Source organism: Dyadobacter sp. UC 10 (assembly GCF_008369915.1).
Taxonomy (GTDB): domain Bacteria; phylum Bacteroidota; class Bacteroidia; order Cytophagales; family Spirosomataceae; genus Dyadobacter.
In genome coordinates this window covers 2,405,294-2,462,964 of record NZ_VSRN01000001.1, presented here as the reverse complement: position 1 = coordinate 2,462,964, position 57,671 = coordinate 2,405,294, and the positions used below count along the sequence as shown (strand labels likewise).

Annotated in this window: 51 protein-coding genes, 1 tRNA gene and 1 pseudogene (2 of these 53 running past the window's edge); 26 read left to right on the top strand and 27 right to left on the bottom strand. The window is 44.7% G+C overall.

The window, feature by feature from the left end; translation table 11 throughout:
- Together FXO21_RS10125 and FXO21_RS10120 are read right to left on the bottom strand one after the other, a co-directional pair.
- Positions 1-427, bottom strand: the 5' portion of a protein-coding gene (locus tag FXO21_RS10125; protein ID WP_149639972.1) for an ROK family protein. 482 nt of this gene lie to the left of the window's left edge; 427 of the gene's 909 nt are visible here — the first part of the coding sequence; the start codon lies at positions 425-427; the stop codon falls past the left edge of the window.
- Positions 428-500: 73 nt separating this feature from the next.
- Entirely contained in the window at positions 501-1,211 is a 711-nt protein-coding gene (locus tag FXO21_RS10120; protein ID WP_149639971.1) for an SDR family oxidoreductase, read from the bottom strand.
- A 60-nt stretch (positions 1,212-1,271) separates the two neighbouring features.
- Between FXO21_RS10120 and FXO21_RS10115 the strand changes: the two genes are divergently transcribed.
- Together FXO21_RS10115 and FXO21_RS10110 are read left to right on the top strand one after the other, a co-directional pair.
- The gene (locus FXO21_RS10115; RefSeq protein ID WP_149643443.1) at positions 1,272-2,000 is read left to right on the top strand and encodes an MlaE family ABC transporter permease; all 729 of its coding nucleotides are present in this window, start codon (positions 1,272-1,274) and stop codon (positions 1,998-2,000) included.
- A gap of 38 nt (positions 2,001-2,038) precedes the next feature.
- Positions 2,039-2,785 carry an ABC transporter ATP-binding protein gene (locus tag FXO21_RS10110; RefSeq protein WP_149639970.1) on the top strand — a complete coding sequence of 249 codons (747 nt, stop codon included), beginning with the start codon at positions 2,039-2,041 and terminating at the stop codon, positions 2,783-2,785.
- Here FXO21_RS10110 and FXO21_RS10105 read toward each other — a convergent pair whose 3' ends face one another.
- A complete protein-coding gene (locus FXO21_RS10105; protein WP_149639969.1) occupies positions 2,786-4,285 on the bottom strand; it encodes a lipopolysaccharide biosynthesis protein in 1,500 nt (499 codons plus the stop codon). It abuts the gene before it with no gap.
- 119 nt (positions 4,286-4,404) lie between these two features.
- Entirely contained in the window at positions 4,405-5,010 is a 606-nt protein-coding gene (locus FXO21_RS10100) for a TetR/AcrR family transcriptional regulator (RefSeq protein ID WP_149639968.1), read from the bottom strand.
- A gap of 415 nt (positions 5,011-5,425) precedes the next feature.
- Here FXO21_RS10100 and FXO21_RS10095 point away from each other — a divergent pair, with 415 nt between their 5' ends.
- The 4 genes from FXO21_RS10095 to FXO21_RS10080 all read left to right on the top strand — a co-directional run bounded on the left by FXO21_RS10095 (position 5,426) and on the right by FXO21_RS10080 (position 8,870).
- On the top strand, positions 5,426-6,727 hold the full coding sequence (locus FXO21_RS10095; protein ID WP_149639967.1) for a site-specific integrase: 1,302 nt from the start codon (positions 5,426-5,428) through the stop codon (positions 6,725-6,727).
- An 11-nt stretch (positions 6,728-6,738) separates the two neighbouring features.
- Positions 6,739-7,575, top strand: a complete 837-nt coding sequence (locus tag FXO21_RS10090) for a hypothetical protein (RefSeq protein WP_149639966.1) — start codon at positions 6,739-6,741, stop codon at positions 7,573-7,575.
- An 88-nt stretch (positions 7,576-7,663) separates the two neighbouring features.
- Positions 7,664-7,963, top strand: a complete 300-nt coding sequence (locus FXO21_RS29190) for a helix-turn-helix domain-containing protein (protein ID WP_149639965.1) — start codon at positions 7,664-7,666, stop codon at positions 7,961-7,963.
- 94 nt (positions 7,964-8,057) lie between these two features.
- Positions 8,058-8,870 (top strand): hypothetical protein, encoded by an 813-nt coding sequence (locus FXO21_RS10080; RefSeq protein WP_192579200.1) that lies wholly within the window; start codon positions 8,058-8,060, stop codon positions 8,868-8,870.
- Positions 8,871-10,410: 1,540 nt separating this feature from the next.
- Here FXO21_RS10080 and FXO21_RS10075 read toward each other — a convergent pair.
- Entirely contained in the window at positions 10,411-10,842 is a 432-nt protein-coding gene (locus tag FXO21_RS10075) for a hypothetical protein (protein ID WP_149639963.1), read from the bottom strand.
- Between the two features lie 348 nt (positions 10,843-11,190).
- A complete protein-coding gene (locus FXO21_RS10070) occupies positions 11,191-11,379 on the bottom strand; it encodes a hypothetical protein (RefSeq protein ID WP_149639962.1) in 189 nt (62 codons plus the stop codon).
- A gap of 277 nt (positions 11,380-11,656) precedes the next feature.
- Between FXO21_RS10070 and FXO21_RS10065 the strand changes: the two genes are divergently transcribed.
- From FXO21_RS10065 to FXO21_RS10035, 7 genes are all read left to right on the top strand, one after another.
- Positions 11,657-12,241, top strand: a complete 585-nt coding sequence (locus FXO21_RS10065) for a Crp/Fnr family transcriptional regulator (RefSeq protein ID WP_149639961.1) — start codon at positions 11,657-11,659, stop codon at positions 12,239-12,241.
- Positions 12,242-12,377: 136 nt separating this feature from the next.
- Positions 12,378-12,965 carry a T9SS type A sorting domain-containing protein gene (locus FXO21_RS10060; RefSeq protein WP_149639960.1) on the top strand — a complete coding sequence of 196 codons (588 nt, stop codon included), beginning with the start codon at positions 12,378-12,380 and terminating at the stop codon, positions 12,963-12,965.
- A 136-nt stretch (positions 12,966-13,101) separates the two neighbouring features.
- Complete coding sequence (locus FXO21_RS10055) at positions 13,102-14,253, top strand: hypothetical protein (protein WP_149639959.1); 1,152 nt, start codon at positions 13,102-13,104, stop codon at positions 14,251-14,253.
- 118 nt (positions 14,254-14,371) lie between these two features.
- Positions 14,372-15,460 carry a hypothetical protein gene (locus FXO21_RS10050; protein ID WP_149639958.1) on the top strand — a complete coding sequence of 363 codons (1,089 nt, stop codon included), beginning with the start codon at positions 14,372-14,374 and terminating at the stop codon, positions 15,458-15,460.
- Between the two features lie 28 nt (positions 15,461-15,488).
- Positions 15,489-15,920: a hypothetical protein gene (locus FXO21_RS10045; protein WP_149639957.1), complete on the top strand. Its 432-nt coding sequence runs from the start codon at positions 15,489-15,491 to the stop codon at positions 15,918-15,920.
- Positions 15,921-16,119: 199 nt separating this feature from the next.
- A complete protein-coding gene (locus FXO21_RS10040; RefSeq protein ID WP_149639956.1) occupies positions 16,120-22,293 on the top strand; it encodes an FG-GAP-like repeat-containing protein in 6,174 nt (2,057 codons plus the stop codon).
- A gap of 9 nt (positions 22,294-22,302) precedes the next feature.
- Positions 22,303-23,142, top strand: coding sequence for a hypothetical protein (locus FXO21_RS10035; RefSeq protein WP_149639955.1), 840 nt, complete (start codon positions 22,303-22,305; stop codon positions 23,140-23,142).
- 110 nt (positions 23,143-23,252) lie between these two features.
- Here FXO21_RS10035 and FXO21_RS10030 read toward each other — a convergent pair whose 3' ends face one another.
- Both FXO21_RS10030 and FXO21_RS10025 read right to left on the bottom strand, forming a co-directional pair.
- Entirely contained in the window at positions 23,253-24,230 is a 978-nt protein-coding gene (locus FXO21_RS10030; protein WP_149639954.1) for an IS481 family transposase, read from the bottom strand.
- Positions 24,231-24,454: 224 nt separating this feature from the next.
- A pseudogene (locus FXO21_RS10025) lies at positions 24,455-25,171 on the bottom strand (Tn3 family transposase); the annotation flags it as partial.
- Between the two features lie 66 nt (positions 25,172-25,237).
- Here FXO21_RS10025 and FXO21_RS10020 point away from each other — a divergent pair.
- A complete protein-coding gene (locus tag FXO21_RS10020; RefSeq protein WP_192579199.1) occupies positions 25,238-25,441 on the top strand; it encodes a hypothetical protein in 204 nt (67 codons plus the stop codon).
- 430 nt (positions 25,442-25,871) lie between these two features.
- Here the strand turns inward: FXO21_RS10020 and FXO21_RS10015 are convergent, their stop codons facing one another.
- Positions 25,872-26,378: a hypothetical protein gene (locus FXO21_RS10015; protein WP_149639951.1), complete on the bottom strand. Its 507-nt coding sequence runs from the start codon at positions 26,376-26,378 to the stop codon at positions 25,872-25,874.
- A gap of 328 nt (positions 26,379-26,706) precedes the next feature.
- Positions 26,707-27,642, bottom strand: coding sequence for an ISAon1 family transposase (locus tag FXO21_RS10010; protein WP_225865639.1), 936 nt, complete (start codon positions 27,640-27,642; stop codon positions 26,707-26,709).
- Between the two features lie 222 nt (positions 27,643-27,864).
- Between FXO21_RS10010 and FXO21_RS29080 the strand changes: the two genes are divergently transcribed.
- On the top strand, positions 27,865-27,990 hold the full coding sequence (locus tag FXO21_RS29080; protein ID WP_255486167.1) for a hypothetical protein: 126 nt from the start codon (positions 27,865-27,867) through the stop codon (positions 27,988-27,990).
- Positions 27,991-28,215: 225 nt separating this feature from the next.
- Here FXO21_RS29080 and FXO21_RS10000 read toward each other — a convergent pair.
- The 4 genes from FXO21_RS10000 to FXO21_RS09985 form a co-directional block, all read right to left on the bottom strand.
- Positions 28,216-28,286: transfer RNA gene (locus FXO21_RS10000), tRNA-Gln, on the bottom strand.
- A gap of 66 nt (positions 28,287-28,352) precedes the next feature.
- Positions 28,353-29,231, bottom strand: coding sequence for an ACP S-malonyltransferase (fabD, locus tag FXO21_RS09995; RefSeq protein ID WP_149639949.1), 879 nt, complete (start codon positions 29,229-29,231; stop codon positions 28,353-28,355).
- Positions 29,232-29,330: 99 nt separating this feature from the next.
- Positions 29,331-32,234 carry a T9SS type B sorting domain-containing protein gene (locus FXO21_RS09990; protein ID WP_149639948.1) on the bottom strand — a complete coding sequence of 968 codons (2,904 nt, stop codon included), beginning with the start codon at positions 32,232-32,234 and terminating at the stop codon, positions 29,331-29,333.
- A 188-nt stretch (positions 32,235-32,422) separates the two neighbouring features.
- Positions 32,423-35,320: a T9SS type B sorting domain-containing protein gene (locus tag FXO21_RS09985; protein WP_149639947.1), complete on the bottom strand. Its 2,898-nt coding sequence runs from the start codon at positions 35,318-35,320 to the stop codon at positions 32,423-32,425.
- A 285-nt stretch (positions 35,321-35,605) separates the two neighbouring features.
- Between FXO21_RS09985 and FXO21_RS09980 the strand changes: the two genes are divergently transcribed.
- The 3 genes from FXO21_RS09980 (at position 35,606) to FXO21_RS09970 (ending at position 39,166) form a co-directional block, all read left to right on the top strand.
- Positions 35,606-36,277 carry a succinate dehydrogenase cytochrome b subunit gene (locus FXO21_RS09980; protein WP_149639946.1) on the top strand — a complete coding sequence of 224 codons (672 nt, stop codon included), beginning with the start codon at positions 35,606-35,608 and terminating at the stop codon, positions 36,275-36,277.
- A 65-nt stretch (positions 36,278-36,342) separates the two neighbouring features.
- The gene (locus FXO21_RS09975; protein ID WP_149639945.1) at positions 36,343-38,331 is read left to right on the top strand and encodes a fumarate reductase/succinate dehydrogenase flavoprotein subunit; all 1,989 of its coding nucleotides are present in this window, start codon (positions 36,343-36,345) and stop codon (positions 38,329-38,331) included.
- 82 nt (positions 38,332-38,413) lie between these two features.
- Positions 38,414-39,166, top strand: coding sequence for a succinate dehydrogenase/fumarate reductase iron-sulfur subunit (locus FXO21_RS09970; protein ID WP_225865908.1), 753 nt, complete (start codon positions 38,414-38,416; stop codon positions 39,164-39,166).
- A gap of 77 nt (positions 39,167-39,243) precedes the next feature.
- On the opposite strand, the gene FXO21_RS09965 is transcribed toward FXO21_RS09970, so the two are convergent.
- The 4 genes from FXO21_RS09965 to FXO21_RS09950 form a co-directional block, all read right to left on the bottom strand.
- A complete protein-coding gene (locus tag FXO21_RS09965) occupies positions 39,244-39,867 on the bottom strand; it encodes an OmpH family outer membrane protein (protein ID WP_149639943.1) in 624 nt (207 codons plus the stop codon).
- A gap of 100 nt (positions 39,868-39,967) precedes the next feature.
- Positions 39,968-40,315, bottom strand: coding sequence for a hypothetical protein (locus FXO21_RS09960; protein WP_149639942.1), 348 nt, complete (start codon positions 40,313-40,315; stop codon positions 39,968-39,970).
- An 8-nt stretch (positions 40,316-40,323) separates the two neighbouring features.
- Positions 40,324-42,765 (bottom strand): penicillin acylase family protein, encoded by a 2,442-nt coding sequence (locus FXO21_RS09955; RefSeq protein ID WP_149639941.1) that lies wholly within the window; start codon positions 42,763-42,765, stop codon positions 40,324-40,326.
- Between the two features lie 34 nt (positions 42,766-42,799).
- Positions 42,800-43,528 carry a copper homeostasis protein CutC gene (locus tag FXO21_RS09950; RefSeq protein ID WP_149639940.1) on the bottom strand — a complete coding sequence of 243 codons (729 nt, stop codon included), beginning with the start codon at positions 43,526-43,528 and terminating at the stop codon, positions 42,800-42,802.
- A 610-nt stretch (positions 43,529-44,138) separates the two neighbouring features.
- Here FXO21_RS09950 and FXO21_RS09935 point away from each other — a divergent pair.
- Both FXO21_RS09935 and FXO21_RS09930 read left to right on the top strand, forming a co-directional pair.
- The gene (locus FXO21_RS09935; RefSeq protein WP_013927448.1) at positions 44,139-44,360 is read left to right on the top strand and encodes a DUF2795 domain-containing protein; all 222 of its coding nucleotides are present in this window, start codon (positions 44,139-44,141) and stop codon (positions 44,358-44,360) included.
- Between the two features lie 179 nt (positions 44,361-44,539).
- Positions 44,540-45,193 carry an AlbA family DNA-binding domain-containing protein gene (locus tag FXO21_RS09930; RefSeq protein WP_149639939.1) on the top strand — a complete coding sequence of 218 codons (654 nt, stop codon included), beginning with the start codon at positions 44,540-44,542 and terminating at the stop codon, positions 45,191-45,193.
- Between the two features lie 55 nt (positions 45,194-45,248).
- Here the strand turns inward: FXO21_RS09930 and FXO21_RS09925 are convergent, their stop codons facing one another.
- Both FXO21_RS09925 and FXO21_RS09920 read right to left on the bottom strand, forming a co-directional pair.
- Positions 45,249-45,593 (bottom strand): DUF3127 domain-containing protein, encoded by a 345-nt coding sequence (locus tag FXO21_RS09925; RefSeq protein WP_149639938.1) that lies wholly within the window; start codon positions 45,591-45,593, stop codon positions 45,249-45,251.
- A 77-nt stretch (positions 45,594-45,670) separates the two neighbouring features.
- Positions 45,671-46,810, bottom strand: a complete 1,140-nt coding sequence (locus FXO21_RS09920) for a cystathionine gamma-synthase (RefSeq protein ID WP_149639937.1) — start codon at positions 46,808-46,810, stop codon at positions 45,671-45,673.
- A gap of 193 nt (positions 46,811-47,003) precedes the next feature.
- Between FXO21_RS09920 and FXO21_RS09915 the strand changes: the two genes are divergently transcribed.
- From FXO21_RS09915 to FXO21_RS09895, 5 genes are all read left to right on the top strand, one after another.
- On the top strand, positions 47,004-47,687 hold the full coding sequence (locus FXO21_RS09915) for a VTT domain-containing protein (protein WP_225865638.1): 684 nt from the start codon (positions 47,004-47,006) through the stop codon (positions 47,685-47,687).
- 129 nt (positions 47,688-47,816) lie between these two features.
- On the top strand, positions 47,817-49,397 hold the full coding sequence (locus FXO21_RS09910; RefSeq protein WP_149639936.1) for a sodium:solute symporter: 1,581 nt from the start codon (positions 47,817-47,819) through the stop codon (positions 49,395-49,397).
- Between the two features lie 77 nt (positions 49,398-49,474).
- Complete coding sequence (locus FXO21_RS09905; protein ID WP_149643440.1) at positions 49,475-50,449, top strand: dihydrodipicolinate synthase family protein; 975 nt, start codon at positions 49,475-49,477, stop codon at positions 50,447-50,449.
- Positions 50,450-50,481: 32 nt separating this feature from the next.
- A complete protein-coding gene (locus FXO21_RS09900; protein WP_149639935.1) occupies positions 50,482-50,805 on the top strand; it encodes an RNA polymerase sigma factor in 324 nt (107 codons plus the stop codon).
- Positions 50,806-50,954: 149 nt separating this feature from the next.
- Positions 50,955-51,830, top strand: a complete 876-nt coding sequence (locus FXO21_RS09895) for an AraC family transcriptional regulator (protein WP_149639934.1) — start codon at positions 50,955-50,957, stop codon at positions 51,828-51,830.
- Here FXO21_RS09895 and FXO21_RS09890 read toward each other — a convergent pair.
- From FXO21_RS09890 to FXO21_RS09860, 7 genes are all read right to left on the bottom strand, one after another.
- Positions 51,827-52,261 (bottom strand): DoxX family protein, encoded by a 435-nt coding sequence (locus tag FXO21_RS09890; protein ID WP_149639933.1) that lies wholly within the window; start codon positions 52,259-52,261, stop codon positions 51,827-51,829. The two genes, FXO21_RS09895 and FXO21_RS09890, sit on opposite strands and share 4 nt — an antisense overlap.
- A 77-nt stretch (positions 52,262-52,338) precedes the next feature.
- A complete protein-coding gene (locus FXO21_RS09885) occupies positions 52,339-53,634 on the bottom strand; it encodes an MFS transporter (RefSeq protein ID WP_149639932.1) in 1,296 nt (431 codons plus the stop codon).
- Between the two features lie 24 nt (positions 53,635-53,658).
- Positions 53,659-54,453 carry an alpha/beta fold hydrolase gene (locus FXO21_RS09880; protein ID WP_149639931.1) on the bottom strand — a complete coding sequence of 265 codons (795 nt, stop codon included), beginning with the start codon at positions 54,451-54,453 and terminating at the stop codon, positions 53,659-53,661.
- Positions 54,446-54,709, bottom strand: coding sequence for a type II toxin-antitoxin system RelE family toxin (locus tag FXO21_RS09875; protein WP_149639930.1), 264 nt, complete (start codon positions 54,707-54,709; stop codon positions 54,446-54,448). The genes FXO21_RS09880 and FXO21_RS09875 overlap by 8 nt, the downstream gene beginning before the upstream one ends.
- Complete coding sequence (locus FXO21_RS09870; RefSeq protein ID WP_149639929.1) at positions 54,702-54,893, bottom strand: hypothetical protein; 192 nt, start codon at positions 54,891-54,893, stop codon at positions 54,702-54,704. The genes FXO21_RS09875 and FXO21_RS09870 overlap by 8 nt, the downstream gene beginning before the upstream one ends.
- 88 nt (positions 54,894-54,981) lie before the next feature.
- Positions 54,982-56,056 (bottom strand): peptide chain release factor 2 gene (gene prfB, locus FXO21_RS09865; RefSeq protein WP_149639928.1). Its coding sequence is split into 2 segments (ribosomal slippage): positions 54,982-55,995 and positions 55,997-56,056, totalling 1,074 coding nucleotides; the frame shifts between segments, so codons are not numbered across the junction.
- Positions 56,057-56,130: 74 nt separating this feature from the next.
- The gene (locus tag FXO21_RS09860) at positions 56,131-56,517 is read right to left on the bottom strand and encodes a four helix bundle protein (protein ID WP_149639927.1); all 387 of its coding nucleotides are present in this window, start codon (positions 56,515-56,517) and stop codon (positions 56,131-56,133) included.
- Positions 56,518-56,713: 196 nt separating this feature from the next.
- On the opposite strand from FXO21_RS09860, the gene lpdA reads away from it, so the two are divergent.
- Positions 56,714-57,671, top strand: partial view of a dihydrolipoyl dehydrogenase gene (gene lpdA, locus FXO21_RS09855; RefSeq protein WP_149639926.1) — the 5' portion only. The gene runs 440 nt beyond the window's last position; only the first 958 of its 1,398 coding nucleotides appear in the window; the start codon lies at positions 56,714-56,716; its stop codon lies off the right edge, out of view.

The window sequence follows — 57,671 nt, the reverse complement described above, 5'->3', positions numbered from 1 at the left end:
CTCCACCGATTCCCGTACCAAGGGTTACGAAGATATAGTCTTCCGGAAGTTTGTCTTCGCCAAAATAATATTCGCCCAGAGCCGCAGCATTGGCGTCATTTTCCAGATAAAAATCATGATTTGGAAATCTTGCCTTTAAGTCGGGAACGATAGCGATCCCGTCAATTTCAGGGATTGCGGTTATTTCTATTAAAGTAGTCCTGTCTCGGGTAGTGAGTCCCGGAACACCAATTCCTACCTTCTTGACCTCGGGATATTCCACAAGCTGTAATGCGATGGCATCACCTAAACGTTCTATAAAATGTCCTGAGGTGCGCCAGCTGGCGGTATCATGGCTGTAAAAATTTGAAATTCTCCCATCCGTAGCGTCAACGATTCCCATTTTTACGTTAGTACCGCCCACGTCTATGCCGAGGTATTGTTCCATGAAACAAGTTAAAGGTTTTAATAAATAATTTTAAAAATGCGGCAATTTAGTAAAATTGCGCTACGTTCACTAATCAATCCAGGTCTCCCAACTGAGGCCGGATTAAAATTTCCTCTACAACAGTGCGGCCCGAAAGTGAATAGGCTGACCAGATCGCCTCCGCCACATCTTTCGGATCAATAAACCGCTCTTCGGGCAGTGTAGTGCCTTTCCAGCTATCAGTTAGTGTTGCACCGGGGAGAACCGCGGTAACCTTTATCTGATGTGGCTTCATTTCCTCCCTGAGTACTTTTGTCATTCCGTAGAGCGCAAATTTCGATATACAATAAGAGCCTCCGTTGGGGTATGCAATGATGCTCGCAGTAGAACAAAGCGTAAAAATGTGACCTTTTTTCAGGGCAATCATTTCGGGTAGAAGTCCCCGCGTAAGGTAATAGGCACTATACAAATTGGTTTCTATTGTTTTTTCGAGCACGCCGTCCTGTTCATTGTGGACCTGGCCCGGAATAAATACACCGGTGTTATTAATAAGTACCTCTGCCGCGCGGTTTTTTGATTTAATAAAATCAAGAAATGCGAGCAATTCGGTCCGAACGGACAGATCAGCCTTTAATGTAAAGATTTGCGAATTCGGAAATGCTGCGTTTTGTGATTCCCTCAGTCCGAGCAGGTCGCTCTCACTCCTTGCACATGTAATAATGTCGAAACCCTTCGCCGAAAACTGCTCAATTACCGCTCGCCCGATTCCCTTTGTGCCTCCCGTCACTACCGCTAATGGATTCATTTTTCTAATTGCTTCTTTTTTTGCCTAATTTCCCCGAAAATATTGAATACTATTAAGATTATGTCCGTAATCGGGAAATACTTTATTTTTTTAGGAGCGCTGTTCGGGAAGGGAGAAAAACTGTCGGTTTACTGGCGGAGATTCATGGAAGAGTGTGTGGGAATAGGCGTAAGCTCGATTTTCATAGTCGCGATTGTCTCTACTTTTATCGGAGCCGTGTCCTGTATTCAAACGGCCTACAACCTTGTCAGCCCTATCATCCCTATCTCCACTGTCGCGCTGATTGTACGGGATATGGAGATCCTGGAACTTGCCCCGACGATCACCTGCATCGTGCTCGCAGGCAAAGTGGGTTCCAATATCGCTAGTGAGCTGGGTACCATGCGTATTACCGAGCAGGTAGACGCGCTGGAAGTTATGGGGATCAATTCTACGTCTTACCTGGTTTTACCAAAGGTGATCGCGGCGATGGTAACGTTTCCGATGCTGGTCATATTTTCGGCGTTTCTGGGAATTTTAGGGGGCTATCTCGCAGGAACATTAACCGGTGTTATTACAGAGCGTGACTATTTGTATGGGATCAGGGACTCTTTTGTTCCCTACAATATTTTTTTTATGTGCGTAAAACCATTCGTATTCGGATTTTTAATCGCATCAATATCTTCATTCAAAGGCTATTATACCGAAGGGGGCGCTTTGGAAGTCGGCAAATCGAGTACCGACGCGGTGACGAACAGCTGTATTTCCATTCTGGTTGCTGATTATCTGCTGGCCCAGTTGCTATTGTAACCCGCCGGCAGGCTCCCACCGTTTTACAAAAGACCACAATGATTAAAATCGAAAATATTTCCAAATCATTTAACGGAAAGGAAGTTTTAAAGGGAATATCCGCAAGCTTCAAAAAAGGTGAGACGAACCTCATTATCGGCGGTAGCGGTACCGGGAAAAGCGTGTTGCTGAAATGCATGATCGGGCTGGTAAAGCCGGATAAAGGCAGTGTGCATTACAACGACCGCGATTTTTATAATGGTGAAAAGGAAACTCAACAATCTATCCGCCGGGAAATGGGCGTGCTGTTCCAGGGCGGCGCACTTTTTGATTCGAAAACGGTGGAAGAAAATGTGCGGTTTCCGCTGGATATGCTCACAGACCAAAGTATGCAGGAAAAGCAGGAACGCGTTTTGTTTTGTCTGCAGCGCGTAGGTCTGGAAGCTGCGGCAAAGCGGATGCCTTCGGAAATCAGCGGTGGAATGAAAAAGCGGGTAGGGATCGCGCGGGCTATTGTGATGAATCCCATGTATCTGTTTTGCGACGAGCCTAATTCCGGGCTCGATCCGCTGACATCAGTGAAAATCGATGAGCTGATCAAAGAAATCACAGAAGAGTATCAGATCACTACGGTCATCATTACGCACGATATGAATTCTGTGATGGAGATCGGCCAGAACATTATGTTTTTGTATCAGGGACAAAAATTGTGGGAAGGGGTTAATTCGGATATTATCAAAACGGATGTTCCTGAATTGAAAGAGTTTCTCTTCTCTAACAAGCTGCTGCGGGAAATGGAACGCTGATTACCTTCTGGGAAATGGAAGGTGCTTTCTTTCAATGAAAAAGACAAATGCTGCGAAGATTCCGAATAATGCAATGTGGATTGGAACTGACACCCAGAGCTCGGAAATTTTAAAAAGAGAAGAACCCCAGATCAGCGCGGTGCCAGCCGCCAGGTAGCCCAGGGCAGATTTTACTTCGTATGGGACCGGATAATATTTTTGTCCGTAGTAATAGCAGAGAGCCAGCATAACAAAGCCCGACAATGCAAATGAGATCGCAAACCCCAGGTAGCCGATTTGCGGTACGAGAATAAAACTCGAAACAATCGTAATACCAGCCCCGGTAAGCGTAAACCAGGTTCCAAACTGTGTTTGATCGGTCAGTTTAAACCAGGTCGCTACATTATAATATACACCCAGGAACAGATAACCCGCGAGCAGCCAGGGAACTACAGGCAAGCCCTCATGATAAATCTTTTGCTTTAAAAACAACGCTGCGAAAAGATCAAGGTTCAGGGAAATTCCTACCCACATCAACGTGCAGATTATCGTAAAGTATTTGGTGACCTTTGCGAATACAGGCGGCGCATTCTTGTCTTCTCCTCTTGAGAAAAAAAAGGGTTCTGCCGCATATTTGAATGCCTGGATCGCAAGGTTCATGAAAATGGAGAGCTTGTAACATTGCACGTAGATCCCTATCGCCGTTTTTTTACTCTGGCCCGGATAAAAACCTTCCGGCAGCAGAAACTGGATAAAGGTGCGGTCGAACAGCATGTTCAGGATACCGCCCGCATTCATGATCAATATCGGAAAAGCGTAAACCCAGACCGGTTGGAAGAGCGTCCTGTCGAAAACAAAACGGAATCCATAAAACTCCCGCCTTAACCACCAGAAGAACAAAAGATTAGCAATCAAATTAGCCAGTACGATATAGTCCGGAGCGTGTTCAGGGTTATAAAAAAGGTCAACGAATGGTTTTAAAAAATCCAGGTATTTGCCGGCATAAATATCCCTGCAAATGATCAGGAAAAAGATATTTAGGAAAATGTTGACGAGAATATTCGCCACGCGTACCACAACGAACTTTTTTCCTTTTCCGTCCAGTCGCAGCTTCGCGAAGGGAATCGCAACAATAGCGTCGATCGCCATAATAATAGCGAACATCCGGACAATTGAGACGCTTTCCGGGTATTGAATCGCTTGTGCCGCATCAGCCGCAAAAATGAAAATCAGCCCGGAAAAGAACAGGCTGACAATCATTACTGCGCTTAATATCAGATTATAGTAGGTTTTTCGATCAGCCTCCTGTCGCGCGAAACGAAAGAAAGCGGTTTCCATTCCGAAAGTGTAAAGTACCATTGCCAGGCCGGCATAAGCGTACATTTGTCCCTGTGCTGCAATTTGATCAGGCTCAAAAAGGTCGGTATGAAGTGCTACCAGCAGATAGTTCAGAAAACGGCCCAGCATTGTGCTGATTCCGTAGATGGCAGTTTCACCAGCTAGTTTTTTTAAGACACTCATATTTTTTAGCCTGTCAACTTACTTGCATCGAACAAGCTTTATTCAAAAGGTATTGATATAATCATATGAAAGAACAAATATACTTTACGGTTGTTTTAAATCTGGGATTACTTGAAGGTCTAATCTCTGATGTCCATAATGATATGCTCGATGATGCGTTCGATGCGCTGCCAGCCCTCATCCGAATGCAGGTCTACATCAATCATCTTTTGCCGGTAATCGGTAGAAATGGTCATAAAATAGATTCCGGCCGATAAGAATGAAACGAGTGCACTGGTGTCGCTGTAATTAGGCAGATCACCGATTTTAGTGAGGATTTTAGAAGCTACCTGGTTTCGGGCATCCGACAACATTGATTTACCGGTCCCGATCTCCCATCTCAGCAGGTCGCGTGTCGCCTTTCTTTCTCGCAAATCGCTCAGGAAAGTCTGCATCAGGTCGTTAAGAGCCTTTCCTCGCTCTTCCGGTTTCAGCGTTGGAATGTTGTCAATGTAGTCCGTACTCGTAGTAGAAGTGTACTCGCCTGATCTCACATATTGTTCCATCAATCCGTCAACACTTTCGAAGTATCTGTAAATCAGAACCTTATTTACGCCCGCGGTGCGGGCAATGAGGTTTACACCCACTTTTTCGGTGCCGTGCTGTTCGATTACTTCTCCAACTGCTTTGAGGATTTTACTCTTGGTGCGCTCACGATCGCGCTTTTTGATTTTGTCAATTTTCATATGGGTGCTGTTTAGGTTAAAACATATAAATGTAATATTTCATCTGGAAATTTTATACTATCCAAATGCTACAAGTCACCAAAATGAAGTATTTGTATCTTAATACAGTCTTTACGAGCTAAATAGTGCGTTTCCGGCTCTATGTGCAGCATTTCGACATTGTAATTTGTACACATTCTTAAAAAGGAAGGCACAAAAAAAGAGCTCAGAAAACTGAGCTCTTTCAAGTTACTGTTGGCCGACAAGGACTCGAACCTTTTTGTTTGATCTTTGCCTTTCTTTACTAATTATCTGAAATAAAGGCAATATACAAAGTAATTTTTTGTTAATTTTACTTATAATAGCAAGGGTAAGTAAATAGTTTCCGACCCCTAATACGTCCCCTTAATATGTTTGCTCTAAAAGAAAAGCCAAGATGAAGCGTACGCTAAATGACGTCAAATTTATTTTAAAAGATCCAAGTAGTGAATCGGCCACTCTGATTTATCTGATTTATAGATTTAACGGTCTCCGGTTGAAGTATTCCACAGGAGAAAAGGCGATACCGGCCAATTGGAATCTAAGTGAGCAGAGATTCTTTATCAATCAACAGGATCGTGTACAAAGAAGAAATTGTAAGGAGGCAAATATGCAGTTGGATAGGTATCAAGCGAAAGTTCTCGAATTGAGGCGTAGCTTCGATCTCTCAGGATTAGAAGTCACACCAGAGCTTTTCAAGTCCCATCTCAATAAGGAATTTAAGAAGAGAACCCCTTTGGAAAAGGTCGTAAAACGTAGAGAAACGTTGCTGGAATTTGCCCAGAGGTTTATCGATGAATCTAAATCAGGAGAGAGATTAGTTCGCAGGCGGAACAAAAGATATATGCCGGTAACTTTAAAAACTCATCAGACTACACTTACAAATCTCTACGAATTTCAGGCATTTCGAAACTTGCAAATAGACTTCGACAGTATTGATCTTAATTTTCATCAGAAGTTTATCAAGTGGCTAACGAACAGCAAACAATATGCGAGCAATAGCATTGGTAACCAGATTAAGCATTTAAAAGCTTGGATGCGCGCTGCGGGAGCAGAAGGGCTTCATGATAATAGAATATTTGAAAGTGATGAATTTAATAAGCCCAATGAAGAGTCAGTAGCGATATACTTGAGAAATATCGACTTAGATAAAATTTTTGAGTTAGACTTACAAAAAGATAAAAAACTTGATAGAGTCCGCGACTTATTTCTGATTGGATGCTACACTGGCTTGCGATTCTCTGACTTTTCCCAGCTCCGCAAAGAGAACATTATTCACAATGGGCAATTGTTGAAAATTATTACAAGCAAGACCCAATCACAGGTTACCATCCCCATTAATCCCAGGGTATCAAAAATTTTCGAGAAATATGCGTCTGCTATCCCAAGTCCTATAAGTAACCAGAAAATGAATGAGTATATTAAAGAGATTGGAAATAGGGCCGGGCTTAATGAGATGACGGAAACAGCAATCACGAAAGGTGGGAGACGTGTGATTTCTTATGTTGAAAAACATAAAGTCATTTCGACTCATACAGCTCGCCGGTCTTTTGCAACCAATGCATATCTTGCATCAGTACCGACGATTGACATAATGCGTATAACAGGTCATAAAACGGAATTAGCTTTCATGAAGTATATTAAAGTTTCGGGAGAGGAAACAGCGATGAGGATGCTTGCCCATGATCATTTTAAATAGATTTATCAACGATGTCGACTTACTTGGAATATTCAGATCAGGCCATTAATCGCTGGGAAGAACTACTCTATGGATTGTTCAACGAGGCTTTGACAGCACATTCTGACTATGATGTCAAGGACTGGCAGGGTAAAACAACCAAGTCTTTTGGATGGATATTGCCAACTGTTGAAACCTTGGAATATCTAGATAGACATCTTGTAAAGTGGGGTTTAGATCGCAAAACAAACGTGCTTAGAGAGTTCGAAAGAGAGGTAAGTACAACGTTGGCGACGAAAAACCTCTTAGCTGATAAGATAAGATATTTGCAATACTTGCGCCTGAGGTTTGCAGATTGTCAAAGTCGCCTTTCAAGCTACCAAATACTCATTCCAGTATTGCAGGACCGGGTCTCGTATTTAACCAATAGCAATGGAGATGAGACCATACGGGAAGTTGATTTCGAAATGTTAGATCGAGTAGGTACCATTGTCCGCTATTTAATAGGAATGGCTCACATTATTGATACGGCTTATGTGATTCATACCAGTGTTGATATAAAAGGAGTTGAATCATCTGCTGAGCCGGCAAATCGACTTTTTAATAGTCATGAGAAGTTACGGTTCTTGTGTAGGCCTTCTGTTGCCGGATTTATTATCCAGCAATTAATCAATAATGGCTACATTGAGGCGCCGCTGTACAGTTCCGAGTGGTCATATAGAAAAACTGCAAAAATATCTTGGAGTGTGTTTGATTTTGGAAGTACTACCATAGCTAATCTAGAAAAAGAAATTTCTTTAGACGGTAATTCTTTGAGTGAACTCAAAAAAGCCAAGTTTTCTATACCGCCATATTCTGATCTAGGTTAGCTCCTACTTGCTTAGAGAGAGTCTCTCGACTGTTAAATATCTTCACCTTTCTTTTGCTTTGGCACCAAGAACAACAAAGTCTTGTGTTATGGCAAAAATATTTCAAATCACTTCTTTTGATGAGTCGGAACTAGAGCAACTCATCCACAATTCAGTCATTCGGGCATTGCAAAACTGGCAGCCCCCGAAAGATCCACCGGTCCACAAGGATTTTCTTACCAGGAAGGAAGTGTCAAGCCTGCTTCAGCTAAGTTTACCTACGATCGACCAATATATCAAAACAGGTATACTTGATGCCGTAAGATTCAAGGGCCGAATCAGGATTAAGGGTTCAAGTATCGCATCTGCTACAGAAACGATTAAGTCACTACGTTATAAGCGGAAATGACATGTTCGACGGTATCAAATGTCTTACGCTACTTACTCCGGTTGAGCTCTTAATGGGAAATTCTCGACTCAAATTCAATGGACGGCATGATGTAATGAACGGAGAAGATTTGACGGGTAGCCGGTCATATGCAAATTACAAGGGCCTAAAATTTATAGCTTATGGTTCAGAGAAGGGATGGTATCGCATAGAAATGCGCGGAAGCGTGCATCGTCTGTATAATAATGGGCAGGATAATTCAGACGATTTTGATAAACACAAATTGAGTTGCGCACTTGGTATCCTTAGGACAGAATTAGGAATTCATACGGAGAAGGAGATTCTAAATAATCTTGAGTTCGGCGTTAATATCAAATTGACTTGTCCAGTTAGTCGTGTACTAAGTAATTTGTTGACTTATAAGGGTATTCCATTCGAACGCATAAGGGGTGACATAAGTTATTACCAGTGCGAAACAAACCAGTTTACAATTAAAATCTATGACAAAGCAACTCAATTTAAGCTTTCAGGGAACATATTAAGATTTGAGATAAGAGTAAAGACTATGGCCTTTCTCCGTAATAAAGGCATAATGATCAAGGTGATTGACGATCTACTTGACCCTGTTAACTACCAAAAATTGGGAACTCTTTTAGTTAAATGCTTTGATAGAATTTTATTCCGTAATGATGATATTGATCTTGGGCGACTAACAGTTTCGGAGCGCGAGCTTTTTCTGCGTGGATGTCTTAAGGAATTTTGGGAAAGACCCTTTCTGCCCGATTTTGAAGTGAAAACCCAATATGAGTCGGCACGGAAAATGCAAGTGCGTTTAGAAAACAAGTTTCGTTCGCGATTCGCTTTCCCCATGATTGCAGATATATCGCAGTTAATTAAGCAGAAGTGGGCTGAGCTGGCACACTCATAATGTTTTACTACCATTATCTGTTACGGTTATAGAATGTCCCAAATTAAGCATTTAGTATCCACAAGGATTTTGGGACATCATCCAGAATCTATGGAATCCCAATGTTCTGTTTAATAGGGCAGCGTAAAGCAGACCGTTCAAGTAAATAGCGTACTGCGCAGCAGGTGTACGCGCCCGGCCCCGCCCGGGCAAAAAGGAGATTGTTCGCAAACAATTGACTGGCCATTCAAACACTGCGCTGTCTTTTTTGTGAATGATCATTCTGAATTGAGTTTAGATAAAAATCATTAGTTATTTGATTGGAAAGGGGATGCCGTATTTATAGGTATTTTGTCTGTCTTTGATATTAGAATGGCACTTGATGATCTGCATTGCCGATAAATATATTTCTTGTATTTTACTGGAATGCTGCTCTAGCTGAACACAATCCAAATAACATTTGGGGATCAGTTTGTCAAAATGTAAACGCAATTGATTTTTGCACCTCACACCAGAATATTTTAGGCAAAAACAGTATTCGCTGTATATTAAATATTGTTTTTGGTTATGGCTATGCAATTATCAAGAATATTATTTGGAGCTGATCCTTGTGCCAGCTTTGCATGCAAATACCGTCGCTCATATTCTTTGGAAATTTTCCTTCTTATCGACGCCACATTATTAGTGAAGCGATATCGCTAGGCAGGGTAGGTAACGAAAAGACACGGTACGTCATATGACAGCATGCGAGAATTGATTGAGATAAGCTTGAATCCTTCATTGCGAATATACGCTGCAGCGTGGCAGTTCAGGAATTTCAATCACAGTTGAGATAATAGTGTCCATAGTTGTGCAGGCATTGGCTGCTGCAAATTTTGTTTCCTAAAAGCTAACACTGCGTGATATTTTTTGCTGCTTAGATACTGAATAATTGCAATAGAGTTATTAGCATATTCTGTTAATCGTTCCAATGGATTGTTTTTTCAGAATTAAATTTGGCGCTACCCGTGGGGTGTTTAAAAAACGGCGCATGTTCTTTGGATTCTGGGACGCCACACGCTAGCGCAGCATCAAACGGCAAGAGATTATTGATCAGAACTGGGTACTAAGATTTGTAAACTATTTACATTCATTCGGGTCGAGATAAGTGAAAGTAACTATTCCTGGAAAATATGTAGTCCATGCTTGTCAGCTAATGTAGAAAAAGATAGGTTTTCCTATTTTAAAGCGGATAATCAAACTCCTTCTATATGCAAATGATACTTTTTACAAATCTGATCACAAAGAATGCTGCCGCGCTACGCCGCCCACGATCAATTCTTATAATGAATGGGAGTGGTTTATTCAAAGTACTTTAGATAAGGTAAATTTCCGTGTACTAAACTAATCAGTTTGTAGCAACGAGCGGCAGCCGCATCTAAACAAATTTAGAGTAGTCTAAATTTGTTTTTAGAATTACTTCTTTTGTGAGTAAGTAGCTTATTGCCAGTCATTTTGATATTTCAAATGTTAATGCGAGGGCATAAGGCATACTGGTATGAGATATTACACTTATTGCCATCTAAGATTTCAGATTTTCATAATACGCCTTGCCTATCTGAAAAGAGAGATAAAGGGTAAACAGTGAAGAGAAAGTCATTACAGTTTTAGTGGCAATCATTCCTAAAGGGGTTTGTTCAATATCAACTTCAAAGAAGATAACCCAGACGGAAACAAGAAATCCTATCGTTGCCAAAACTCTTGCGGTCGTCTTTAAAAGACCACCCTTAATTCCAATTTTCTCTGAAAGCCGCACGCACAGAAAGAAGAATCCGTAAATTATTGCACAGCAAACAGTAATGTAGAGCATGATGGTTGTCCACTGCCAAACTTCGTCGAAATTCTGGTAAAGTTCGATTGTTGTGGCCATTTGGAGAAATGCAATCAAGCAGAATAAAGGGATCAAAATTGACCAAAAGATAAATATCTTGACAGTAGTGGGTAGGTTTTTCATAAGGTATTAGCCGATAAAAAAGGCGTAACCTATCTGATGCTTAGCTCCAGGCTTACCACGGCCCTTTCCAATACAAAAGACACAGCTACGCCGAACCGGCGCCTGCGTCCTAACTGTATTGGAGCTTTCAAAGTGGTAATTCGGAGCCTCCAGTTAGGTGCACTACCTAAAATTTTCGCATTAATGAGTTTAATGCAATGTGCGAATATACATAATAATGTATTTTATTTTCTTCGCTGGTCATATCGTTTCTTGTTTGATGTCATTTCGATCGAATATGACTTATAGCTTATCCATGCACTCGTATATTTCGGTATACCTTTTGTCGAGTGCGATTTGCGTTCGTCCTCAGTATCCATTCTCTCCACTCGTGCATACCGACACGCGGGAACACGCCCTGGGAAAGGCCTTCATTACCGGCCCCAGGCCGACATCGTCATTTTTTACGCCGGGAGCTGATGTAAGGAAACCCTGCAAAGAGAGGATATCGTTTCGCAGCCTGGCAACCAGCTCACTTTTTGTCAATGCAGTTTCCATAATAAGTTACATTATCGTTTTTGATATTATTAGTATCAAAAATATGATTTCAATAATAACATTATTCTGCGGCAATCACAAAATTTTTTTTCGGTAGGAACATCCGGTTCTCCAAGAGTACAAGAAATTCAGGTAGGCAGATTTGCAGAGACAGGTCAATATCCTAGTCGAAAAAATTCCAACATTGATCGAACTAAAACATGCATTCGTCGAAAAAAGGTGTCGATGGTTAAGGATCACATTAGTTTGTCCATTGATCGAACATCTAAATGACTTTATGATAACAGAAGACGAGCTTTTTAGGAGACTTTCTGATATTGGTACGTTTACAAAGTCAGCAGCATCCGTTTTGACGAATATGTTGAAGACTGTCAAAGTGCCAAAAGGAAAACTATTATTGATAGAAGGAGAGAGATGCGAGAAACTTTGGTTTATAAATAGCGGGCTTACCCACGGATACTATTCGTATACAATGAAAGGAAATTTTATTCAGATCACGGAATGGTTTGCCAAAGAAAATGAGCTATTTACCTGTTTTGAAAGCTTTATCAACGATGTGCCTGCCCAGCAATCTATTGAGACCTTAGAACCATCAGAACTGACTTACATTACGCGCCAAGACCTGAACAGGTTGTATGATGAGCATCCCGAGATCTCTGGCTTGGCACGTGTGCTTTATGAGCAGTACCTTTTAACAAGCCGTCAAAAACTTCGGGAAATGAAACTTCACTCTGCAAATGACAGGCTTAAAGATTTTTACGACCACTCCCGGGGCCTGTTTCTAAGGGCCCCTCAGAGATTTATTGCATCGTATCTGGGGATAACGCCAAATTATGTAAGTAGATTGAAGTCGGCATGCTAGTTCTATTAATTCTATAATTTTATATCAGTTTTTCTACAATTTTGTAGTTGTGGCTAATGAAAAAAGGAAAACCTTTGTGCTGGTTACAAGTGTGACTTTGGATACATGCACTCTTCGCCCACCTATACTCTATTAGATGAAAAAATTATTTATTCCTCATGCAATTTTAGTCGTCCTGACTTTGTCTGCCGGCCCTGGTTTTTGTCAAAAATTGACACCCAAAACCCAAATACTCCATTCGAATGTGAATGGTGGACGTATTTCTTTGAAGGCTACCAAAAATATCGTTGCGTATAAATCTATTAATTCAGGATCGGTCGATTTGATAGCAGGCCAGGAAATTGCGTTCAGGCCTGGGTTTCATGTCGCCAATGGTTCCTTTCTTCATGCAAAGATAGAAGAGGTTGAATCGTTAAATAATCAAACCAGGCTTGAAGAACACCATATAAGCGAACTGGATAAAGCAGTAATTAATATTAGCTCGTATCCTAATCCCTTCGAAAGCAGTGTCCAAATTGATTATTGGTTGCCAACAGACAATGTGATAAGTATCGAATTAATAACTGTGTCGGGTCAACGCATCCGCCAATTAGTTGAAGCACAGCATCAAGGCAAGGGGCTTCATCAAGTTAAGTTTGATTCCAAGTCTATTCCAAGTGGCGCATATATGTGCGTATTGAAAACACCTGATGAGCGTCTTGTCCGCAAAATTGTCAAGAAATAATACCCTCTTATTGATCATTGGTTAGGGATGACTTGGGCATTAACTATATCATCTGCCTTACGAAAATCAACTTCAACCGTCAGTAACATGATAATCATTCACCCGTATGTATAGATTACTCCTAATTGTTGTCGGGATGGCAGTAATTGGATCTACCGCTGCTCAAAACAGGATTGTTGCCCAGGCGGGGCAGCCCTTAAAAATCGGATCCAACATTATAGTTAGGAAACACCTTGCTATTGACAGCGGCTATTTGTCATTGTCTACTTATCGTTTTCTAGCAATAAAAAAGGCCCCAACAGGTGAATTAAATTCCTTTGTTGGTCCTAATAGCGGAAACCTAACCACAACAGGTAAGTCAAATTCCTTTTTTGGTGAAAACGCTGGTATGGGGAATACGGGTGGTAATACCAACACTTTTATGGGGTCATTAAGTGGAGCATCCAATACATCAGGTTCTTCCAACACTTTTGTTGGTAATCGTGGCGGATTTGGAAACACAACCGGGGGCCTTAATGTTTTTTTTGGAACGACCAGCGGCAACTCCAATACATCTGGAGCATCGAATGTATTCTTGGGACTTGATGCGGGGTATATGAGTGTTGGAGCAAGTTCAAACGTGTACGTGGGACGGGCTTCTGGTGTGAATAGTATAACCGGAGCCAATAATACGTATATAGGTACTGGTGCGGGGTACACAAGCACGGGTAGCCGCAATGTTATTATAGGAAATTTAGCTGGGCAGACTGAGTTAGGAAATGATAAATTGTATATCGCTAATACAGGGACCACAACCCCTCTGATATATGGCGAGTTTGCCACGGCAAGCCCGGTATCTGTAGGTAAATTGGTATTCAACAGCCCGGTAGGAATCGCTGGTACCGGTGGCGCCCCCTTTCCAGCAACAGCGACCACAGGCACGGGCACGGTCAACACCAGTCAGTATAAATTATTTGTTAATGGAGGGGTGTTAGCAAAGGAGCTAACGGTTAGCAACACCTGGGCAGATTATGTTTTTGAGAAAGATTATCAACTTAGGCCCCTTTCTGAGGTAGAGGAGTACATCAATACAAACGGGCACCTTCCAAATATCCCGTCTTCGCGCCTGATCGAAAAACATGGATTGAATTTGGGCGACATGGCCCGAAGGCAGCAAGAGAAAATTGAGGAGCTAACGCTCTATATCATTGAACAGCGAAAAAAAATACTGTCTCAGCAAGCTACCTTGATAACCCATAAAGCGGATTTAAAGGAAATCGTTGGCCACCTTAATTATACAATCAAATAACAAACCATTATTAATATAAAGGATGAGATATCTTCTGCTTTTAGTTCTATTTACCAGCCATTTGGTGGTAAGAGGACAAAATACAATCACAACTTCTGCAGGCCAACCCCTCAGAATCATGGCAGATAATGTGATAGCTAACAAAAACCTTACTGTTGACAGTGGCTATATATCGTTGTCTACTTACCGGTTTTTAACCGTCAAAAAAGCTTCAACAGGAGAATTGAATTCTTTTGTTGGGCCTAACAGCGGAAATTTAACCACAACAGGTAAGCTGAATTCTTTTTTTGGCGAGAACGCAGGGATGACAAATGCTGCTGGTAATCAAAATACATTCCTTGGGACTTCAAGTGGAACAGCAAACACATCTGGTTCTTCCAATACTTTTGTTGGTTACAGAAGTGGATTTCAGAACACAACGGGACAATATAATTCGTTTTTGGGAACCACATCCGGAAATGGAAACACAACTGGAAGCTCTAATGTGTTCGTCGGATTAGATGCTGGTTATGGAAATAGCAGTGGGTCCAATAATGTCTACATTGGACGCGGGTCTGGTTTAGCAAGTATATCCGGAGCCAATAATACGTATATTGGTTTTGGTTCGGGTTACACAAGCACAGGTAGCCGCAATGTTTTTATAGGAAATTTTGCTGGGCAGAATGAATTAGGAAATGATAAATTGTATATCGCTAATACAGGGACCACAACCCCCCTGATATATGGCGAGTTTGCCACGGCAAGCCCGGTATCTGCAGGTAAATTGGTATTTAACAGCCCAGTAGGAATCGCTGGTACCGGTGGCGCCCCTTTTCCAGCAACAGCAACCACAGGCACGGGCACGGTCAACACCAGTCAGTATAAATTATTTGTTAATGGAGGGGTGTTAGCAAAGGAGCTAACGGTTAGCAACACCTGGGCAGATTATGTTTTTGAGAAAGATTATCAACTTAGGCCCCTTTCTGAGGTAGAGGAGTACATCAATACAAACGGGCACCTTCCAAATATCCCGTCTTCGCGCCTGATCGAAAAACATGGATTGAATTTGGGCGACATGGCCCGAAGGCAGCAAGAGAAAATTGAGGAGCTAACGCTCTATATCATCGAACACGACAAGCTGATTAAAAAGAATGACGAGTTGATTGAGGAGCAAAGTGCCGCGCTAGATCAGGTTCGGGTTTTGATGAACAAACTCGAAAAACGTTAATCAACGGGGTATTTAAACTTTAATTCAAATGAAGAATACACTCGCGAAAATAATTGGTTTTGTGCTATTAAGCCTGGGATCTGCCTTCGCCCAGGACAATATTCCCAAATCCGAACCTGAGCCTGCCTCCAGATTGTCAATGACTAATGGTGGACCGGCGACCTACTCCTATGATGCTGCTGGAAACCGTATCAAACGTATATCAACCTCCGGCAATTGCGTGAATACCTGGACCGGAAATGTCAACGAGCTTTGGAACGTTGCCGGCAACTGGTCGGAAGGGGTTGTGCCTGAACCTTGTCAAAAAGTTGTTATCCCGTTGCTATCCGGCAAACCCTATCCCGTACTCAATGTAAATGCAACAGTTTACGGGATTGATTTTGCCGGTGGGAATTTGGCCATGAATGGTTTCGACATAACGTTATCTGCACAGTCCTCTTGTCCAGCGGGTTGTCCTTGACACTATTTTGGGTTTCTTTCCAAGCCATACCGGGGCATAAATAGCTTTAAGTCATTCAACAGTTTTTATGACTTATGAGCTATCAGATCCACAGTGCAAAATAAGCGAAAGTTTAAGGAGGTCCTTAGATCAGTCCTCTTGCTTCTGATACTCATTGTAATTTAGTAAACACCCCCGTTTACATTTTAAAACTAACCTGATGAAAAAGTATTTACAAGTTGCACTCCTTCTTTTTGCAGCGCTATCTTCCTGTTTAGCTCAGAATGTCACCTATACTAGCTTGTATGATAATACTACCTTTAATGGCCGTGCGATAAATACTTCACTAGCTGTTGGTAGTACTCCGGGTGCAGGGGCTGTGTCTGGAAATGGAGGTGCCTCTTATTCGATCCCCATTGCTGTACCACCAGGTACAAATAATGTGGCTCCATCTGTTTCAATTGAATATAATTCCCAGGGCGGCAGCGGGATTGCAGGCATGGGTTGGAACATTTCGGGATTATCTGCAATTTCTCGTGTAGCCCGAAATGTCTATTTCGATGGGGCTACTGGTCCTGTCGAGCTATCGGCCAATGACCGCTTCGCGCTGGACGGTTCAAGGCTTATTGTGAAAACTGGGACTTATGGTGCAGCAAACTCACAATATGGAAAAGAGACAGAGGATTTCTCTACTGTAACCGCTATTGGTGTCCAGGGTAATGGGCCCTTGTCATTTGAAGTCCTGACCAAGGACGGGATAAAAATGGAATTTGGCAATACGCCAGATTCCCGGTTCATGAGCCAGACAGGCAATACGGTTATTTTTTGGCGGTTGAACAAGGTAAGATATCCCGATGGAAATTATATTTCATACGAATATTCGAATACATCAACAGAACGGGATTCTCGGTTACTAAATATTAAATACACTGGAAATGACACTCCCGGTGCAATTCAGGCAACTTATAACGTAATTGAATTTAGTTATAAAGTCCGCCAGGAAGCGGCACCCGGTACTTTTTCAGACATTCGTACGGTTTATGAAGCAGGGTCTTCCATATTAAGCAAATACCTGCTCGATCTGATTACTGTTAAAGCGGAAGGCGGGATCGCAAAAAAATATCAATTTGGCTACGGACATGACAATGTAAACTCGTATTTAAAATCTGTAACAGAGTTTGGCAGTGATAATTCACAGTTAAACCCTATTATTTTTAAATATGGTGACACGCCAGTTCTTCGAACATCTGGTTCAATAAATGTTTCGGGAGGAAATGATATCCAGGCATTTTCAGGAGACTACGATGGGGATGGAAAAGGTGATATCTTGTCAGTACACATATCTTCTACAAGTGATGACATAGACTATGTGGATAACTTTAAAGTTTATAAAACAAATGTTGCGGGAACATCCTATACACAAATAGCATCCGTCGATTTGCCGGTTAATTTTACTGTTATAAAGGCAAATGGGAAAAAATACTCTGTTCCAAACTCACAAAACCTTCTAGCCAACGATTTTACCGGAGACGGAATTGATGATGTATTAACGTTGAACATTGTTCCTAACGGGGCGACGGAGTCCAAGCTTGCAAACGTCACGCTTTATGAAAGCCGAAATGGTGGTACAAGTTTTGTGCCCCTTCCTCCGCGATCTCCTCAGCCGAACTATGATCGCATACACTCCTCTAAAAAGTTTTTCTACCCAGGGGATTTTGATGGGGATGGAATTTCGGAATATATTACTATCCTAGGTAATACGCTGGGAAGCTATTTGCCTTTTCTTTGTTCAAATTATGTCACTGGTGGAGCATGTGGAGCAATCTCTATACCAGGCCCAACCAACTTTCCTGTTGCTTCATGGGTCAATGCCAACAGGATTGAGATACTTGATTTTAACGGGGACGGAAAGCAGGATATTATGTTTGTTGGAAACAGCACAACAGAAATATTTACACTTGAAGGATATAATGCTACGCGGATTTATTCGGGCAGTTCCCTTACAACAGCTAGCGGCGACTTATTTGTTGCTGATTTTAATGGTGACGGAAAATCAGATATTCTGGAAGTTTCTGATGGTCTTTCTACGCTAAAAAAATGGGTTTCAGATGGGAAAAACTTAGTCCCAAGCGTTATCAGTATAGATAGTACTACATCTAAATGGCCGTCGGCAATGGCGCCTGAGTATGATGAAAATTTAGTTGTTCTAGGTGACTACAACGGTGACGGACGATCAGATATTTTTATTCGCTGGGCCCGGGCATCCACAACGAGCCTTCCTGACGGTAGCACAGAGGTAGAAAGACGCTCGGGTGAGGATTTTTATTACAGTAATAATGATTCATTTGCCTATCAGAAGATAAAATATGATGTCCTTACTTATATCTTGGGACCAGTGGGTCGCGGTGTTACCATTTATGATTTTCCAACCGACCTGAATGGAGATGGCAGAACAGATTTAGTTTCTTCCGTTGGTGGTGCGTTTTCCTATCTTGTTTTTAATAAGGACGGCACCGATAACTTAATTCATAAAGTCTCTAATGGTCTCAATCACGTTACTGAATGGAATTATAAGAGCCTGGTAGGCAATGATTCCTTTTATACCAGGGGAACAGGTATTTCTACCTATCCGTTTAATATTATTCAACCCGCTTTAATGCTTGTTTCTGAGTTCAAAATACCCAATGGCATAGGTGGTGCATCAGCTGTTCAGTACAGTTATGAAGAAGCAAGATTGCACAGGGCGGGGAAAGGGTTTTTAGGTTTTAAGTATTCTTATTCCGCAGATCAAACACTGGGGATAAGAACCACTTTGGAAAACCAGTTTAATACTACATTTTATACAGCAATTCCTTTCAAGACTTCGGTACATCTTGGTATCAGCACCATCCTGCTTAATACAACCACGTTCACCAGTAGTTTTGTTTCTCCCGCTGCGAAGCGCTTTTGGGTAAAAACAACCGAACTTCTGGAAAGCAGTAACCTGACAGGCCGCTCAGTAAAAACAACCAGTACTTATGACGACACCAATGGAAACATTACCTATAGCAAGATGGACGTCAATAGTGGAGTGGAAGTTATTGAAACCACGACCATCTACGGCGCATTTCCGGGTAGCATTCCCAATAAACCCACCTCAGTAACCATTGCAAGAACCCGCAACGGCCAAATCCCGGCTTACAGTGTGGTTACAGGTTTTGGGTATAATAGTATCGGACAGCTTAATTCCAAAACAGATTTTTCGGGAACGGCTAAATCCGTAGTCACAAGTTATGGATACAATTCCCTTGGAAACCTTACAAGCACCACAGTAACGCCTTCGGGCATGACAGCCCGGAATTCGTCTTCGGTGTTCGACTCCAAAGGCAGGTACGCCCAATCGTCTACCAATGCTTTAAGTCAGGGTTCATCTGCTACGTATGATCCAAAATGGGGTAAGCCACTGACGGTAACAGGGATTGACGGGCTCACGACCAGCTCTACTTATGATGGATTTGGCAGAACAAAAACTACAACCTATCCAGGACCTTATACGACGAACCAAACCTATGTTTGGGATAATTCAAACGGGGCTGTATGGCGAGGTGACCTAACTTATCCTGCCCAGGGCAAGCCCGATGTTAAAACCTGGTATGACCTGCTAGGTAGGCAGGTCAGGACGGAAACCGAAGGTTTTAGCGGTACAATCATCCAGGTACAAACCTATGATGCGAAGGGGAATATTAAGACAAGTACCCAGCCACATAAGTCCGGCGAGCCATACATTACCACCACCAATGGCTATGACCCGGATTACAATTGGCTGGTTTCCGTAGATCAGGGCGCACAGGGAACTACCAGTATGACACATGCCTACTCGGCAGGAGCACTTACATTGACAACCACGGCACCGACCGGCACAACTTTTAAGGTTACCGATGCTACCGGAAAAGTAACCAGTGCAACAGATAATGGGGGCACACTCACGTATTCCTATTACAACCATGGCGGATTAAAGGATGTAAAAAAAGACAATGTTACCCTCACGTCCAGTGAGTACGATATATATGGTATGCAGACCAAGTTGACTGATGCCAATGCAGGTATAACCACTTATGATTATGATGCTCTTGGGCAGTTGACGACCCAGGTTAACGCTAATGGGAAAACGCATACGATGGCCTATAATTTGTTAGGGCAGGTCACGAGCCGTACAGGGCCCGAAGGGACCACATCATATATTTTCTGTACTACTAATACCGGGGGTGAATCCAAAAACCAGATCAAACAGGTCACTGGCTTTGTAACAGGCAATACGACTCTTTACACTTATGATGCATTGGGGCGCATACTGACTATGAACGAAAAGGTAGATAACTTGGACAATATCACCAGTTATACCTATAACGCTTTTGGTGATGTGCTGACCACGACTTATCCGTCCGGGTTGGTGATCACTAACCAGTATGATGGAAATGGATATATACAAAAAATCAAAAGGGGCTCCACTGATCTTTACACCACTACAACCACCAACGGACAGGGACAGGTAACGGCGTATTCATTGGGCAATACAAAATCATCTGTCAATACTTATGTGAACGGGTTTCCGACTAAATTTGAAACAGCAGGCATTCAGGACCTTAGAATGGTCTGGAATTATCAAACAGGCAACCTGACCAGCCGGAATGATGCACGCTCTACTGTTGCCAAGACCGAAACCTTTACGTATGACAACCTGAACCGTCTGACTGGTTCCACCATTAGTGGAGTTCTTGGGTCTTTTACTACAACCTATGGTTCTAATGGGAACATAGCCACCAAAACAGATGCCGGAACTTATGCATACCATGCCAGCAAGCCGAATGCGGTTACAGGCATAACCAACCCATCCTCAATATCACTTTTACAACAAGATATCATTTATACGGCTTTTATGCAGCCTGATGTGATAAAAGAAAATGGATACGAGCTTACCTATACTTATGGGGCCGATTATGAGCGTATCAAAAGTGTGACCAAACAAGGCAGTACTACCATAAATACACGCACTTATTTCAGTGGGTATGAAAAGGACGTTAAGAACAATATTACACGGTATATTCATTACATCGCTACGCCGGTGGGACTGTCTGCCATCATTGTTACCGGGAATGGCATTGACAGTACCCACTATACCTATACCGATCATCTGGGCTCTATTGTTGCCGTCACCAACAACTCAGGAGTAGTAGAAGCGCAGCAGAGCTTTGATGCATGGGGAAGAAGAAGGAATGTAACAACCTGGGCCCTCTTAGGACCTACTAGTGCGACAGGATTACCAGTTTGGCTCTACCGTGGTTACACCGGCCACGAACATCTGGACCAGTTTGGATTGATCAATATGAACGCGCGTTTGTATGACCCGGTACTTGGCCGTGTTTTAAGCCCGGATAATTATGTGCAAGAGCCATTTATGACGCAAAGTTTTAATCGTTATACCTATGCGATGAATAATCCGCTGGTATACACGGATCCTGATGGAAACTTTTGGAACTTTGTCATTGGAGCTGCGATAGGAGGGTTTTCAGGATGGCAGATCGGAAAGGACCGGGGAGCCAAAGGATGGGGAATGGTTGGTTACATCATTGGTGGGGCAGCTATTGGCGCTGCAACGGCAGGAATTGGCGATGCAGTGGTTGGCGCATTTGGAAGTGCTGCAACCACGTCTTCTGCTGCAAGCATGGGAGTTTATGCCGCGGCTGGTGCCGCAGCTGGTGCGTTTAGTGGTGGATCCTTTGCGGCACTTGGAGGTGGAAGTTGGGGCGAAATAGGCCGGGGGGCATTATTTGGTGGATTAGGAGGCGGTGCGCTTGGTGCAGTGGGAGGGTACTTAAAATATAATAGTCTTTCTGAGTCTCTTTCTAATAAGAGTAACTACACTGCTTATAACGATAATGGACCCGGAGGCAAAGTCCCTGCTTTTAATGAAAATAATCCTATCAATCTACCAGAACATACTTTTCTAAGTCCAAGAGGTCTACCATTAGCTACGGGAGCGGCTCAGCCAAATTATTTTATAGAAGATATGTTCGTTGGTGGTCAAATTTTTTCGGGTCTTAAGCTAGCCACATCTTTCCTTAAAGCTACAATTTGGGGCGTCAAAAGTGTTCGCTATTCTGACGATTTAGTGAAAGCCGCACAAAAATTGTATCCTAAAAAGGCGGGAATGACAGAACTTCACCATATTACACCGAAGTATCTTGGTGGTGCGGCCAACGGGCCATTAGTTCCATTAAATGGGTCATACCACCAAGTTATCACGAATGAATTCCGGGCACTGTGGCCTTATGGCAGAGGCATACCTAGTGCTACAGAATTACAGACCATAATGAAACAGGTTTATTCCAAATATCCTCTACCATCAGGTTATTAACAAACGGTTATGAAAGAAATAATAGAGCTTAGAATAAATTATGAATACGCGGATCTACTTTTTGAGAGAGATGAAGGAAGGAATTTAGGGACATCTGTAAAAATAGTTGAGTTGACAAGAGAAGATCCTCGATACCATAAAATTCCAGTAATTGCAAAGCAGATACAGCAGAATTACAATAAGGCATTTTTCTTTGGATGGGAAATAAAACGAAAATACAGTAAAAAAGAACTAGATGCGGCAGAGCTATTTCATATGAAAGTTAAAACGACTTTTGAGCCTGCTGGTCAGGAGTGTGGAACGATCTATGATGAAACGGTAGCTTGCAATATATGTGGGGCAAATAGAGACCAAAGAAGTTCCTTAATACTTAAACGAGGCTCTGTTCCTAACAAGGACATAGCAAAAACGATAGCGGGAGAAGTAGTGGTGTCAAAAAAATTTGAATTGGCGTTCAGGCAAAGAGCTTTGAAAGGGGCGTTGTTAGATCCTATTGTTATGAATAAGGTGACTTCAAATTATTTCCAATTAGCTTCTTCGATTGAAGTCAATTTATCACAAAATACGGTTGCAGGAGTAAATCCATTTGACATGTCAACAAAAGATCAAGGAGAGATTTATAAATGCCCGATGGGCCATACTATAGGTTTGAATCTGCTCTCTGAGTTATTCATTTTAAACAGTGAGTTAATAGCTGGAAACGACCTAATTGTAAGTAAACAGAAAATTGGTGTCAAAAGGGGGTTGTTACGACCAGAGCCAGTTTATTTTTGCTCACAATCTTTTAGAGAAATGGTAAATGACGAAAAGTTGAGCGGATTTGAATTTGAAGTAGCGCACATAATGTAACTCATAATTGTGAAAATGATGTAAATGAATTATCCAATATGAGGTTCTCATTACATGTAGTGGCTCTACAGTTCCGCTACATCTACAAGTCGGCAAAATGTAGGACAAAACTATGTCTTGCTTTTCCTTGCCAACTTTGCCATCCGTAGGTCTCGCCAGTAGGCCTGTTCTCGAATCCGTTCTTTTGTTTCGTTGTAGAGTGCCTCGATTTGGTCCCAGAAAGGCGCACTAGCAGAGTGTTCGGACGCAAATTCGATCGGAGTCTTGCCACCCAACGAGCTGTGCGGCCGGAAATAGTTGTAGTGGAATTGCCATTGAGAAAGTTTGTCGTCCAATTCGGGGTCTCGCAGGTCAACCGTTGAATAGAATTCCTGAAGATCAGTCTGCTGGCTTCGTTCGACTTTGCCGTTTAGATGTGGTGACCTGGGTTTTATGGGGCGAAACTTGATGCAATAATCCATCAACTTCTGCTGAAATGCGACCGCAAAAAACTCCTGTCCTCTGTCCGTCTGAATACGTTGAATGGGGTAATGAAATTCCTCGATGAGTTTATCCAGAAAATCGATTGAATTGGCGGCCGACCGACGCTTGTAAAGTTTCAACACCCTAAGGCGGGTACAATCATCGATCGCTGTGTATTGATATAGGCCAGCTATGATCTTGCAAACGTCTAACTGCACACGTTCACCAGGAACGAGCTTAGCGTATCGAATTGGAGGACGATGTTTAGTGAATCGACGAATAGGTGCAACTGAATGCTTTTCGAGTATTCGCGCTACGGTAGAAGTTGAAATCTTTAAATCATGTAGCCTGAACAGATGAGAGCAGATTCTGAGTTTTCCATACTTGAATTCATCGCGTACCTTAAGCACGAGAGCCTCGTCTTCATGACGATACTTTTGTCGCCCCAACCGAAGCGGACGGTGAGACCGATCTCTAAAGAGATTTTCGTCCTCCCGTTTTATCCAACGCTGTAATGTGGATCTAGCAATCCCGCACCTCCTTGCTGCAACCGATACGTTCCCGATTTGCTTATAGAGGGTAACCCATTTTTTCCTTGCATCTGCTTTCAGGCTTTCGGTGGCCATAACAACATAATTTGAATCCGCATCGTCTCATTTTTTCTCACAACCCTCGGGATAAGCGGGAGGGATTGCGAGAAAAAATGATCATTAATGTAACGACTTCCTGGAATTAATCGATGATCCAAATATGACTTTTTGAAGGATCAGAAATGATTGTAAGTGTAGCGAATGTTATGAACCATCACACATTACAAGTGTGCGAAAATTTACGGTTTCTAACTAAGCAATTAGTTTTGTTTCGTGTTTTTTGGCTTTCTTAAAGCCCCCAGGCCGTTGTCTTCCAGTTGGATCTGATCTTTAAAATTGTATTTGCCTAACCGATTGATATGTTCAAATGGCGCCGGTGAAACCCGGTCAAAATCTTGCTCATCAACTATATGTCCTTCATTTTCAAGTTCTTTAAGTATTTGCTGAATGTAAACGGTATTCCAGACCATGACGATATTGGAAAGCAAATTAAGGCTTCGAGCTGAAACCTGCTGCTCGATTTCTTGCTGTTTGCGTACAAAACCGTCTCCCCCGAACCGGAGGTATATCCTTAGATTATGGAGCTGCTCCCCTTTATTTAGTTGCTTGTTCACTTTTTTCCTCAATGGTGGTTTGAGCAGGTAATTGCAGATGAATACTGTTTTTTCAAGTTGCCCATACGCCTGAAGGACGTACATCAGATTGTTTTGCCGGGGATATGCTTGCAGCTTGCTCATTAATAGTGAAGCAGTTACTGTTCCTGTTTGCAGAGATGCGGCCGCTCTCCGAAGTTCTTCGGCATTCTTTTTCAGGTAGTCAATATTGACTGTCCCTGTAAATTTGAGTGACGGATACGCCAAATCATTGTAACCTGGTTCCAAACTTGACTTAATCTTGCAAAGCCTTTGGTTTTTCAGGTCCCTGAGCCTGGAAATGAGCCGTTTGCTTGCCAGATTAAAAAGAGCAAAAAGCAAATCGGTATACCCATGGTTTCGGAACCTATTCTGTTATACAGCATATTTCCTTTTAACGTTAAATCAGGTATGAGTGCGTCGATGACAGTGAAAATCTGTTTGCGGTCAGCATCGGACATTTTAGAAACCTCCTGCATCTTTATTGAAGATCGGGGCGGGTTGAAAGAAGATGCATTATACGCGCTTCGGGAGTTGATCAGCAATCAGGTGCTGCACAGCTCGGTAACGGCTTTTGCACTACTCCAAAATATGTACTTGATATTAAAACAGTAGGTTTGGTTTCTTGATCCCTACGGCTCAATATAGACATATAGGTAAATGATATTGCAATACAAGACTATTCTCCATACTACTGATTGAAATGAGAACTTGTCATTGCCAAACCACCAGTAGCCAATAATTATACTTGCGTTCAAAAAGGCATTCACCTTCACAGTATTCGGGGAAATCTTGGCGCGAGGACCTCTATGAATCAGCCATTTTACTATCCCGCTGCATATTGCCATTCCCGACACCATAAAAAACCACAGTATACCACTTCCAAACACTATCCACATCCATGTCGGAAGCTTCACTAGGATTATTAATGATAACATCAACAGTAAATCCGGCATCAAGAAAACTATAATAGATAAAATGGTCATAAAGGACCATCTGAGGGCGTTTTTGAGGAAATCCATATGTTGGATAATTTAGGAAGGGTTTATTTTTTCTCTAAATTGACCGTTATGATATCATCCTCGTTATAGGCAGGATATTTGTAGCTTGCGCTTAATGCTAGGGTTTCGCCCGTCAGCTTACCCTCAATATAGATTTCCGTCTTAGTTGTATATGAATCATACCAATCGGTAGATCTCGTTTCATTAACTACAAATCTTTTTGTTTCTGTAACCTTTCCATCTTCAAAATACCGAACCTCTTTATCTCTGAAATTTTTGAAAGGTTCGTTCAATCTTCTGCGCACCTGCAGTTGCCTTACAATTTTTAAATTTATCTCGTTTTTCTTAGATCTGGTTATCTCGACATCATAAATATCATTTGTCAGAGTTGGACCGAAATAGTCGCTCGAATCCTCAGAATGGTAATTGCCTATTAAATCATTGGATAAATCGTCTGGCTCTACGTTTTGGCCGCCGGGACAGGAAAAGAGAGAAATAGATAAAGCAGCCAGCCCTAGAAGGGAGGTGAGCTTTTGAGATAAAAAAGTCATGATCGTGGTAATTTGTGGTTTTGATAAACAATAGGCATAAAAAAGGCGCGACATCTACCAAATGACCACAAGGCTTACCACGGCCTGCAAAGCAAATGATATAGTCACGCCAGACGGCGCGCTACATACATTGTCTTGCTTTGCTCGAGTTGTGGTAATTCTGTGGCCAGCAATAATGTAATCGCACTAATATTTTACCGATACAAATGTATCAATTATTTCTCTTTTGGGTTGTAAACATGTTGCAATTAGGCAAGTAAGTCCTTTGTGAGGGATGTTCCTCGAGGAATATTAGGGATCAAGACCAAATGTTGTGGAGCAACTTGGATTAAGCATATAATCGAGTCAGGCGGTACAGGAAGAATTCTACATTCCTGACACCTCTAAACTGAGCCCTGAATGCTTTGATTTTAGCATCGAAGGATTCAGCGGATGCATTGGTGCTCCGGTTATCAAAATAATTCACGATGGTTTTATAATGATTCTCAATCGATCTTGCGACGGTATTGGAGGATTTGAAGCCGGACTGCCTGACTTTTTCATGCCACTTTGCTAGTCTGGTTAATCCGTAAATCTTTTCTGTCGTATTTGTGAAGATGTTGCTGAGCTCCAACGCTAGTTCGTATGCCTTTTTAAGGTCTGGAAAACGCTCAAAGAGCAGTTGAGTCCTTTCCTTTTGGCTGTCAGTCCAGGTATTAGGCTTTTTATACAATGAATATCTGCTCCGTGCTACTAATTGCTTTACGGTATCACCGTTGGGCAATATTTCTGGCTGATATTCTGTCTGAAAAGCTTTTGCCAGCTCGATGGCGTCATTTTCTTGATCCAGCGCCTCCCAGCGGTGTTTGATGCGGATTTCTTGCAAAGCTTCAATGGCTAACCTTTGCACGTGAAAACGGTCTGTAATCCTGGTTGCTCTAGGGAAGCATCGTTTGGCCATCATTGACATGCTGCCGGCCATATCCAGGGTAATTTCAGACACTTTCTTGCGCAGAGATTCCGGGATTTTGCGGATAATTTCAATAACCGTTTCAGCCTTCGTACCAGCTACAATGGCTATTATACTTCCCTTACCACCTTTTGCAGCTTTGTTGGTAAGGATGGTATACAATTCGCCATGTGAAAGACTGGTCTCGTCGATTGATAGGTGAGATCCTAGATTTTGAGGAAATAGCAGCCACTTCTTAGCGTGCCTCCGTTGATTCCAATCTTTAAACCCACTCCGAAAATCACGATATTGACGTAGTAGCCTCCTGCCATTCACGCCATAAAACCGTCCAATTGCCCAGGCGCTATTCGGGTTGGTATCTATTGATTTCTTTTAAAAAAGCCCGCGACGGCGTACCGTGAAAACTCACTGGTCATCCGCGTTCCTTCTGCGACTTCGGCCCAGTCCCTGTAAACCACTTTACCTGTCCTGGTATTTAAGACACCTTTGGCGCTTGATGATGTGAAGAAAGACCTTATGGCCGCGGATAGGGAAATCTTGAACAGTTATAGTCGGAAAAAAGCCTTTGGAGAGCAAGTCCTTTCTCTCCGGATCATTATCATCAGCATTCTTCTAATCGATATGCACGTGGAAGACATCATCCTGACGGTCGATGGAAGTTAATTCGAAATTCAAGAGGATGAACTCTGGTAAGAAAAACTGAATGATGGGAAGGAAGCTCTCCAAAACGAACTGGTTTGATTAAAAACACAAACCTAGATAAACCCTATCTGCTCCACAAGTTTTGGATTTGATCCAAAAAAACTAGCAATAACGTCCCCTAATTCGGCCCCTAAAATAAAAAACCGCTGTAATTTTTTCAATTACAGCGGTTTAACTTTAAAACTGTTGGCCGACAAGGACTCGAACCCTGAATAAGACAACCAAAATGTCCTGTGTTACCATTACACCATCGGCCAAAACCGTAAACAGTGGTGCAAAAGTAATGTGACAAGGTTAAGTTGTCAAGCTTTTGCGTAAAAAAATTAAATACTTTGTACTTCCACTGTGTTCGCGATCTTCTTGACCAAGCCTTGCAACACCTTCCCAGGGCCACTTTCAATGAACACTTCCGCACCGTCAGCGACCATCTGCTCAACGGATTGCGTCCACCTTACGGGGGAAGTAAGCTGTGAAATAAGGTTTTCTTTAATCACCGTAACTTCCGTTGCAGGTTTCGCATTTACATTTTGATAAATAGGGCAAATCGGGGGTTCGAATTGTGCGTCGTGAATAGCATCTGCCAGTTCCTGTCTCGCCGGCTCCATCAGCGGAGAGTGAAATGCGCCGCCAACCTGTAAAATCAATGCGCGTTTTGCGCCCGCTGCTTTCAATAATTCACAAGCCTTTTCCACCCCTTCGATAGAACCGGAAATAACCACCTGACCCGGACAATTGTAATTGGCGGGGACCACGATTTCATCGGTGATTCCCGCGCATACTTTTTCAATCACACTGTCGGCTAGCCCAAGGATAGCTGCCATCGTCGACGGACGGATCTCGCAGGCTTTCTGCATAGCATCGGCTCTTTTAGCAACCAGTGAGAGTCCTTCCTCAAAAGATAAAGTACCGGCAGCGACCAATGCAGAAAATTCGCCGAGTGAATGCCCGGCAACCATATTTGGGCTGAAATCCGGATTAATCTTGGCGAGTATCACGGAGTGTATGAAAATTGCAGGTTGCGTTACATTAGTCTGTTTGAGTTCCTCATCGGTCCCCTCAAACATAATCTTGGTGATGTCAAAGCCCAGTACCTCTTTGGCTTTTTCAAAAAGGGCCTTAGCCGAATCGGAAGATTGGTAAAGGTCAAGCCCCATTCCTTTGAACTGAGAACCTTGTCCGGGGAAAATATATGCTCTCTTCATAATGCTGGATTTTAGTTTGCTCACGGTAGATTAAAAAAGCCCGCACATTTTGCGCGGGCTACAAAGGAAATAATTGCATCTGAAAGAAAAAAGGTCACTCTACCTGATAATCTGGACCCACCCTTTGATTGTGGTAGGTGTGCTTTGTTTTTTTGAAGATTCGAAGTATACGGTAGCCTCGTAATAGTACTGTCCTGCTGCCAGGTCCTTTCCAGCATTCGTTTTTCCGTTCCAGTTGATATTGACATCATTGGTGGAGAAGACTTTGGCGCCCCATCTGTTGAATGCCTTGAATTCGAGGGACTGCACAAAAGCGGGGCATTCGTAAGGCTGGAAGATATCGTTTTTAGAGTCCCCGTTGGGCGTAAAGACGTTTGGCAGCACATACATCGGACAGTTGTCTTTGCATACAATGTTGCTGGGGGCACTTTCGGCCCCGAACCTGTTGACTGCCGTGACATAATAGCATCCTGCAAAAGAAGTGAGCCCTGCATGGTCGTAAGTAGTGGCCAGCGGGGCAGGCGGGATGGTTACCGTTGCGATCAAAGCCGGTGTTTCGTCCTCATACCTGGCGTAATACACTTTATAGGCCGACACGTTGGGGTCGCACTCTTTTCCGTCGACCTGCTCAGGATAAGTCCAGGAAAGGTGGTTGGTAAATGTGGGGGAATCACAAAAAGCATCGGGGTGTGCCTTGAGCGAATCGCAGTTGAGCGGGTCGAGTGCGAGCACGGGCGGGCATGGCTTGGTGGTGTCCGAAGAGGATACGCAAAGTATTTGGGAGAAGTTATAAAGTACGGCCGGCCTGATCTGGCTGTTGTTGTAAGAACCGACGGTTTCTACTTTGTAGCAATAGGTGGAATCGTTGACGATGGTGATATTGACCGTACCGTCGGCCGCATACCTGTCTACGCCGTCATCGGTAAAAGTAAAGTTCTGTGCCGGGCCAACGGGCACGTCTGCAATGCGGTTGAACGTGCCGGGTTTGGTTTTGTCCTCACGGTACACCCTGTGTACCCGGTTGGAGTTGTCCCATGGCACCAGCGCCGACCAGTTGAGCCTGACGCGTGTCGGCTCGGCCGCTCCCTGTTCGAGGCGGACACTGCTTGCGGTCTCTGTCTGATCAAACTTGACGAGCTGGCCGCCCTGTGTGGTCCAGTATTCGAGTTTGTAGTTGTAAGGGTTGACGAGTGTGTTCAATGCCCTGTCGACAAAAATGGTGTCTGCCGCGCCTGCTGTCAGGTTGGTATTGATGGTTGCAACCAGTGAGAAGTCGGTACCGCCCTGGCCGGTAGCCCTGAACAGGCGGTACTGTGCCGGCAGTCCCGATGGTGCGGCCGGTTTGGTCCATTTAACAGTGATCACGCCCCTTGTCTCGCTGGTGGAATCAACGGTTACATTGGTAATGACCGGCATCAGGATAGGCAGTTTAAGGCAGAACTCGTCAGAAGCCATACTTTCCCCTCCGCCTACCAGGCTTCCGGGCTCAGTGCCGTTAGTTCCCGGCCTTGGGAAAATCACGACCAGGCGGTAGCTGTAAGAAACGCCTGGGCGAAGGCCGTCACCGTCATTATTGTCCAGGTAGGTAGTCTGGGTAACGGGCACACGGGCCACTTCCTCATAGCCTGAGCCGGGTGGTATGCCAGTGGTACAGACATCATCGGGTATATCCGTACAGCCTTCTTTTCTGTAAATAACGACCCTTGCGCCTGTGACCTGGCATTTATAGGCATCCCAGTTGAGGCGGTATGCCGTCCCTGCCGGGTCGGTAGCTGCGACGGCCCTGAGTCCTGTGGGCTTGGGCCCGTAGACGCGGATACTTAATGTGGTCATATCGACCAGCTTCCGGAACAATCCGGGATTGGGCGTTCCCGGCGCAGGCGCATCCTCGACCTTGAAGAGCACATCGTAGGGTTCCAGCCGGATATGGTCGCAGGAAGTCTGCCAGGTAAACTGTCCTGTGACGGTATTCTGTGCGCCCTGCTGTGCTACATTGAAAGCGGCCAGGTCAGGTTTGACCAGCCCGTTCTGGTATACCCCTCCGGTGGAGGTAAGTGTAAGCCTGTCGCCGTTCTTGTCGGTGGCTTTGACCTGCTGGTTGATAAAAGTACCTGCTTCTACGCAGAGGTCGGGCAGTGGGTCCATCAAGGGACGGTCATTGCGGGCATCGTCAACGATAATCTGCATATCACGCACGATCTGGCCTATTAAGACCCCATCGCGCCATTCTTCTACTGTAAAAGCAACATTATAATACCCTTTGGTAACAGGTGCATCCCAAATCAGGTCTCCGGTAACCTCGTTAAGGCTGAAAGTGGCAGGTGACGCGCCGGCTTCAGTCTGGCCTGGCGCCCCGATCTGATTAGGATTTACGTATTGGAGGTTAACACCCGCCCCGTTAACGCCGCTTTGTTGCGGTACAAAAAGGCGATAGGCAAGGCTGTCGCCATCGGCGTCAAATGCATTTGGATTGTGGATGTACCGCTGCCCTACGGCTGCCAGGTCAATGGGTGCATTGAGCAGTACCGGCGTCTGGTTGGCCCCGAACTGCGGATTAATTTCGAGAATGGTACTTACATAAAAGTTGAGACTTTGTGTGGGAGGCGGGCCGATGTTAAGAATCCCGTTATTCCGGTTATCCTCTTCAAATGATATCCGGTAAGCTGCCGCAGTGGGGAATGTATAGTTGATAATGTACGTGTTGCGGGTAGTGCTGTTACCGATTTCTGGAGGCACACGTTCTGAGCGAGGGGCTTCCAGGATCACAGGTGTGCCGGTAGATCGTACATTCCCGATCGTAAAAAATATGGAGTTCTGCGCCTCTGCAGCACCTGGGCCGTTTTGAATATCGAAATACGCGGTGAGTTTTAGCTCATAGGTAAGGCCTGAAATCCTTCTGGCGGTAATCTCACCGGCCCGGATGTGCGTTGCCGTGGCATCAAAACCGGTCAACAGCAAACAAACCGAAAAAGTATATAATAGTATTCGTAGAGAAGAGCGCATAGATATCAGAATCAAGCTAATTGGATAGAGGTTGTCAGGTACTGTTAAATAATCCCTCCATTGTTTTAATGAACGAAAATTTAAAACAAAAATGTGTACCCTCCGAAGCGAATATATGTGTTTATGCACACTTATAAAACTACTTCTTTAACCAAACTCACCCTCTTAAACCTGATATTTATGAATTCCTACCTGATAATCTGGACCCACCCTTTGATTGTGGTAGGTGTGCTTTGTTTTTTTGAAGATTCGAAGTATACGGTAGCCTCGTAATAGTACTGTCCTGCTGCCAGGTCCTTTCCAGCATTCGTTTTTCCGTTCCAGTTGATATTGACATCATTGGTGGAGAAGACTTTGGCGCCCCATCTGTTGAATGCCTTGAATTCGAGGGACTGCACAAAAGCGGGGCATTCGTAAGGCTGGAAGATATCGTTTTTAGAGTCCCCGTTGGGCGTAAAGACGTTTGGCAGCACATACATCGGACAGTTGTCTTTGCATACAATGTTGCTGGGGGCACTTTCGGCCCCGAACCTGTTGACTGCCGTGACATAATAGCATCCTGCAAAAGAAGTGAGCCCTGCATGGTCGTAAGTAGTGGCCAGCGGGGCAGGCGGGATGGTTACCGTTGCGATCAAAGCCGGTGTTTCGTCCTCATACCTGGCGTAATACACTTTATAGGCCGACACGTTGGGGTCGCACTCTTTTCCGTCGACCTGCTCAGGATAAGTCCAGGAAAGGTGGTTGGTAAATGTGGGGGAATCACAAAAAGCATCGGGGTGTGCCTTGAGCGAATCGCAGTTGAGCGGGTCGAGTGCGAGCACGGGCGGGCATGGCTTGGTGGTGTCCGAAGAGGATACGCAAAGTATTTGGGAGAAGTTATAAAGTACGGCCGGCCTGATCTGGCTGTTGTTGTAAGAACCGACGGTTTCTACTTTGTAGCAATAGGTGGAATCGTTGACGATGGTGATATTGACCGTACCGTCGGCCGCATACCTGTCTACGCCGTCATCGGTAAAAGTAAAGTTCTGTGCCGGGCCAACGGGCACGTCTGCAATGCGGTTGAAAGTGCCGGGTTTGGTTTTGTCCTCGCGGTACACCCTGTGTACACGGTTGGAGTTGTCCCATGGCACCAGCGCCGACCAGTTGAGCCTGACGCGTGTCGGCTCGGCGGCTCCCTGTTCGAGGCGGACACTGCTTGCGGTCTCTGTCTGATCAAACTTGACGAGCTTGCCGCCCTGTGTGGTCCAGTATTCGAGTTTGTAGTTGTAAGGGTTGACCAGTGTGTTCAATGCCCTGTCGACAAAAATGGTGTCTGCCGCGCCTGCTGTCAGGTTGGTATTGATGGTTGCAACCAGTGAGAAGTCGGTACCGCCCTGGCCGGTAGCCCTGAACAGGCGGTACTGTGCCGGCAGTCCCGATGGTGCGGCCGGTTTGGTCCATTTAACAGTGATCACGCCCCTTGTCTCGCTGGTGGAATCAACGGTTACATTGGTAATGACCGGCATCAGGATAGGCAGTTTAAGGCAGAACTCGTCAGAAGCCATACTTTCCCCTCCGCCTACCAGGCTTCCGGGCTCAGTGCCGTTAGTTCCCGGCCTTGGGAAAATCACGACCAGGCGGTAGCTGTAAGAAACGCCTGGGCGAAGGCCGTCACCGTCATTATTGTCCAGGTAGGTAGTCTGGGTAACGGGCACACGGGCCACTTCCTCATAGCCTGAGCCGGGTGGTATGCCAGTGGTACAGACATCATCGGGTATATCCGTACAGCCTTCTTTTCTGTAAATAACGACCCTTGCGCCTGTGACCTGGCATTTATAGGCATCCCAGTTGAGGCGGTATGCCGTCCCTGCCGGGTCGGTAGCTGCGACGGCCCTGAGTCCTGTGGGCTTGGGCCCGTAGACGCGGATACTTAATGTGGTCATATCGACCAGCTTCCGGAACAATCCGGGATTGGGCGTTCCCGGCGCAGGCGCATCCTCGACCTTGAAGAGCACATCGTAGGGTTCCAGCCGGATATGGTCGCAGGAAGTCTGCCAGGTAAACTGTCCTGTGACGGTATTCTGTGCGCCCTGCTGTGCTACATTGAAAGCGGCCAGGTCAGGTTTGACCAGCCCGTTCTGGTACACCCCTCCGGTGGAGGTAAGTGTAAGCCTGTCACCGTTCTTGTCGGTGGCTTTGACCTGCTGGTTGATAAAAGTACCTGCTTCCACGCAGAGGTCGGGCAGTGGGTCCATCAAAGGACGGTCATTGCGGGCATCTTCCACCAAAATCTGCATATCCCTCACAATTTGCCCTATTAAGAAACCGTCCCTCCATTCTTCTACAACAAAGGCCACATTGTATTGCCCCTTCATTGCCGGGGCATCCCAGACAAGGTCGCCGGTTCTCTCGTCGAGGGTAAAGGTGGCAGGTGATGCGCCGGCTTCTGTCCGCCCCGGCGCCCCGATCATGCTGGGGTGACTGTACGGAATATTGACCCCAACTCCGCCACCAGCACTTTGCTGAGGCACAAATAGTTTGTAAGCAAGGCTGTCGCCATCGGCGTCAAATGCATTTGGATTATGGACATAACGCTGCCCTACGGCTGCAAGATCAATGGGCGCATTGAGCATAATGGGAGTTTGATTACTACCAAATTGTGCATTAATCTCCAAAGTGCTGTGAACGAAAAAATTAAGCGTTTGCGTTGCAATTCCATTGTTAAGGTTCAGCGTATTTGCGTTACGATTTTCCATTCGCACCGAAATCTGATAGGCTTTATTGGCAGATGGGAAGGTGTAGGTTGTGATATATTCGTTATAAGTCGTGTTGTTACCAATATTGCGAATGGTGCCCGGTATCCTGTCTACACGCCTCGGCCCGTCGGTCCCGAAATAAAAATCCACAAATGTAGCTGCGTCTGCCGCATTCTTGCCGTCAGGTGAAACGTCAAAATAAGCGGATAGCTTGATTTCGTAGGTCAGGCCAGACTTACGTTTGGCTGTAATTTCTCCAGCCCGGAAGTGAGTAGCTTTTACTTCTGAAACTGAAAAAAGAAAGGCCGCAAAACAGATGAAAGTTAGAAGGGATCGTAAAGTAAGTGACATAAAAAATTAGGGATTTGCCTGATCATAAGCTTCAACGAAATATCGGACTTAAAATGTGTGTGGATTGTGTAAACAAAACGCGGTTTTTTCCTGGCCGGAAGCCAATTTCAGACACATTAGCCGACGCCTGATTGAAGCAACTTAAAATTTCTTCATAATGATTATAAATAATAAGGCATACCACAAAAATGAACTTGTTTTATTGCCTCGGTACGGTTTGTGATATACCTTTGAAAGGTTCTAAATATACCTCATTTTTTTGCACTAAAACCATTTGTTTTTCATATGTCGTGGTTTTCACAAACGTTAACGAGCTCTATCGGGAAAAAGCTTCTGATGGCTCTTACCGGACTATTTTTAATCAGTTTTCTGGTCATCCATGCGACCATTAATGCAATGATCTTTTACAATGACGGTGGCGAAACTTTTACGCATTGGGGCCACTTTATGGGTACCAACCCGATCATTCGGACACTGGAAATCGTACTGGTCGCTGGCTTTCTGCTGCACATTGCAGACGGGCTTATTCTTTGGAAAAATAACAGAGAGGCCCGCCCCGTCAATTACGCTGTGAATAATGCTTCTGCCAACAGTACCTGGTATTCCAGAAGTATGGGTTTGCTCGGTACCCTGCTGTTGATTTTTTTAGTGGTTCACACCTCGCATTTCTGGATACCTAACCGCTCCAACCAGTTCGTGACCGGAGAGGAACTCAATTTATATCAGATGATGCTCGACATTTTCCAGAATATCTGGGTTGTCCTGATTTATGTGGCCGGCTGTATCTCATTGTTCTGGCATTTACTGCACGGTTTTAAAAGCGCGTTCCAGTCCCTTGGCCTGAATCACGTGAAGTACAATGGCATTATTTCCTTTATCGGGACAGCTTTTTCAATCGTAGTTCCGATTCTTTTTGCGCTGATGCCGATCTCCATATATCTGGGTTGGGTTAAATAAAACGGGTACCGGTATATGCCGGTGGTTCTTTTTTCATTTCAAAATTTCGATTAAATAAAATTAATATGGCGACTTCTTCTCGTCTGGATGCCAAAATACCTCAGGGACAACTGGAAACTAAATGGAGCAAATACCGTTCTTCCGTACCTCTGGTAAATCCCGCGAATAAACGTAATCTTGAAATTATCGTAATAGGAACCGGTTTGGCAGGAGCGTCTGCCGCTGCCACACTGGCAGAGCTGGGATATGCAGTAAAAGCCTTTTGTTTTCAGGATTCCCCCCGCCGCGCGCACTCGATCGCCGCGCAAGGAGGGATCAATGCAGCAAAAAACTATCAAAATGACGGTGATTCGGTTTACCGTCTTTTTTATGATACGATCAAAGGAGGCGACTACCGTTCCAGAGAAGGTAATGTACACCGTCTGGCGGAAGTTTCAGGTAATATCATAGACCAATGTGTAGCTGCCGGCGTACCTTTTGCACGTGAATACGGCGGCTTGCTTTCCAACCGATCATTTGGTGGTACGCAGGTTCAGCGGACATTTTATGCAGCTGGTCAAACAGGCCAGCAATTGCTTCTGGGTGCATACTCAGGTTTGCAGCGTCAGGTTGGCATGGGTACTGTTAAAATGTACAACCGCCACGAAATGCTGGATATCGTAAATATTGACGGTAAATGCCGCGGTATCATTGCCAGAAACCTGATTACCGGTGAGCTGGAAAGACATGCAGCTCATGCAGTATTGCTGTGCTCGGGCGGTTACGGGAACGTATTCTACCTGTCGACCAATGCGATGGGGAGTAACGTGACAGCAGCCTGGAAGGCACACAAGCGCGGCGCATACTTTGGAAATCCCTGCTTTACGCAAATTCACCCGACCTGTATTCCGGTATCGGGAGAGCATCAGTCGAAACTGACTTTGATGTCCGAATCGCTTCGTAACGATGGCCGGATCTGGGTACCAAAAGCTAAAAATGACACGCGCCCGGGTAATGAAATTCCTGAGGAAGAGCGTGATTATTACCTGGAAAGGCGTTACCCTGCATTTGGTAACCTTGTACCAAGAGATATCGCTTCGCGTGCCGCCAAGGAACGTTGTGACGCGGGTTATGGTGTAGGAAGTTCCAAACTGGCCGTTTTCCTTGACTTTGCCGCAGCAGTAGAACGTTACGGAAAAGCGGAAGCGAACAAAAATAATATTCATAATGCGTCCGAGTCGGATATAATCACCTGGGGTAAGGCCGTTGTGAAAGAGAAATATGGTAACCTGTTCGATATGTACAAGCAGATCACAGGCGAAGATCCATACCAGGTCCCTATGCGTATTTACCCGGCTGTTCACTATACAATGGGCGGACTTTGGGTAGATTACAACCTGATGACCACAGTACCTGGACTGTATGCTTTGGGAGAAGCTAATTTTTCCGACCATGGTGCCAACCGTCTTGGTGCTTCTGCGCTGATGCAGGGTCTGGCCGACGGTTATTTTGTAATACCATATACAATCGGGGCTTACCTCGCGAATGAGATCAGGACCGGCAAAATCTCGACGGACCATGAGGCATTTGTAAAAACAGAACAGGAAGTAAGAGACCGTATCGAAAAACTGCTCCGCATCCAGGGTAAAACATCACCCGAACTTTTCCACCGCCGCCTGGGTAAGATCATGTGGGATAAATGCGGAATGGCGCGGAATGAGCAGGGTTTGAAGGAGGCGATCGTCGAGATTCGCCAGCTGAGAGAGGAGTTTTGGAGAGATGTAAAAGTAATGGGAACAGCAACCTATTTCAATCCTGAACTGGACAAGGCAAACCGCGTGGCTGATTTTATCGAGTTAGGCGAGTTGATGTGTATCGATGCCCTGACAAGAAACGAATCCTGCGGAGGTCACTTCCGCGAAGAATATCAGACTGAGGAAGGTGAAGCAATGCGTGACGATGAAAACTATATGTTCGTTTCAGCATGGGAGCACAAGGGACCTGAGGAGTGGGAACTTCATAAGGAGGAGTTGATTTACGAAAACATTAAGATTGCCCAGAGAAGTTATAAATAACCGGAATACCGGCCGTCGATAGTTGGCCAGACGAACGGTTCATTGACAATCATTAAATATTACAAAGATGAGTGCAGGTAACATGCATATTAAGCTTAAAGTCTGGAGACAAAGCAATAGCGATACACAAGGGGGATTTGAGAATTACAATCTCGACCACGTTTCCCCCGATATGTCTTTTCTTGAAATGTTCGATGTGTTGAACGAACAGCTTATCGAAGAAGGAAAGGAGCCAGTGTCATTTGATCACGATTGCCGGGAAGGAATTTGCGGAGCGTGCTCCATGTATATCAATGGCCGCCCTCATGGACCACTGAGAGGAGTTACGACCTGTCAGTTGCATATGCGGTCTTTCAATGACGGAGATACGATTGTAGTTGAGCCCTGGAGAGCTTCGGCTTTTCCCGTGATCAAGGATTTGGTAGTAGACCGGGATGCATTTGACAGGGTTATATCTGCGGGAGGATTTATCTCAGTAAATACAGGTAATGCGCAGGATGCCAACAGTTTACCTATTCCAAAAGAATCGGCTGACGATGCATTTTCTGCGGCTGCCTGTATCGGATGCGGGGCTTGTGTAGCGGCTTGTAAAAATGCTTCCGCAATGCTGTTTGTTTCTGCGAAAATTTCACAGCTTGCGTTGTTGCCGCAAGGCCAGGCTGAGCGGAGTATTCGCGCAGAGAAAATGGTGGCTCAGATGGACGCCGAGGGATTTGGAGCTTGTACCAATACAGGAGCTTGCTCAGCGGAATGCCCGAAAGAAATCAGTCTGGAAAATATTGCACGTATGAACAGAGAATACATTGGCGCGAAGTTCTCTTCTTCTGCAGTGTAATTTTAGACATCAATACCCATAAAAAAGCTGGCGGTTCATCTGAACCGCCAGCTTTTTTATGGTCCTGATACTATTTGTTATTTCTTCTTGGTTGAGTCAGCTGCTGCTGGTTTACCATCTGATTTGTATTCTTTATTCAATCCGTCAAGGATCTTTTGGGTTACATCCAAAGAAGGGTTGGCAAACAGAATACCACCGCCTAAAGAATAGCCCAGAACGAATTCAAAGCCATTTTCTTTATTGTATTTATCGATATATGCCCGGATGTTTTTGTAAAGCTCCTCGTTTTTCTTAGCCTCTTCCTGGCCCAGTGCCTGTGCCGACTGATCGCGGTAGGCCATTAAATCCTGCTGTTTTTTCATCAACTGTGCTTCTGTTGATCTGGCTTGCTCAGGCGTCATCGTCTGCGCCTTTTGCTGGAAAAACGCTACTTCGTTTTGCAGTGAACGTCCTTTTGTATTCAATTCATTTTCCAGTTGGAAATTCTTGTTCTCAAGTTCTTTTCTGGTATCCTTGAAGAACTCGTAATTTTTCAAAAGAGAGTCTATTTGAACATAAACTGTTTTACGGCCTGCTACTACATTACCATCTGCAACTGCACCGGAATCGCCCGATGGTTTACTGGAAAAGTGAAGGAAAAAAAGTACTGCTACGGCCAATGAAAGCACAATGTTCCAGATCAACGAAGTATTATTGTTCACGTCTTTAAAGTTTATATTTTTTGAACGAGCCGCAAAGATAAGGATTTGTGTTTAAGTACAATGAATATCACACACCCTTAAAAGCGTCTGCCGAAGATGATTAGTTACGCTGTTCCTGATTGAAAATATGCCTGACCAGAAAACCGGAAAGTCCCGCAGAACCAGCCATAAGCCCGCCGATGAGGGCGCTTATAAAAAGCAGCAAGACACCATTTGGCAAGAAGAAAATCTGCGCAATACGGTCTGAAATACCGCCATTTGAGACTACATGCAAATAGTAGCCATACCCGAGCCAAAGTGCACCAACTGCGAGAAAGCTGATCCAAAAAGCGTTGAATGCAGCCGTCGGCCGCCAGATGTGAATCAGGAAAGGAACAACTGCAATAACCCACCAGGGTAAAAAAATCTGCAGCAAGGCAGTGATCAGCAAGATGATAATGAAATTCATAAGTCGCCTTATTTCTCTTGTAATGTGATACGGGATGTCAAACGTGGATTTTGCTCGTCAGGCGAATTCAGGAACAACAGTTCGTTCAGTTCGCCTTTTTCCCATTTATTTAAAAGGTTCAGATAATATGGACTGCCGGGGTTGCCGGATTGGCCCCCGGGATAAATGCCATAGGCGCGCGGGGTCGGACCTAATTCAACCACCATTCGCCACGAAGGCCCATGCCTTTTAGTAGTAGCATTCACGATCCCGCTGCCTCCTCCCGTCGTGATCGGGGGTGCATTGAATGCTTTCAGGCTCCGGCTCAGGTGCCTGATTTCGGTACCTTTTACTTTCGACCACTGCCAGGCAGGGCTCATATTGCCGTGTCGGGAGGTCAACGTATCCAGTGTGGCTTTTAAACTTTGGTAAACAATATCTTTCATCGTTTCCTTTTCAGGCGTATTAATATTGTCAAACCATTTTTCATTGGGTTGTTTTAAAAGCAGGTACAGCGTGCGGTCGCGTGTAGGGAGTTCGCCGGCAAATTCGTCAGCCCAGATTGCATTCCTTATAATAGGTACCCATTCTTCAAAAATGGCTGCTGCGACGGAGTTAGGTGTATTCTGATAGTCCCAGTTCGTGAGGATGATTTTGGCGGCCTTTTCACCGGGAGATAATGCGGTGGAAGAAAGTACGTCAAGCAGTCGGGGCAATATGGTTCTTGCCAACACGCTGAAATTGTCATTTTGAAGAGAACGTAGACTATCAGCATTGGCTTGTGACATTGCTTCCAATCTTTCGTTGATCCGGATCCCGCGTTCCGAAGGTGCAAAAACCCAGTTGATGTAGTAAGGATAAGTAGTGTCGGTACTCGACTGGTTGGCGCTGCTGACGTAACCGCGTTCCGGATTTTTTACAAATGGATTTTGCTCCGGCGGTATCCAGCCCATCCAATCGTCTGCACGAATAGTGCCGTCCAGTAAAAATTTGCCTTGCTCCCTGTATTTGACAGGAAGCTTACCATTGACCGTCAATGCGATATTTTTACTATTATCCGCAAATACGAAATTCTGCGCAGGACCCACATATCTAGCCAATGCGGTGCGGTAGTCGTCGTAGTTTTTTGCACGGTTAAGCTGATAGAAAGTCATGAAGCTGTTACCAGGCTCGTGACCAATCCATTTGATGGCCAGATTTGGAAGTTTCTCAGCGGAATTGTCAAATTCAGTGACCGGCCCGTGATGCGTGTAAATGACCTCCTCGGTGACGGGCTGTTTTTCGCCTTTGATAAATACCAGCTCTTTTCTCGATCTGGTCGGTTTCCACTGGTTATCATGCCAGTAATGCGACCGGGAAGCGTCTTTGAATCTAATTTTATAAAGATCAAACACGTCTGCATCTACATTGGTAACACCCCATGCTACATTTTGATTAAATCCAATTATCACGCTTGGAATGCCGGGCAGGGATACACCGTACACATTCATTTCAGGGGAATGCAGCTGTACCTGGTACCAGATCGACGGCAGTGTGAGTTCCAAATGCGGATCATTGGCGAGAATGGGAAAGCCGGTAATCGACTTTTCTGCGCTTACAGCCCAGTTATTGCTTCCAATACCTTCCACTTTGGGACTGGATTTGGGTAGAATTCTCAGCGGGCTGTTCACAAACCCGATCTGGTCAAGGCTGGTGGAAGTATCAGTTTTTTCGGGAATTGACAGCGGTTCAAAATCCCAGGCAGTCCCGGAAGGAATGACCGGACTTTCCTGAAGCATGGGATAATCAGGAAATATATTGTCGATGATACCTTTACCATACTTTTTAAGCAGCTCTGTCATCGCCAGTTCATTCGATCTCCCGGCCAGCGTGAGTGTCATTTGTTCGAGCATGTACATGGTATTGATCGGCTTCCACGGTTCGGGTTTATAGCCCAAAAGCTTGAATTCAATCGGGTATTCTTTCGGGGTAAGTTGGTTGATATAGGCATTCACTCCGGCAGTGTAGCCCAGCAGCGCGGTTCGGGATTGAGGCTCACTCATCGCCATTTTAAAATTCGCCTCCGCGCCATAACCCATTCCCAGGCGGCGACTTTGTAAATCCATATCCAGCGTTACCCGGCCAAGAATCTCAGAAAGCCGGCCCGATGCAGCCCGGGTTTGCAGGTCCATTTGCCATAGCCGGTCTTTCGCTGTAATATAACCTTGTGCGTAGAAAAGGTCGAAGTCATTTTTGGCAAAAATATGGGGTACGCCTGTATCATCGAAACGAATAACCACCTCACTTTGCAGGCTGTCGAGCTTTAATATCAATTCACTTTTCGGATCAGCGGCACCCTCGCCATTTTGTCCAAAGCCCGAGAACGGACTAAGGAACGGCCCTAGTGCAGGGGCAGGACCGAGCGGATTATCTAAAAGATATACAAGCCCTATGGTGACGGCCAGAGAAATGAAAGCTTTAACAAACTTCATAGAGGGGGATGCATTTGAAAATAAAGGCATTAAATCATGAAACTACTTGAACAATAGCTTCTATCAATCCCAGGTCACTATACATCACCGAGCGCTCGTCGGGAGATTCGCCGGCCATTGAGATATTTTCAGGGAAATACTTCTGGCGGCCGGGGCGGAATGCTTTGGCAGTAAGGTGAAGGGCATGCACGCCGGCCGCTTTGAGTTCGGCGGCATTACCGGCATTCACGCCCCCGCCTGCCATGATTTCAATCGCGCCGTTTGCAGCTTTGGAAAGGCTTCTCAGTAGCTCAATGCCCTGAGGAGCAGACGATTGTTGGCCTGATGTCAATATCCGCTCGGCACCTGTTTCAATGACTTCTTTAAGCGCCTTGTGCGGATCGGGCGTGAGATCAAATGCCCGGTGGAAGGTTACCTTCATGGGGGCTGCATATGCTACCAACGCTTTGGTACGTGCGACGTCCACTTGTCCGTCGGCGGTAAGAATGCCGAGAACCACGCCATTTGCACCCAGTTTTTTCGCAAGATCGATATCCTTTCTCATGATTTCCTCTTCAAAGAAATCATATACGAAGTCGCCTCCCCGGGGCCGGATCATGACGTAAACGGGGATATCAATATGTTGTTTAACGATTTCAATGAGACCGGCGCTGGGAGTGGTACCGCCTTCGCCTAGTCCGCCGCACAATTCTATCCGGCCGGCTCCTCCCGCCTGGGCATTAATGCAGGATTCGAGCGAGTAGGCACAAACTTCAATGGTCATAATTCGATATTTATAATGATGAGGAAAATTACAAAAAGGTTTTGAATGCGTGTTGCCGGGGAAGAACAGAATGAAGAATTTGCAAGAGTCAAGGTAGTTCTCAATATTGAACCTTCGCATAGCTCAATGTAAATTCTTACATCAGATTCATAGGTACGCACAAAGAATATGATCGGATTAATGACATCAAGAACATTTGAACGTTATGAAAACAATTGAGCAGATCAAATCTGAATTGAAGCATTATCCAATAGAACTCACCTGACCCTGTTGAAGCAATTAAATTGAGATTAGAGGAGCGGGGACTAAAGAGGAAAGACCTGATCAGCTATTTTGGCAGCGCGAGCCGGGTATCGGAGGTATTAAATAGGAAAAGGCCCTTAACCCTAGAAATGATACGAAGCTGCATAGAGGGCTGGGTATCTCAGCCGAAACATTACTTGCCAGATGAGGTAATAATCGACTGATTGTCAGTATTTTAAATTGAAAAACAAAATATTATTTTTACGCGAGCAATTATTTTTGTTTTTTTTCGCTTTAAGCTTTTAAAAGATGTCAAATTTTTTACTTTTGCAAAAAAGTAAAGTAACTATTAATAGGCGAAAATATTATGTACTGGACTCTCGAACTCGCATCGTACCTTGAAGATGCTCCCTGGCCAGCTACCAAAGACGAGCTAATTGACTTTGCAATCAGAACAGGCGCTCCGTTAGAAGTAGTTGAAAACCTTCAGGAGCTTGAAGATGATGGTCAGCCTTATGAAAGCATTGAGGAGATTTGGCCCGACTATCCCACCAAAGATGATTTCTTTTTTAACGAAGATGAATACTAAGAAAAACGGCACTGAAAAGGTGTCGTTTTTTTGTTGAATAGAGCCCGCATTTTTACGAAACTCGTCCTGAATATTTTTTTAATCTGACGAAACGAATGTAAATTGTTAGCGTTAATAGAGGGAGACGAGGATATAACCGAAGAGGAATTTGTCAAAACAGATATCAATCCATTCTACTAATGGAGCTTCGATTGTTAAAAGAACTGGTAAAGAAAGGAGAGGGTGAGCATGCGGAATTCAAACTGAAATCCAGTCATCCCGAGAAGATTGTCCGCGAAGTAGTAGCCTTTGCCAATAGTGGCGGCGGCAAGTTGTTTGTCGGAGTTGGTGACGATAAGACCATCAAGGGTCTGAAAGATGCCGAAGAAGATGAATACACGTTGAGCCGCGCGATCGACAGATACATTTTCCCCAAAATCAGCTATAAAAAAGAGCGCGTTCCCGTGAGCGCCGATCGCGACGTGCTGGTGCTGACCATCCCGAGAAGCATTGACAAGCCGCACTACGTGGTCGACGATTCGGGCGGGCGGCAGGCTTACATCCGTGTTGAAGACAAATCCTTGCAAGCCAGCCGCGAAATGAAGGAAATTATGCGCCGCGGCAGGGGAGAACGGGATATTCGTTTTCAGTACGGAGATAAAGAGCAGAAATTGATGAAGCTGCTGGATGAAAAACAGTCGGTAACTGTCGATCTGTTTGCAACAGTAGCCGGCATCCCGCGTAAAATCGCTTCAAATACATTGGTAGTGCTGGTACTTGCCAGGATTTTGGAAGTTCATCCGCAGGAAATGATCGATAAATTCACCATGTCGATGGCGTATCAATCCAATTAAATGGCAAAGCCGGCAAGAATTGTGATACTCGCCGGCTTTTGGTAATCAGTTCTTATTAAAATGGCAGGTCGTCGGAATCCTCTTCACTAAAAGTGGTTACCGGTGGTAACGGGCTGTTTCCCGCAGATGCAGGCCCGCCGCTTTTATCTACTTTCCAGGCTTTCACTTCGGTATACCAGCGCGAATTGTATTCACGGCTTTCAACATCAATTGAAGCAGTAACCGAATCGTTCACCTGCAAATCAGCCTGATCAATTTTGTCGCCCCAAAGCGAAATGCAGACTTTTTTAGGGTACTGAGATGGTATTTCAAGAATAAATTCCTGTTTACGCCACATTCCGTTTTTGCCTTGCCCGGTCACCTCAGGCAGCAGGGCGATCACTGTTCCTGTTAATTCCATTTATAGTTTTGATTTTTAGAGTTTCAAAAATGCGATTTCAAAAGTAAGATTTTTGCCATGCAATGCCAAGCAGGGAACTAGCCGATCGCCTGCTTTAAATCGCCGATCAGATCTTCCACGTCTTCAATACCCACGCTCAAACGGATCAGCGTATCTTTCAGGCCGACCTTTTCTCTTTCGGGTTTTGGAATGCTCGCGTGTGTCATACTCGCCGGGTGCGTGCAAAGCGACTCAACTCCCCCCAGCGATTCGCCCAGGGAAAAGATCTTTAAACGTTCCATCGTGGTTACCGCTTCCTGATAGATATCCCCTTTTAATTCGAATGAAAGCATTCCTCCGAAATCCTTCATTTGCCTTTTAGCCAGGTCGTGCCCGGGGTGGGAGAGTAATCCGGGATAGTAAACGGTCGCAACCCTGGGATGTGCGGCCAGCCATTTCGCGATCGTGGAGGCATTTTCACAGTGCCTTTGCATTCGGATGTGCAGCGTTTTTAGTCCTCTTAAAACCAGGAAACAATCCTGAGGACCTGGAACGGCACCTGCTGCATTTTGTATGAACGCCAGCTGTTTCACCAATTCAGGGTCTTTCGTTACCAGCGCGCCCATTACGGTGTCCGAGTGTCCTCCCAGGTATTTCGTAACCGAATGCATCACGATAGCCGCGCCCATATCCAGCGGGTTTTGCAGGTAGGGAGAGGCAAAAGTATTATCAACGGCACAGATAATGCCGCTGGCTTTGCAGATTCCTGCTATTTGCTCAATATCGATTATTTTAAGCAGTGGATTGGTAGGTGTTTCAACCCAAACCATTTTCGTTTTGTCCGTCAGTGCTTTGATGACATTGGCGGGATCTGACATGTCTACAAAATTGAAAATAAGGCCATAACCCTCGTAGATACGCTTCATAATCCGGTACGTGCCACCGTAAATGTCGTTGGTGACAATTATCTCGTCTCCGGGCCGGAACAGCCGGAGTACTGCGTCTGTCGCCGCCATTCCGGAAGCAAAGCAAATCCCGGACGTTCCGTTTTCCAGGGCGGCAAGTGCATTTTGTAATGCGGTCCTCGTAGGATTGTGGGTTCTTGAATACTCATAACCCTTGTGCTTGCCCGGACTTTCCTGTACGTAGGTGGAAGTTTGGTAGATAGGCGTCATAATAGCGCCGGTGGAAGGATCGGGCGCTACGCCTGCGTGTATTGCTTTGGTTCCGAATTTCATTTGTTGATATGTTTTGCGAGGGATACCTGAACAGGCACCAATTCAAATTTGCTATTCGTGTCAATTTGCGGCCACCGTTGCGGTGCATTGGTGGCACTAAAAAAAGACTGTAAAGGTAAGAAACCGAAAAACCTTTTCCTCAAACAAGTGGTTATCTGAATAGCGGGGCAGCATATTAAGCAATATATCAGTGTTGGAAAAGTCTACACCAAAACGGTTTTCATTACCAGTAGTTATCAGCGTTCTGATGACGGTCATCCCGCTTTTGACCACCTCAATCATCACTGCGTGGGCTATTAATCACGAAAAATTGCTGCGCACCCTGCCATTTGAATGGTGGTTGGGGATTACTGTTATCCTGACTCTTGCTTCATCCCTCGCACTGACGCCTCCCACTTTCGTAGCGCTGGTTTATGGTTATTTTCTGGGCTGGAGTTCGTTGCCGATGCTTTTCGGGATGAACCTCGGGGCAATTGCGATTATTTATGTCTCCGCTAATTACCTGCACGCTACTTCGATCAGGCACCATCTGATCCAGGTTTATCCGCAGGTAGGGACCATGTTGAGCCGGTTTTATAAAAATGAATTGCGGTTGATATTCTTTGCCAAACTGTCACCTGTACTTCCGTTCGCGATTACTAATCTGTTTTTTGCGATGGCCGGTGCAAGATTCAAGCAGGTACTCGCCGGGGGTACTTTGGGGATGATCCCGAGAACAGTCCTGGCTGTATGGGCGGGTAAAGAAGCGCAGGATATCCGATATCTGCTGGAGCATCCCAATGAGGGCCTGGCGACGAAGATCGTGCTGATCGTTCTGATTATTGTATCCACGATCGGCATCGGCTATTTCTTTCAGGAAAAGAAAATAGCAGAGTAACAAATCACAACTTTCGGTTACAAGTAGCTACTTTGGTAAGATCGTACAATAATACGGTACGAAACCATATAAAATCATTGACTTCATCCTGTTTCTTTGTGGTAAAGTTCTACTTGATCCAAATTTAGAATGAAATCCTTACCTTTCCTTGATCTTTTTATCGTGATAGCCTATCTGGCAGGGATGGTGGGTGTGGGCATTTATTTTTCCAGAAAAAACACTACCGCTGATCAGTTTACCAAAGCATCGGGAAGCATTCCCGGCTGGGCGATCGGGATCAGCATTTATGCTACGTTTCTTAGCAGTAATACCTTTTTGGGCGTTCCTGGCAAGGCTTTCGGAAGCAATTGGAATTCATTTGTTTTTAGTTTGTCAATGCCGCTGGCGGCGTGGGTAGCCACCAGATTTTTCATTCCTTTTTACAGAAGTACTGGTGCAGTCTCCGCTTATACGCATTTAGAACACCGCTTCGGAGCGTGGGCTAGAACCTATGCAGTTGTTTGTTTTCTTTTGACGCAACTCGCCCGCATGGGGTCTATATTTTTTGGTATTGCATTAAGCCTGCAAGCGCTAACCGGCTACGAAATGTCGACGATCATGATCGTAGTTGGGATTTGCATTGTACTGTACACTGTTATGGGCGGCATGGAGGCGGTTATCTGGACGGAGGTTGTGCAGGGGGTTATTAAGACGATCGGAGCATTGGTGATATTATATCTGGTGGTGGACGGAATGGACGGCGGTTTATCCAAAATCATGGCCGTTGGAAGTGCCGAGGGTAAGTTTAGTCTGGGCAGCTTTGCACCTGATTTTACTCAATCGTCATTTTGGGTTGTGTTGCTGTACGGTTTCTTTATGAACCTGAACAATTTTGGAATGGACCAGAATTATGTGCAGCGTTACCATACCACAACTTCAGTAAAAGAGGCAGCAGGCTCTGTCTGGCTGTGCGTTTATTTGTACTTGCCGGTTTCATTGATATTCTTCTTCCTGGGTTCCTGCTTGTACGCCTATTATCAAAGTGAGCCTGCATTGCTGGAAGCAATCAAAATGCAGGTAGCGACCGAGCGGCTGCCGGGTGGCACACAAGCTGCGATAAACAGCCTTGCCGCCACATTAACGCCCGCAGATTATGGAGATAAGGTAATGCCGCACTTCATGGTCACCAAAGTGCCTGTCGGGCTGCTGGGACTTATTATTGCGGCGATCATGTCGGCGGCGATGAGTACAATAAGCTCGGGAATGAATGCTTCCGCGACGGTTTTTTCCGTAGATATTTATCAGAAATACATTAAATCTGATCTTTCTCCCAAAGAATCGCTTCGCTTGCTGTACATCGCGACTACTGTTTTTGGTCTGCTGGGAATGGTCACCGGGATTGCGATGATCGGTGTGAAAAGTGTTCTGGACGTTTGGTGGATGCTTTCGGGGATTTTTGCGGGGGGAATGCTTGGCTTGTTTTTGCTCGGGATTATTTCAAGACAGACCAAAAACGCAGAGGCTTTGACGGCGACGCTGATCGGTATTGCTGTGATTATCTGGATGACATTTTCAAATCAGCTGCCCGAAGAATATGCGTTTCTGCGCAACCCGCTGCATCAGAATATGATCATGGTCGTGGGTACGCTGACAATCTTCCTGGTAGGGTTGCTGCTTACCAAATTCAGAAAACCAACGTCCATTGAAAAAGAGATGGTGTTTGACAATTAGCAGACCATTACCATCCATTTGTTTTACCTGCATTTTTTACTCAACACAATTATATTTTCAAAAGCCTAAATACCATGATGACGACAAAACCCTCCTCTTCACTTCCCAAAGGATTTATTCCCGTAATGCTCACGCCATTTCTCGAATCAGGAAAAGTTGATTTCGAAGGGTTGAAAGTGCTGACCGACATGTACCTCGAGGCTGGTGCAGCAGGTCTTTTTGCGAATTGCTTGTCAAGTGAGATGTTTGAGCTGAGTGAAACGGAAAGGCTGGAAGTTACGTCCACGGTGGTGCAGCAGGTTGGGGGGAGAGTGCCGGTGGTAGCGACGGGAACATTTGGAGGTCCCGTTGAGGAGCAAGCGGCATACGTAAAACGTATATACGCTACCGGCGTCGATGCCGTTATTGTAATTACAGGATTGCTGGCTGACGAAAATGAGCCGGATACGGTTTTCGCTTCTCAGGCCAAAAAACTGATTGCACTCACTGAAAATGTGCCCCTGGGATTCTACGAGTGTCCGGTGCCATATAAGCGTTTGATTGATAGTGATTTACTGGCGGAGCTTGTACAAACGGGACGGGTGGTTTATCATAAAGACACCTGCCTTGACATACAGGAGGTAACAAAGCGAATTGACGTAACGAGTGGGAATGAATTTGGGCTGTACGACGCTTACATGGTAAATGCGGTGGCCTCGCTGAACGCAGGAGCCGCAGGATTGTCGTGTATACAGGGTAATATCTATCCCGAACTTGTTGTGTGGATTTGTGAAAATTATAATAATCCGGAACGCAAGGCAGATGTTGACAGGGTGCAGGCATTCTTTGTGGATTCAATGGAAATTGTCCACACAGCCTATCCTACAATCGCCAAATACTGTCTGCAAAAGAGAGGCTTCCCGATCTCTACCTATACAAGAAGAGAAGTGGATGCGCTCACGCAGAATATCAAGGAACGCGCCGATCAGCTACTGGAAGATGTAGAAAATTTGCAAAGCGAGCTGGGAATCAGAGATATACTGAAGGGTAGCCTGCTGACCCAGCTGAAATAAAGGACAAACATACACACCAAGAAACCCTACTTATGGAATTCCCGAACCGACAGATTTTACATCGGATTACCGAAGGAGATAAAGCTGCATTCTCGCAACTTTGCGGATATTTTCACATTCCGGCCTTCAAACTATGTGCCGTGGTTTTGAAAGACGAACAGGAAGCGGAATTGGTGATCAGAAACGTTTTTGACAAAATATGGGAAGAGAGGTGTGATCTGGAAACAAAGGATGACTTTCAGTCCTATCTTTTCGCGAGTCTGAAAAACCAAATCTTTGTACAGATGAGAAAGTACCAGGATCCGGTGGCAAGGCAACAATACCTGGACAAAATGCATGTGATGTCAACCCGGTAGGCGCATATTATGCGTTCATATTGACGATTTGCTTGATTTGATAGTATTTTACCAATTTTTGTACGTTAAAATTGGATAGATAAGCGAAAATTTTTCTTTTAAATTGAGTATGGCAGCGAGACCTAAACCCTGTCAATAGACGATTTAAAATGAAACCTCATTTCCACAAAGTTCCGATACCGTCGCGAACTTCATTCAGTATTCGCCACGAAAAAGACTCTGGCTTCGGAACGGTCTGGCATTACCACCCCGAATTGGAACTGCACTTCCTCGTCAAAGGTAAGGGGGTACGTTTTATAGGTGATAGCATTAGTAATTTTACGGACGGGGAGTTGATTTTGCTGGGTGAAAACCTGCCGCACACGTGGCGGGTGGAAGAGGGCGCAAGCAATACGGCCATTGAAGTGATTATCATCCATTTTCTTCCAAACTGCCTGGGAGGGGATTTCCTGCTTCTCCCGGAGGCGTATCAGATTCCGAAGCTATTTGAAAAAGCGAAACGCGGACTCTTGATAACAGGAGCTGCCAAAGAACGAATTGTGCCACTTATGCTGGCAGCAGTGGAAGCCCAGAACCTTGATCGGCTGATTGCGCTGCTTTCTATTCTTAAAATCCTGGCAGAAACTGCGGAGTACGAAACGATTGCCTCGGCACATGCATTTTACAAATCGAATGACTCGGAAACGTTGAGACTTAATAAGATATATGCTTATACGCTCTCCAACTACCGGAGCGACATTTCACTGCAGGATGTGGCGGCTATTGCCAATCTGGGTATCACTTCGTTTTGCAGGTATTTTAAATTAATGACGAAGAAAACCTATAATGATTTTTTGGTAGAAATAAGAATCAGCCAGGCCTGCAGGTTGCTAATCGAAGATAAGCTGGCGACTGAAGTAATTTGTTTCGAATGCGGTTTCAATAATGTTTCCAACTTTTACCGGCATTTCAAGAAAGTCACGGACATGACGCCCCTGGAATACAAGCGGAAATATTTATACAAAACCGCACCCGAACTGATCTAGTTATTGTGGTTCTTCATGTACTCGTCCATCGAATATTTACCGGATCCGATGATTGCAAAAGTAACTACGACGATCAGTGTAATGAGTGATAGCCAGAGTTCCGAATTCAGATAAGAAAAGCCCATCCGGATATTGACGAAGAATACTGCCGTGAGCAGAATAGGGATTTGTATGATCGAAGCGAACCGAGTGAGGCATCCCATTGCGATCATGAAACCCCCGAAAATGTGGGCAAACGCCACATAATGCACGGCGGTCACGGTGTACAGGTGAAAATCCAGCCCGGTCACAAGACGGGAAAGCTGCGTTGTATCGCTGATAAAGCTGATACCCTTGACAAACAGAAATACTCCCAAAGCAATACGAACAATGTCCATCCAGGCAGGATGATGCGTATCGCCCCAATGCTCGATTCGATCCATCACGTTCATAACAATAAAAGATTTAGTGTCTTTAAAGTTACCGAACCGAATGGATTTTGTCAAGAGATAATTTATTTATTCCAAGATTATTCGTGCTCGATCAGAGAGGTTTTCTTGGTATCTTTCATACGCACGTATATAATCAGGGAGGCAAAAATGCAGATGGTCACGTACCAGTAATAGTAACTTTCATGACCCAGGTTTTTGGCCCAAAGAGCAAAGTACTCGGCAGTGCCGCCAAAAATAGCAACTGTAACAGAGTAAGGAAGGCCCACGCCCAGAGCACGAACTTCCACCGGAAAAAGCTCTGCCTTTACGACGGCATTGATGGAAGTGTAGCCGCTCACGATTATTAATGCGACCATTAGCAAGCCGAATGCAGACCACATGCTAGTAGTGTGACTGAGCGTATTTAAGAGAGGATAAGTGAATAATGTTCCCAGAACTCCAAAAGATATTAGTAAGGGTTTTCGGCCAATCCTGTCACTGATCGCTCCAAAAACCGGTTGCAGCATTGCGAATATAAATAGTGAGCAAAAAGTAAGCATGGTCGACTGATACTTGGAAAGTCCGACAGTGTTTACCAGAAACTTCTGCATATAAGTAGTGTAGGTATAAAAGGCCAGCGTGCCACCCATCGTAAGTCCGACTACGGTCAAAATCGCTTTCGGATGTTTGAGCAGTTCTGTAAGTGATCCTTTTTTCTTTACTTCCTGGTCTTTTGCCTTAAATGCTTGTGTTTCATTCAAATGGGCGCGCAGGTAAAGAGCAACCAGTGACAGTAATGCACCAAAAATGAATGGTAAACGCCAACCCCAATCGTGCATTTGCTTATCTGTCAGGAAGATATTTTGTAAAATCAATTGCAGCCCCAGCGCAATGAGTTGCCCGCCGATCAATGTCACATACTGAAAACTGGAATAAAAGCCACGGCGCTTTTCAGTTGCAACTTCGCTCAGGTAAGTTGCCGAGGTGCCATATTCACCTCCTACACTCAATCCCTGAAGGAGTCTCGCAACCAGCAACATAACAGGTGCTGCAATGCCAATGCTATTGTAACCGGGAAGGAACGCTATTAGTAGTGAGCCAAATGACATCAGCAAAACCGATAGCGTCATCGCCACTTTTCGACCCTTGGTATCTGCGAGCTTTCCGAATATATAACCACCGATCGGGCGCATCAGAAACCCTACCGCAAAAATCCCCGCAGTGTTGATAAGCTGAACGGTGGGATTGGAATCAGGAAAAAATGCGCTTGCGAAATAGAGAGAGAAAGCGGAGTAAGCGTACCAGTCGTACCATTCCACCAAATTTCCGGCGGAGCCGCCGATGATCGCTTTTAATCGCCAGTTGGTATCATTTTTGGGTAAAACCTGCTCCATACATATAAAATGGTATGCGACAAGTTACTCAAATAATGTACAAATCCACACGCCGGCTTTGGCAACCAATTGCGTGTGACCGCTTTTTAATTGGATGTTCTGACTTTCAGGAAGAAGCCTGGCCAGCGGACTTACCGCACTTTGCTCTAACAGCTTGTCAAATTCGCCTGTGATCAGAAAAATCCGGATGTTGTTTGTTTTAGCCAAATGCGTTATTTGAGCAATATCAAATCGCAGGTCGCGAAATGCAACCCAGGATTTTAAAATGGTGCCCCGCTTTTCAGGCGTGTTAAGGACATTTTCGGTAAATCTTACGAGACTGCTTTGGACGATGCCGGCTTTCGTTAAAAGTTGAATTGTTTTGAAAAAGAATGCAGGTTTCTGCATAGTCCAGCGGAATAGCGCGCGGCCGGCTGCGTTTCTGGTTGCGAGTGTGTAAAGTGGATTCTCCGAGATTCCGTCAGGAGCGACCAGGTATGCATGCTCAATTTTTTCCGGAAATGCTTCGAGCGTTGCCAGCGCAAATCTCCCGCCCATACTGAACCCCATGATATCGAAATCTGCAATGTTATTTTTTAGCAAAAAATCACTCAGAATTGATTTCCAATATGTTTTGCTGACAATTTCCCGATTCGCCCCAGCGCTTTTACCGTGAAAGAAAAGATCGATTGCAAAAATGGTGTAGTGGAGGCCTAGTGTATTTTCCAGTGCCTGAAAGCAGGTCGATGCATCCTGACCAATGCCGTGAAATGCGAGAAGAATGCGCGGGCCGCTGCCGAGTTTGTAATGGTGCAAAGGCTTTTGACGAACACTATTCATAAGCTTCCCGACGATGCTTTACCGCAGAGATTTCAACGATACGGATCGTATCTTCGATCAAATAAAGGACACGATAATCGCCTATTCTGATTCGGTTGATGTTTTTGGAAGCTACTAGTTTTTTATATCCGAACGGACGAGGATTTTCAGATAAGGATTGAATCGCAGACAGGACTTTTTCTAAATCCGGTTTGTGGAGTTTACGGATTTCCTTTTGCGCACTTTTTGAGACAATGATTTGATAACACTCAATCATTGATCTTTCCCTCTGATTTCAACTGGTTGATGAGCTCTTCGAAGGGAATTGTATCCTCTCCTCTTCTTTCTTCCGCGGTCAGGGCATCCAGTAAATCTTCGACGATTTCGCCATGCTCCTTCAAATTAATGATGAGATCGGTTTTTTGACCTTTTTCGTTGGTGATATATCTAATACCTGTCATATTCTCCGCTATTTCAGAGTAAATTAACAAAAAACAGTAAAACCTCCAACCTGCGTTATCCTGCGTCGGTTGGAGGTTTTTCATTCTCTTAAGATTCCATCAAATAGGCTTTGATAAAGTCATTGATCTCACCGTTCAGAACTGCGTCTGTATTGGAAGTCTGGTGATCCGTTCTGTGGTCTTTCACGCGACGGTCGTCCAGGACGTAGCTGCGAATCTGCGAGCCCCATTCGATTTTGCGTTTGGAAGCCTCCACTTCTGCCCGTGCAGAGTTACGTTTTTCCAGCTCGATCTGATAAAGCCGCGATTTCAAAAGCCTGATCGCAACCTCTTTGTTCATCAACTGGGAACGTTCCTGCTGGCAAGCGATGATAATGCCCGAAGGTTTGTGATGCAGACGAACTGCTGTCTCCACCTTATTCACATTCTGTCCGCCAGCGCCGCCCGAACGATAAGTGTCCCATGTAATATCCGCCAGGTTCACGTCGATCTCGATATTATCATCGGCTAGCGGATAGACATAAACCGAGGTGAAAGAAGTGTGTCGCCTTGCATTCGAATCAAAAGGTGAAATGCGAACCAGCCTGTGTACACCATTTTCAGATTTCAGGTTACCATAAGCGTATTCACCATCTACTTCCAGTGTTACCGACTTCACACCGGCCACATCTCCATCCTGCAAATCGACCTCCCTGACTTTGTATCCATTCTTTTCAGCCCACATAATATACATGCGCATCAGCATGGAAGCCCAGTCCTGGGATTCGGTACCACCGGCACCGGCGTTGATCTCGATGACCGCAGGAAGCTCGTCGCCTTCTTCTCCCATCATTTTCCGGAATTCGATTTCTTCCAGTTTGTCAGAGAGCTTTTTGCCTTCTTCGTCTACCTCTTCTTCGGTAGCTTCGTTGGCATCATAAAATTCCCAAATGGTATCCAGATCGTCCCTTAACCGGGCAAGTTCCTCGTAACCATTTGTCCAGAATTTCAGTCCGCGGATTTCCCGCATTGTTTTTTCGGCCCGTTCTGAATCGTTCCAGAACTCCGGTTGAACAGTCTGCTGTTCAAGGTCTTCTAGCTGTCTTTTTCGGTTATCGTAGTCAAAGATACCTCCCCAAAGCCTCTACACGGGCCTTCAAGTCTTTCAATTGCTCTGCTGTCATTTGAAGTTTGAGTTTTAAGTTGAAAAAAAGAAAATGCTACTAATGTCAAGATGGTCACTGGTAGTCATTTATTGTCATTTATTGTTTTGGTGGCTGCCGGATGATATGTTTGTTTTGCCTATTGTCTTGATGTAATTATTAAGTTTTAAGGCTAACGTGTCACAAAGATTAATTAAATACCTGGATTTTTCTGGGTCTATAAGATTTCGATTTTGTGCTTTTGTTAGCCAGGTTTTAGTTTCATATAAAGAACCTCTGGAGTAAAAGCAAAAGTTCAGATTTTCCTTAAAGTGATATCTGCCAAAACCTTCGGCGATATTAGCTCCTATGGAGTCCGCTGCACGAACAAGCTGTTTTCCGACAGTTTCCTTGCTAAATATGCTCCATTCTTGCACCGCAGTCCAAATCTTGTCTGATAATTCCATACTCAACTGATAAATCTGTAAGTCTTCTAATTTCATAGATTATCGGAGTTTCTACTATAGACGTGGAAACTTCCATAAGTAACAGCCAACCGTTAGATTTCGTACCAAAAAACAATAAATGACCACAAATGACGATAAATGACCGGAACCCAAAACGCCAATCCCTAACAATATTTATTACCTTTGCAGCAAAATTTTTTCAACCCATTTTGTAATATAAAAATACCAGAAAATGGCTCAAACATATGATGTGATTGTAATTGGTAGCGGCCCCGGGGGTTATCCCGCAGCCATTCGTGCTTCCCAATTAGGACTTAAAGTAGCAATTGTTGAAAAAGAAAGTTTAGGGGGAATCTGCCTTAACTGGGGTTGCATTCCAACCAAAGCACTACTGAAAAGTGCGCAGGTATTTGAATATATTAAGCATGCCAAAGACTACGGTATCAATGTAAGTGAATCTTCTGCCGACTTCGCAGGAGTGATCAAACGCAGCCGCGGCGTGGCCGACTCCATGAGCAAAGGCGTTTCTTTCCTGATGAAAAAGAACAAGATCGACGTCATCATGGGCGCCGGTAAAGTGAAAGGCCAGAAAACGGTTGAGGTAACAGATAAGGACGGCAAAAAAACAGATTACACAGCCGCAAAAGGAGTGATCATCGCAACAGGCGCCCGCGCCCGCGAGTTGCCGAATATTAAAATAGACGGACAAAAAGTAATTGAATACCGCAAGGCAATGAGCCTTGAAAAACAACCTGCATCGCTGCTGGTAGTAGGTTCCGGCGCGATCGGAATGGAATTTGCTTATGTGTATGCATCAATGGGCACGAAAGTTACCGTTGTTGAATTCCTGCCGAACCTGGTGCCGGTTGAAGATGAGGATATTTCAAAAGAGATCGCGAAACAGTACAAGAAGTTGGGCGTTGATACATATGTGAACTCTACAGTTGAGAAAGTTGACACCAGCGGAAAGGGTTGTGTTGTTTCGGTTAAAACTCCGGACGGACAGAAGTCTTTCGAAGTGGATGTTGTGCTTTCAGCAGCCGGGATCGTTGCAAATCTTGAAAACATCGGTTTGGAAGAAGCCGGAATCAAAACAGACAAAGGAAAGATTACGGTAAATGAGTGGTACGAAACCAGCGTTCCAGGATTTTACGCGATCGGCGACTGTACGCCTGGTCCTGCACTGGCAC

What these genes read in the sequence shown, in the direction of transcription:
- FXO21_RS10075 (WP_149639963.1), bottom strand. Translation starts at nt 10,842, where the DNA reads ATGAAAAACCTACCCACTACTGTCAAGATATTTATCTTTTGGTCAATT.
- FXO21_RS09885 (WP_149639932.1), bottom strand. Translation starts at nt 53,634, where the DNA reads ATGGAGCAGGTTTTACCCAAAAATGATACCAACTGGCGATTAAAAGCG.
- FXO21_RS10095 (WP_149639967.1), top strand. Translation starts at nt 5,426, where the DNA reads ATGAAGCGTACGCTAAATGACGTCAAATTTATTTTAAAAGATCCAAGT.
- FXO21_RS10030 (WP_149639954.1), bottom strand. Translation starts at nt 24,230, where the DNA reads ATGGCCACCGAAAGCCTGAAAGCAGATGCAAGGAAAAAATGGGTTACC.
- FXO21_RS09960 (WP_149639942.1), bottom strand. Translation starts at nt 40,315, where the DNA reads ATGAATTTCATTATCATCTTGCTGATCACTGCCTTGCTGCAGATTTTT.
- FXO21_RS09975 (WP_149639945.1), top strand. Translation starts at nt 36,343, where the DNA reads ATGGCGACTTCTTCTCGTCTGGATGCCAAAATACCTCAGGGACAACTG.
- FXO21_RS10020 (WP_192579199.1), top strand. Translation starts at nt 25,238, where the DNA reads ATGAGTGCGTCGATGACAGTGAAAATCTGTTTGCGGTCAGCATCGGAC.
- FXO21_RS09935 (WP_013927448.1), top strand. Translation starts at nt 44,139, where the DNA reads ATGTACTGGACTCTCGAACTCGCATCGTACCTTGAAGATGCTCCCTGG.
- FXO21_RS10065 (WP_149639961.1), top strand. Translation starts at nt 11,657, where the DNA reads ATGATAACAGAAGACGAGCTTTTTAGGAGACTTTCTGATATTGGTACG.
- FXO21_RS10060 (WP_149639960.1), top strand. Translation starts at nt 12,378, where the DNA reads ATGAAAAAATTATTTATTCCTCATGCAATTTTAGTCGTCCTGACTTTG.
- FXO21_RS10115 (WP_149643443.1), top strand. Translation starts at nt 1,272, where the DNA reads ATGTCCGTAATCGGGAAATACTTTATTTTTTTAGGAGCGCTGTTCGGG.
- FXO21_RS10050 (WP_149639958.1), top strand. Translation starts at nt 14,372, where the DNA reads ATGGCAGATAATGTGATAGCTAACAAAAACCTTACTGTTGACAGTGGC.
- fabD (WP_149639949.1), bottom strand. Translation starts at nt 29,231, where the DNA reads ATGAAGAGAGCATATATTTTCCCCGGACAAGGTTCTCAGTTCAAAGGA.
- FXO21_RS09985 (WP_149639947.1), bottom strand. Translation starts at nt 35,320, where the DNA reads ATGTCACTTACTTTACGATCCCTTCTAACTTTCATCTGTTTTGCGGCC.
- FXO21_RS09970 (WP_225865908.1), top strand. Translation starts at nt 38,414, where the DNA reads ATGCATATTAAGCTTAAAGTCTGGAGACAAAGCAATAGCGATACACAA.
- FXO21_RS10015 (WP_149639951.1), bottom strand. Translation starts at nt 26,378, where the DNA reads ATGACTTTTTTATCTCAAAAGCTCACCTCCCTTCTAGGGCTGGCTGCT.
- FXO21_RS10045 (WP_149639957.1), top strand. Translation starts at nt 15,489, where the DNA reads ATGAAGAATACACTCGCGAAAATAATTGGTTTTGTGCTATTAAGCCTG.
- FXO21_RS10040 (WP_149639956.1), top strand. Translation starts at nt 16,120, where the DNA reads ATGAAAAAGTATTTACAAGTTGCACTCCTTCTTTTTGCAGCGCTATCT.
- FXO21_RS09880 (WP_149639931.1), bottom strand. Translation starts at nt 54,453, where the DNA reads ATGAATAGTGTTCGTCAAAAGCCTTTGCACCATTACAAACTCGGCAGC.
- FXO21_RS09875 (WP_149639930.1), bottom strand. Translation starts at nt 54,709, where the DNA reads ATGATTGAGTGTTATCAAATCATTGTCTCAAAAAGTGCGCAAAAGGAA.
- FXO21_RS09910 (WP_149639936.1), top strand. Translation starts at nt 47,817, where the DNA reads ATGAAATCCTTACCTTTCCTTGATCTTTTTATCGTGATAGCCTATCTG.
- FXO21_RS29190 (WP_149639965.1), top strand. Translation starts at nt 7,664, where the DNA reads ATGGCAAAAATATTTCAAATCACTTCTTTTGATGAGTCGGAACTAGAG.
- FXO21_RS09930 (WP_149639939.1), top strand. Translation starts at nt 44,540, where the DNA reads ATGGAGCTTCGATTGTTAAAAGAACTGGTAAAGAAAGGAGAGGGTGAG.
- FXO21_RS09990 (WP_149639948.1), bottom strand. Translation starts at nt 32,234, where the DNA reads ATGCGCTCTTCTCTACGAATACTATTATATACTTTTTCGGTTTGTTTG.
- FXO21_RS09860 (WP_149639927.1), bottom strand. Translation starts at nt 56,517, where the DNA reads ATGAAATTAGAAGACTTACAGATTTATCAGTTGAGTATGGAATTATCA.
- FXO21_RS10120 (WP_149639971.1), bottom strand. Translation starts at nt 1,211, where the DNA reads ATGAATCCATTAGCGGTAGTGACGGGAGGCACAAAGGGAATCGGGCGA.
- FXO21_RS09870 (WP_149639929.1), bottom strand. Translation starts at nt 54,893, where the DNA reads ATGACAGGTATTAGATATATCACCAACGAAAAAGGTCAAAAAACCGAT.
- FXO21_RS10080 (WP_192579200.1), top strand. Translation starts at nt 8,058, where the DNA reads ATGAACGGAGAAGATTTGACGGGTAGCCGGTCATATGCAAATTACAAG.
- FXO21_RS10110 (WP_149639970.1), top strand. Translation starts at nt 2,039, where the DNA reads ATGATTAAAATCGAAAATATTTCCAAATCATTTAACGGAAAGGAAGTT.
- FXO21_RS09955 (WP_149639941.1), bottom strand. Translation starts at nt 42,765, where the DNA reads ATGAAGTTTGTTAAAGCTTTCATTTCTCTGGCCGTCACCATAGGGCTT.
- FXO21_RS09920 (WP_149639937.1), bottom strand. Translation starts at nt 46,810, where the DNA reads ATGAAATTCGGAACCAAAGCAATACACGCAGGCGTAGCGCCCGATCCT.
- FXO21_RS09925 (WP_149639938.1), bottom strand. Translation starts at nt 45,593, where the DNA reads ATGGAATTAACAGGAACAGTGATCGCCCTGCTGCCTGAGGTGACCGGG.
- FXO21_RS10055 (WP_149639959.1), top strand. Translation starts at nt 13,102, where the DNA reads ATGGCAGTAATTGGATCTACCGCTGCTCAAAACAGGATTGTTGCCCAG.
- FXO21_RS10035 (WP_149639955.1), top strand. Translation starts at nt 22,303, where the DNA reads ATGAAAGAAATAATAGAGCTTAGAATAAATTATGAATACGCGGATCTA.
- FXO21_RS10090 (WP_149639966.1), top strand. Translation starts at nt 6,739, where the DNA reads ATGTCGACTTACTTGGAATATTCAGATCAGGCCATTAATCGCTGGGAA.
- FXO21_RS09950 (WP_149639940.1), bottom strand. Translation starts at nt 43,528, where the DNA reads ATGACCATTGAAGTTTGTGCCTACTCGCTCGAATCCTGCATTAATGCC.
- FXO21_RS09895 (WP_149639934.1), top strand. Translation starts at nt 50,955, where the DNA reads ATGAAACCTCATTTCCACAAAGTTCCGATACCGTCGCGAACTTCATTC.
- FXO21_RS10105 (WP_149639969.1), bottom strand. Translation starts at nt 4,285, where the DNA reads ATGAGTGTCTTAAAAAAACTAGCTGGTGAAACTGCCATCTACGGAATC.
- FXO21_RS09890 (WP_149639933.1), bottom strand. Translation starts at nt 52,261, where the DNA reads ATGAACGTGATGGATCGAATCGAGCATTGGGGCGATACGCATCATCCT.
- FXO21_RS09905 (WP_149643440.1), top strand. Translation starts at nt 49,475, where the DNA reads ATGACGACAAAACCCTCCTCTTCACTTCCCAAAGGATTTATTCCCGTA.
- FXO21_RS10100 (WP_149639968.1), bottom strand. Translation starts at nt 5,010, where the DNA reads ATGAAAATTGACAAAATCAAAAAGCGCGATCGTGAGCGCACCAAGAGT.
- FXO21_RS09900 (WP_149639935.1), top strand. Translation starts at nt 50,482, where the DNA reads ATGGAATTCCCGAACCGACAGATTTTACATCGGATTACCGAAGGAGAT.
- FXO21_RS09980 (WP_149639946.1), top strand. Translation starts at nt 35,606, where the DNA reads ATGTCGTGGTTTTCACAAACGTTAACGAGCTCTATCGGGAAAAAGCTT.
- FXO21_RS10070 (WP_149639962.1), bottom strand. Translation starts at nt 11,379, where the DNA reads ATGGAAACTGCATTGACAAAAAGTGAGCTGGTTGCCAGGCTGCGAAAC.